The 43,216-nt window shown below is 62.2% G+C and carries 44 protein-coding genes; 26 read left to right on the forward strand and 18 right to left on the reverse strand.

From position 1 onward, the window contains the following. The first annotated feature begins 186 nt into the window (after positions 1–186). Complete coding sequence (locus FFS12_RS19480; RefSeq protein ID WP_137889354.1) at positions 187–1,128, forward strand: AEC family transporter; 942 nt, start codon at positions 187–189, stop codon at positions 1,126–1,128. Positions 1,129–1,140: 12 nt separating this feature from the next. On the opposite strand, the gene FFS12_RS19485 is transcribed toward FFS12_RS19480, so the two are convergent. The 5 genes from FFS12_RS19485 to gatC form a co-directional block, all read right to left on the reverse strand. Further along, positions 1,141–1,524 (reverse strand): carboxymuconolactone decarboxylase family protein, encoded by a 384-nt coding sequence (locus FFS12_RS19485; protein ID WP_137818184.1) that lies wholly within the window; start codon positions 1,522–1,524, stop codon positions 1,141–1,143. A 13-nt stretch (positions 1,525–1,537) separates the two neighbouring features. Further along, complete coding sequence (locus tag FFS12_RS19490; RefSeq protein WP_137889356.1) at positions 1,538–1,927, reverse strand: septal ring lytic transglycosylase RlpA family protein; 390 nt, start codon at positions 1,925–1,927, stop codon at positions 1,538–1,540. Between the two features lie 60 nt (positions 1,928–1,987). Then, on the reverse strand, positions 1,988–3,433 hold the full coding sequence (gene gatB / locus FFS12_RS19495) for an Asp-tRNA(Asn)/Glu-tRNA(Gln) amidotransferase subunit GatB (RefSeq protein ID WP_137889358.1): 1,446 nt from the start codon (positions 3,431–3,433) through the stop codon (positions 1,988–1,990). 110 nt (positions 3,434–3,543) lie between these two features. Continuing rightward, positions 3,544–4,995 carry an Asp-tRNA(Asn)/Glu-tRNA(Gln) amidotransferase subunit GatA gene (gene gatA / locus FFS12_RS19500; RefSeq protein WP_137818181.1) on the reverse strand — a complete coding sequence of 484 codons (1,452 nt, stop codon included), beginning with the start codon at positions 4,993–4,995 and terminating at the stop codon, positions 3,544–3,546. A 5-nt stretch (positions 4,996–5,000) separates the two neighbouring features. Continuing rightward, the gene (gene gatC, locus FFS12_RS19505; RefSeq protein ID WP_137818180.1) at positions 5,001–5,288 is read right to left on the reverse strand and encodes an Asp-tRNA(Asn)/Glu-tRNA(Gln) amidotransferase subunit GatC; all 288 of its coding nucleotides are present in this window, start codon (positions 5,286–5,288) and stop codon (positions 5,001–5,003) included. A 238-nt stretch (positions 5,289–5,526) separates the two neighbouring features. Between gatC and mreB the strand changes: the two genes are divergently transcribed. The 8 genes from mreB (at position 5,527) to tldD (ending at position 16,678) form a co-directional block, all read left to right on the forward strand. Then, positions 5,527–6,564 carry a rod shape-determining protein MreB gene (gene mreB / locus FFS12_RS19510; protein WP_137818179.1) on the forward strand — a complete coding sequence of 346 codons (1,038 nt, stop codon included), beginning with the start codon at positions 5,527–5,529 and terminating at the stop codon, positions 6,562–6,564. A 275-nt stretch (positions 6,565–6,839) separates the two neighbouring features. Then, a complete protein-coding gene (mreC, locus tag FFS12_RS19515; protein ID WP_372239490.1) occupies positions 6,840–7,790 on the forward strand; it encodes a rod shape-determining protein MreC in 951 nt (316 codons plus the stop codon). Continuing rightward, on the forward strand, positions 7,787–8,275 hold the full coding sequence (gene mreD, locus FFS12_RS19520) for a rod shape-determining protein MreD (RefSeq protein WP_137889362.1): 489 nt from the start codon (positions 7,787–7,789) through the stop codon (positions 8,273–8,275). Before mreC ends, mreD begins: the two co-directional genes overlap by 4 nt. A 55-nt stretch (positions 8,276–8,330) precedes the next feature. Beyond that, complete coding sequence (locus FFS12_RS19525) at positions 8,331–8,933, forward strand: nucleoside triphosphate pyrophosphatase (RefSeq protein WP_137889364.1); 603 nt, start codon at positions 8,331–8,333, stop codon at positions 8,931–8,933. Further along, a complete protein-coding gene (rng, locus tag FFS12_RS19530) occupies positions 8,930–10,387 on the forward strand; it encodes a ribonuclease G (RefSeq protein ID WP_137889366.1) in 1,458 nt (485 codons plus the stop codon). The genes FFS12_RS19525 and rng overlap by 4 nt, the downstream gene beginning before the upstream one ends. 84 nt (positions 10,388–10,471) lie before the next feature. Next, positions 10,472–14,299, forward strand: a complete 3,828-nt coding sequence (locus FFS12_RS19535) for a YhdP family protein (RefSeq protein ID WP_137889368.1) — start codon at positions 10,472–10,474, stop codon at positions 14,297–14,299. 55 nt (positions 14,300–14,354) lie between these two features. Then, complete coding sequence (locus FFS12_RS19540; protein ID WP_137889370.1) at positions 14,355–15,194, forward strand: carbon-nitrogen hydrolase family protein; 840 nt, start codon at positions 14,355–14,357, stop codon at positions 15,192–15,194. Between the two features lie 26 nt (positions 15,195–15,220). Next, positions 15,221–16,678: a metalloprotease TldD gene (gene tldD / locus FFS12_RS19545; protein ID WP_137889372.1), complete on the forward strand. Its 1,458-nt coding sequence runs from the start codon at positions 15,221–15,223 to the stop codon at positions 16,676–16,678. 98 nt (positions 16,679–16,776) lie between these two features. On the opposite strand, the gene yjgA is transcribed toward tldD, so the two are convergent. Then, entirely contained in the window at positions 16,777–17,295 is a 519-nt protein-coding gene (gene yjgA, locus FFS12_RS19550) for a ribosome biogenesis factor YjgA (RefSeq protein ID WP_137818171.1), read from the reverse strand. A gap of 95 nt (positions 17,296–17,390) precedes the next feature. Between yjgA and pmbA the strand changes: the two genes are divergently transcribed. After that, positions 17,391–18,737 carry a metalloprotease PmbA gene (gene pmbA / locus FFS12_RS19555; protein ID WP_137889374.1) on the forward strand — a complete coding sequence of 449 codons (1,347 nt, stop codon included), beginning with the start codon at positions 17,391–17,393 and terminating at the stop codon, positions 18,735–18,737. A 53-nt stretch (positions 18,738–18,790) separates the two neighbouring features. On the opposite strand, the gene FFS12_RS19560 is transcribed toward pmbA, so the two are convergent. The 10 genes from FFS12_RS19560 to FFS12_RS19605 form a co-directional block, all read right to left on the reverse strand. Continuing rightward, positions 18,791–19,063 (reverse strand): HPr family phosphocarrier protein, encoded by a 273-nt coding sequence (locus tag FFS12_RS19560; protein ID WP_137818169.1) that lies wholly within the window; start codon positions 19,061–19,063, stop codon positions 18,791–18,793. 19 nt (positions 19,064–19,082) lie between these two features. Next, positions 19,083–19,937 (reverse strand): RNase adapter RapZ, encoded by an 855-nt coding sequence (gene rapZ, locus FFS12_RS19565; RefSeq protein WP_137889376.1) that lies wholly within the window; start codon positions 19,935–19,937, stop codon positions 19,083–19,085. 19 nt (positions 19,938–19,956) lie between these two features. Next, a complete protein-coding gene (ptsN, locus tag FFS12_RS19570; protein WP_137889378.1) occupies positions 19,957–20,421 on the reverse strand; it encodes a PTS IIA-like nitrogen regulatory protein PtsN in 465 nt (154 codons plus the stop codon). Between the two features lie 15 nt (positions 20,422–20,436). Next, on the reverse strand, positions 20,437–20,745 hold the full coding sequence (gene hpf, locus FFS12_RS19575; RefSeq protein WP_137889379.1) for a ribosome hibernation-promoting factor, HPF/YfiA family: 309 nt from the start codon (positions 20,743–20,745) through the stop codon (positions 20,437–20,439). Between the two features lie 83 nt (positions 20,746–20,828). Then, positions 20,829–22,337 (reverse strand): RNA polymerase factor sigma-54, encoded by a 1,509-nt coding sequence (locus FFS12_RS19580; protein ID WP_137818165.1) that lies wholly within the window; start codon positions 22,335–22,337, stop codon positions 20,829–20,831. 145 nt (positions 22,338–22,482) lie between these two features. After that, entirely contained in the window at positions 22,483–23,208 is a 726-nt protein-coding gene (gene lptB / locus FFS12_RS19585) for an LPS export ABC transporter ATP-binding protein (protein ID WP_137889381.1), read from the reverse strand. Further along, positions 23,208–23,765, reverse strand: coding sequence for a lipopolysaccharide transport periplasmic protein LptA (gene lptA / locus FFS12_RS19590; RefSeq protein ID WP_137889383.1), 558 nt, complete (start codon positions 23,763–23,765; stop codon positions 23,208–23,210). Before lptA ends, lptB begins: the two co-directional genes overlap by 1 nt. Beyond that, positions 23,752–24,321, reverse strand: a complete 570-nt coding sequence (gene lptC, locus FFS12_RS19595) for an LPS export ABC transporter periplasmic protein LptC (RefSeq protein ID WP_137889385.1) — start codon at positions 24,319–24,321, stop codon at positions 23,752–23,754. The genes lptA and lptC overlap by 14 nt, the downstream gene beginning before the upstream one ends. 8 nt (positions 24,322–24,329) lie before the next feature. Further along, the gene (kdsC, locus tag FFS12_RS19600; protein ID WP_137889387.1) at positions 24,330–24,869 is read right to left on the reverse strand and encodes a 3-deoxy-manno-octulosonate-8-phosphatase KdsC; all 540 of its coding nucleotides are present in this window, start codon (positions 24,867–24,869) and stop codon (positions 24,330–24,332) included. Next, positions 24,869–25,843, reverse strand: coding sequence for a KpsF/GutQ family sugar-phosphate isomerase (locus tag FFS12_RS19605; protein WP_137889388.1), 975 nt, complete (start codon positions 25,841–25,843; stop codon positions 24,869–24,871). Before FFS12_RS19605 ends, kdsC begins: the two co-directional genes overlap by 1 nt. 244 nt (positions 25,844–26,087) lie before the next feature. On the opposite strand from FFS12_RS19605, the gene FFS12_RS19610 reads away from it, so the two are divergent. From FFS12_RS19610 to hisC, 10 genes are all read left to right on the forward strand, one after another. After that, positions 26,088–26,897 carry an ATP-binding cassette domain-containing protein gene (locus FFS12_RS19610; RefSeq protein ID WP_137889390.1) on the forward strand — a complete coding sequence of 270 codons (810 nt, stop codon included), beginning with the start codon at positions 26,088–26,090 and terminating at the stop codon, positions 26,895–26,897. After that, entirely contained in the window at positions 26,897–27,697 is an 801-nt protein-coding gene (mlaE, locus tag FFS12_RS19615) for a lipid asymmetry maintenance ABC transporter permease subunit MlaE (protein ID WP_137889392.1), read from the forward strand. Before FFS12_RS19610 ends, mlaE begins: the two co-directional genes overlap by 1 nt. Further along, a complete protein-coding gene (gene mlaD / locus FFS12_RS19620; RefSeq protein ID WP_137818157.1) occupies positions 27,697–28,164 on the forward strand; it encodes an outer membrane lipid asymmetry maintenance protein MlaD in 468 nt (155 codons plus the stop codon). The genes mlaE and mlaD overlap by 1 nt, the downstream gene beginning before the upstream one ends. An 11-nt stretch (positions 28,165–28,175) precedes the next feature. After that, positions 28,176–28,829 (forward strand): phospholipid-binding protein MlaC, encoded by a 654-nt coding sequence (locus FFS12_RS19625; protein WP_137889394.1) that lies wholly within the window; start codon positions 28,176–28,178, stop codon positions 28,827–28,829. Next, positions 28,822–29,130 carry a lipid asymmetry maintenance protein MlaB gene (locus tag FFS12_RS19630; RefSeq protein WP_137889396.1) on the forward strand — a complete coding sequence of 103 codons (309 nt, stop codon included), beginning with the start codon at positions 28,822–28,824 and terminating at the stop codon, positions 29,128–29,130. Before FFS12_RS19625 ends, FFS12_RS19630 begins: the two co-directional genes overlap by 8 nt. A gap of 110 nt (positions 29,131–29,240) precedes the next feature. Further along, on the forward strand, positions 29,241–29,480 hold the full coding sequence (locus FFS12_RS19635) for a BolA family protein (RefSeq protein WP_137889398.1): 240 nt from the start codon (positions 29,241–29,243) through the stop codon (positions 29,478–29,480). 22 nt (positions 29,481–29,502) lie between these two features. After that, positions 29,503–30,768: a UDP-N-acetylglucosamine 1-carboxyvinyltransferase gene (gene murA, locus FFS12_RS19640; RefSeq protein ID WP_137818153.1), complete on the forward strand. Its 1,266-nt coding sequence runs from the start codon at positions 29,503–29,505 to the stop codon at positions 30,766–30,768. A 156-nt stretch (positions 30,769–30,924) separates the two neighbouring features. Further along, the gene (gene hisG / locus FFS12_RS19645; protein WP_119952231.1) at positions 30,925–31,551 is read left to right on the forward strand and encodes an ATP phosphoribosyltransferase; all 627 of its coding nucleotides are present in this window, start codon (positions 30,925–30,927) and stop codon (positions 31,549–31,551) included. Between the two features lie 174 nt (positions 31,552–31,725). Next, positions 31,726–33,054, forward strand: a complete 1,329-nt coding sequence (gene hisD / locus FFS12_RS19650; protein WP_137889400.1) for a histidinol dehydrogenase — start codon at positions 31,726–31,728, stop codon at positions 33,052–33,054. Between the two features lie 3 nt (positions 33,055–33,057). Beyond that, a complete protein-coding gene (gene hisC / locus FFS12_RS19655; RefSeq protein ID WP_137889402.1) occupies positions 33,058–34,116 on the forward strand; it encodes a histidinol-phosphate transaminase in 1,059 nt (352 codons plus the stop codon). Positions 34,117–34,163: 47 nt separating this feature from the next. Here hisC and algW read toward each other — a convergent pair whose 3' ends face one another. Beyond that, positions 34,164–35,318 carry a Do family serine endopeptidase AlgW gene (algW, locus tag FFS12_RS19660; protein WP_137889405.1) on the reverse strand — a complete coding sequence of 385 codons (1,155 nt, stop codon included), beginning with the start codon at positions 35,316–35,318 and terminating at the stop codon, positions 34,164–34,166. A 112-nt stretch (positions 35,319–35,430) separates the two neighbouring features. Here algW and FFS12_RS19665 point away from each other — a divergent pair, with 112 nt between their 5' ends. The 3 genes from FFS12_RS19665 (at position 35,431) to cysN (ending at position 39,141) form a co-directional block, all read left to right on the forward strand. Beyond that, positions 35,431–36,189, forward strand: coding sequence for a Nif3-like dinuclear metal center hexameric protein (locus FFS12_RS19665; RefSeq protein WP_137818149.1), 759 nt, complete (start codon positions 35,431–35,433; stop codon positions 36,187–36,189). Positions 36,190–36,323: 134 nt separating this feature from the next. After that, the gene (gene cysD / locus FFS12_RS19670) at positions 36,324–37,241 is read left to right on the forward strand and encodes a sulfate adenylyltransferase subunit CysD (RefSeq protein ID WP_137818148.1); all 918 of its coding nucleotides are present in this window, start codon (positions 36,324–36,326) and stop codon (positions 37,239–37,241) included. Between the two features lies 1 nt (position 37,242). Next, a complete protein-coding gene (gene cysN / locus FFS12_RS19675; protein WP_137889407.1) occupies positions 37,243–39,141 on the forward strand; it encodes a sulfate adenylyltransferase subunit CysN in 1,899 nt (632 codons plus the stop codon). A 94-nt stretch (positions 39,142–39,235) separates the two neighbouring features. Here the strand turns inward: cysN and FFS12_RS19680 are convergent, their stop codons facing one another. Then, entirely contained in the window at positions 39,236–39,670 is a 435-nt protein-coding gene (locus FFS12_RS19680; RefSeq protein WP_137889409.1) for a YhcB family protein, read from the reverse strand. Positions 39,671–39,797: 127 nt separating this feature from the next. On the opposite strand from FFS12_RS19680, the gene FFS12_RS19685 reads away from it, so the two are divergent. The 3 genes from FFS12_RS19685 to zapE all read left to right on the forward strand — a co-directional run bounded on the left by FFS12_RS19685 (position 39,798) and on the right by zapE (position 43,089). Beyond that, positions 39,798–40,427: an alpha/beta hydrolase gene (locus tag FFS12_RS19685; RefSeq protein ID WP_137889410.1), complete on the forward strand. Its 630-nt coding sequence runs from the start codon at positions 39,798–39,800 to the stop codon at positions 40,425–40,427. Between the two features lie 126 nt (positions 40,428–40,553). After that, positions 40,554–41,903 (forward strand): tryptophan--tRNA ligase, encoded by a 1,350-nt coding sequence (locus FFS12_RS19690; RefSeq protein WP_137889412.1) that lies wholly within the window; start codon positions 40,554–40,556, stop codon positions 41,901–41,903. A gap of 91 nt (positions 41,904–41,994) precedes the next feature. Next, a complete protein-coding gene (zapE, locus tag FFS12_RS19695; RefSeq protein WP_137818143.1) occupies positions 41,995–43,089 on the forward strand; it encodes a cell division protein ZapE in 1,095 nt (364 codons plus the stop codon). Positions 43,090–43,216 lie beyond the last annotated feature (127 nt).

Genomic DNA, 43,216 nt, shown 5'->3' on the forward strand with positions numbered 1-43,216 from the left:
GAGCGAGCCCTGCTCGCGAAGCTTTTGCGTTGCCGGCATTCGCTAGCAGAGCTAGCTCCTACAATTCGGAATGCTCATTTAATGTAGGAGCAAAGGCTCTGCGCACGGCAGCTGTTTGCATGCGCTGGCGCTGCGGCTGACTTATCATTAGCCGCCTAACGACATCCGCCTGGCTCAGCACACGACATGCTCGCGCTCATCTCTGCAACCTTCGGCATCACCGCGCCGGTTTTCGCCATGTTGTTTCTCGGCGTGTTGCTCAAACGCCTGGGGCTGATCGATGCGGCGTTTATCGGCACGGCATCGGCGCTGGTGTTCAACGTCAGCATGCCGGTCATGCTGTTTCTCGCCATCCTGCATGCCGATCTACGCACGGCTTTGCAGCCGGCGGTACTGGGCTATTTCGTCGTCGCGACGCTGCTGGGGTTTCTCTTGGCCTGGGGTTGGGCGATCTGGCGTTGTCCCAGGGCCGATCGCGGGGTCTATACCCAGGGCGCCTTTCGTGGCAACAACGGCATTGTCGGCCTGGCGCTGGCGACCAGCCTGTACGGCGACTACGGCTTGTCGCTGGGTGGGGTGTTGGCCGGGGTGGTGATCCTCTCCTACAACAGCCTGTCGGCGGTAGTGCTGGCGATCTACAGCCCGAGTTCCAAGTCGGATGCCTGGAGCATTCTCAAGAGCATTCTGCGCAATCCATTGATCATCGGCGTGCTCGCGGCCATGCCCTTTGCCTATTGGCAGATCGGCCTGCCGGCCTGGCTGACCAAGTCCGGTGAGTACCTCGCGCAGCTGACCCTGCCGCTGGCGTTGATCTGCATCGGCGGCACCCTGTCGTTGGCGTCCCTGCGGGCGAGCAGCGGTTTGGCCATCAGCGCCAGCCTGATGAAGCTGGTGTGGTTGCCGCTGCTCTGCACCCTCGGGGCGTTCCTCTACGGTTTCCGCGGCGCCGAGCTGGGTATCCTGTTCCTCTACTTCGCCAGCCCCACCGCTGCCGCCAGCTTCGTCATGGTCAAGGCGGTGAACGGCAACCAGGAGCTGGCCGCGGCGATCATAGTGATCACCACCCTGGCGGCGGCGCTGACCACCAATATCGGCATCTTCGTGTTGCAGTGGGGCGGCTGGATCTAGGCGCAGCGCCGCTTATTCGCCTGCGCCCTGCCAGGCGTCTATCACTTCCTGGGCGGCGCGGAAGGCGTCGATCGCCGCCGGTACGCCGGCATACACCGCACAATGCAGTAGCGCCTCGCGGATTTCCTCGACCGTGCAGCCATTATTCAGCGCACCCCGCACATGGCCTTTCAGCTCTTGCGGGCATTTCAGCGCGGTCAGCGCGGCGAGGGTGATCAGGCTGCGAGTCTTCAGCGGCAGACCTTCACGGGTCCAGACGCCGCCCCAGGCATGTTCGTTGACGAAGTCTTGCAGGGGCTGGGTGAACTCGCTGGCATTGCCCAGGGCGCGATCGACGAAGGCATCGCCCATCACTTGGCGGCGTACCTGTTCGCCGGCTTTCGCTGGTTCGCTCATGGCTCTACTCCTGTTAGTCGAGGCTTTGCACCCGCACCGGCGCCACGCCGGCGCGCAGCATGTCGAGTTGCTGGGCGGCCTTGCGTGAGACATCGATGATGCGCCCGCGGGCGTAGGGGCCCCGGTCGTTGATGCGCACTACCACGGTCTTGTCGTTGTTCAGGTTGGTCACCCGCACCCGTGTGCCGAAGGGCAGGCTGCGGTGCGCGGCGGTCAGTTGGTGCTGGTCGAATCTCTCACCGCTGGCGGTGCGTTTGCCGTGGTGCCTGGCGCCGTAATAGGACGCCTTGCCCTCGGCGTTGTAGCGGCTTTCGCTGTCACCACCTGAGCCGAGGCCGAACGGCAGACCGGCGCAACCCGCGAGCAGGCCGAACAGTGCGCTGAGAGTCAGTAAACGCCACATACTTATACCTCTGGACAAAACAACGCCGGGCGAGCCCGGCGTTGTGCGGTGTTGAACTGCTTACCCTTCGAGCTTTTGCTTGAGCAATTCGTTCACTTGCTGCGGGTTGGCCTTGCCTTTGGAGGCCTTCATCGCCTGACCGACGAAGAAGCCGAACATCTTGCCGCGCTTGGCTTCATCGGCGGCGCGGTACTGTTCGACCTGCTCGGCGTTGGCGGCGAGCATCTCGTCGAGCATCGACTCGATGGCGCCGCTGTCGGTGACCTGTTTCAGGCCGCGGGCTTCGATGATTTGATCGGCGCTGCCTTCGCCGCCCGCCATGGCCTCGAAGACCATCTTGGCGATCTTGCCGGAGATAGTGTTGTCGCTGATGCGCACCAGCATGCCGCCCAGTTGTTCGGCGGATACCGGCGCTTGTTCGATCTCCAGGCCTTGCTTGTTCAACAGGCTGCCCAGCTCGACCATCACCCAGTTGGCCGCCAGCTTGGCGTCGCCGCCGATCTTGACGACCTGTTCGAAGTAATCCGCCTGCTCGCGGCTGGAGGCCAGCACGCTGGCATCGTAGGCGGACAAACCGAACTGGGCCTGGAAACGCTCGCGCTTCTGCGGCGGCAGTTCCGGCAGGGTGGCGCGGGTGGCGTCGAGGAATTGCGCGCTGATCACCACCGGCAGCAGATCCGGGTCGGGGAAGTAACGGTAGTCGTTGGCTTCCTCCTTGCTGCGCATGGCGCGGGTTTCGTCTTTGTTCGGGTCGTACAGGCGGGTCTGCTGGATGACCTTGCCGCCGTCTTCGATCAGCTCGATCTGCCGCTGCACCTCGGAGTTGATCGCCTTCTCGATAAAGCGGAACGAGTTGACGTTCTTGATCTCGCAGCGGGTGCCGAACTCGGCCTGGCCTTTCGGCCGTACCGAGACGTTGCAGTCGCAGCGCAGCGAGCCTTCGGCCATATTGCCGTCACAAATCCCCAGATAACGCACCAGGGCGTGGATGGCCTTGACGTAGGCCACGGCTTCCTTGGCGCTGCGCATGTCCGGCTCGGAGACGATCTCCAGCAGCGGCGTGCCGGCGCGGTTGAGGTCGATGCCGGTCATGCCGCTGAAGTCTTCATGCAGGCTCTTGCCGGCGTCTTCTTCCAGGTGCGCGCGGGTGATGCCGACGCGTTTGATCGTGCCGTCTTCCAGGCTGATGTCCAGGTGGCCCTTGCCGACAATCGGCAGTTCCATCTGACTGATCTGGTAGCCCTTGGGGAGGTCCGGATAGAAGTAGTTCTTGCGGGCGAAGACGTTGCTGGCGCCGATCTCGGCATCGATCGCCAGACCGAACTTGACCGCCATGCGCACCGCTTCCTCATTGAGCACCGGCAGCACGCCGGGCATGCCGAGATCGACCAGGCTGGCCTGGGTGTTCGGCTCGGCGCCAAAAGTGGTGGAGCTGGCGGAGAAAATCTTCGATTGGGTGGCGAGCTGGGTGTGGATTTCCAGCCCGATCACAGTTTCCCATTGCATAGTGGTGTTTCCTCAATCCTGCATTGCCTTGGCGAACCCTCTCCCGGCCCCGCGGGCCACCCTCCCCCCTTGACGGGGCGAGGGGAAAAGGCTGCATGGCTGCGCCATGACTAAAATCCGGCCGGCGATTGTTGGTGCCAGCCGCTGACCTGCTGGTAGCGGTGGGCTACGTTGAGCAGGCGGCCTTCCTGGAAGTAGGGGGCCAGCAACTGCACGCCAACCGGCAGACCTTCGACGAAACCCGCAGGCATGGAAATGCCCGGCAGGCCGGCGAGGTTGGCGGTGATGGTGTAGATGTCTTCCAGGTACTGCGCCACCGGGTCGTTGTTCTTCTCGCCGAGTTTCCAGGCCGGGTTCGGCGTGGTGGGGCCGAGTATCACGTCCACTTCTTTAAAGGCCGCCATGAAGTCGTTCTTGATCAGCCGGCGAATCTTCTGCGCCTGCAGGTAGTAGGCGTCGTAGTAACCGGCGGACAGCGCATAGGCACCGACCATGATCCGCCGCTGCACTTCAATGCCGAAGCCTTCGGCGCGTGAGCGCTTATACAGGTCGGTGAGGTCGACCGGGTTCTCGCAGCGATGGCCGAAGCGCACGCCGTCGAAACGCGACAGGTTGGAGGAAGCCTCGGCTGGGGCGATCACGTAATAGGCCGGAATCGCGTGCTGCATGTTCGGCAGGGAGATGTCCTTGACCACCGCGCCGAGTTTTTCCAGCTCCTTGACGCAGGCCAGGGTCAGCTCGGCGATGCGCGGGTCGAGGCCGGCGCCGAAATATTCCTTCGGCAGGCCGATGCGCAGGCCTTCCAGGCTGTGGTTCAGGCTGGCGCTGTAATCCGGCACGGGCTCATCGACACTGGTCGAATCTTTAGGGTCGAAGCCGGCCATGCCCTGCAGCAGCAGCGCGCAGTCTTCGGCAGTGCGGGCCAGTGGGCCGCCCTGGTCGAGGCTGGAGGCGTAGGCGATCATGCCCCAACGCGAGACGCGGCCGTAGGTCGGCTTGATCCCGGTGAGGTTGGTCAGCGCCGCCGGTTGGCGGATCGAGCCGCCGGTGTCGGTGCCGGTCGCCGCCGGCAACAGGCGGGCCGCCACCGCCGCGGCCGAGCCGCCGGAGGAGCCGCCCGGTACGTGGGCGAGGTTCCAGGGGTTCTTCACCGCGCCGTAATAGCTGGACTCGTTCGACGAGCCCATGGCGAACTCATCCATGTTGGTCTTGCCCAGCGTCACGGTGCCCGCCGCGGCGAGTTTGGCGACCACGGTGGCGTCATAGGGGGCGTTGAAGTTGTCGAGCATCTTCGAGCCGCAGCTGGTGCGAATGCCCTGGGTGCAGAACAGATCCTTGTGGGCGATCGGCGCGCCGAGCAGGGCGCCGCTTTCACCGCCGGCGCGGCGGGCATCGGCGGCCTTGGCCTGTTGCAGGGCCAGCGCTTCGGTGAGGCTGATAAAGCTGTTCAGCTGCGGGTCGAGTTGCTGAATGCGCGCGATCAGGTTGCGCGTCAGCTCCTCGGAAGAGAATTGTTTGTCGGCGAGGCCGCGGGCGATCTCGGCCAGAGTCAGTTGGTGCATATCCATTACTCGATCACTTTCGGCACGAGATACAGGCCGTCTTGTACTGCCGGGGCGATGGCCTGGTAGGCATCGCGGTGATTTTCCTCGGTCACAACGTCGGCGCGCAGGCGCTGAGTGGCTTCCAGCGGGTGAGCCAGGGGCTCGATGCCGGTAGTGTCGACCGCCTGCATCAGATCAATCAGACCGAGAATAGTGTTGAGGGTCTCGGTGGTGCGTGGAATATCGGCGTCATTCAGACCCAGTCGGGCCAGATGGGCGATTTTTTCCACCTCGGAGCGTTCAAGCGCCATCGGGGATTCTCCAATTAAGAGCAGCCAATTAAGAGCGGCCAGTGGCAGGCGGGCGGAAGACCGTACGAAAAAACTGTGCGGAACGGATACCGCGGGCGAGCGGTCAAAAGCCGCTATGATGGGCCGTAAAGCCCGGAAAAGGCGCCAATTTAACATATTGGCGCCTTGCCCAAAATCCCCGTCGTTGTTAGAGTTTGCCGCACTTTTTTACCCACGCGTTGCCTAGGGTCCCTATCCCATGTTCAAGAAACTGCGTGGCATGTTTTCCAGCGATCTGTCGATCGACCTGGGCACTGCCAATACCCTGATTTATGTACGCGAACGCGGCATTGTGCTGAATGAACCATCGGTGGTCGCCATCCGTACCCACGGCAACCAGAAGAGTGTCGTAGCGGTCGGAACCGAAGCCAAGCGTATGCTCGGCCGTACTCCCGGCAATATCGCCGCTATTCGTCCGATGAAGGATGGTGTGATCGCCGACTTCAGCGTCTGCGAGAAGATGCTGCAGTACTTCATCAATAAAGTGCATGAAAACAGCTTCCTGCAGCCGAGCCCACGCGTCCTTATCTGTGTGCCGTGCAAGTCTACTCAGGTTGAGCGTCGGGCCATTCGTGAGTCGGCCCTCGGTGCCGGCGCCCGCGAAGTGTTCCTGATCGAAGAACCGATGGCCGCCGCTATCGGTGCCGGCCTGCCGGTGGAAGAAGCGCGTGGTTCGATGGTCGTCGATATCGGCGGCGGTACTACGGAAATTGCGCTGATCTCGCTGAACGGCGTGGTTTACGCCGAATCCGTGCGGGTTGGCGGTGACCGCTTCGACGAAGCCATCATCACCTATGTGCGCCGCAACTACGGCAGCCTGATCGGCGAATCCACCGCCGAGCGCATCAAGCAGGAAATCGGTACTGCCTATCCGGGCGGCGAAATCCGTGAAGTCGACGTCCGTGGCCGTAACCTGGCGGAAGGCGTGCCGCGCAGCTTCACCCTCAATTCCAACGAAGTGCTGGAAGCGCTGCAGGAGTCCCTGGCGACTATAGTGCAGGCGGTTAAAAGCGCGCTGGAGCAATCGCCGCCGGAACTGGCTTCGGATATCGCCGAGCGTGGCCTAGTGCTGACCGGCGGTGGCGCCCTGCTGCGTGACCTGGACAAGCTGCTGGCGCAAGAAACCGGCCTGCCGGTGATCGTTGCCGAAGACCCGCTGACCTGCGTCGCGCGGGGCGGTGGCAAGGCGCTGGAGATGATGGATCGGCACACCATGGATCTGCTCTCCAGCGAATAAGACTGGCGAGTTCCGCTGCGCCCGCAACGCTTTTGCAGTGCCCTGGGCGTTTCTCGGGGCCGTGCCCACCTCGGTGGGCTCGTCGCATTTCCTGCATTCATGTGGGGCATAAAGCTACAGTCGGCGCAGAAGTCGCGTTTACAATCCGTAAATCAGCACTCGATTCGGTTTCCAATGCCGCATGAATAAGCGCAGCCATTCTAAACACAGCGTCGGAGCAGCAAGCCATTAAGCCGCTCTTTGCCAAGGGCCCCTCATTGGGTGTGCGCCTGCTGGTGCTGGTCGTGCTTTCGGCTGCGCTGATGGTGGTCGATGCGCGTTTCGAGGCGCTCAAGCCCGTGCGCAGCCAGCTGGGCCTGGTGCTGACGCCGTTCTATTGGCTGGCCGATCTGCCGGTACGCATATGGGATGGGGTGACGCAGCAGTTCAGCAGTCGCAGCGAATTGCTCGGCGAGAACGAGAAGCTCAAGGCCGAGGCGCTGTTGATGCAGCGGCGTCTGCAGAAGCTGGCCACATTGACCGAGCAGAACGTGCGTCTGCGCGAGTTGCTCAACTCTTCCGCGCTGGTCGACGAGAAGGTGCTGGTCGGCGAGTTGATTGGCGTCGATCCTAATCCCTTCACCCATCGCATCCTGATCGACAAAGGCGGCAAGGATGGCGTGTTCCTTGGCCAGCCCGTCCTGGATGCGCGCGGCCTGATGGGCCAGGTGGTGGAGGTCATGCCTTATACCTCGCGGGTTCTGCTGCTGACCGACACCAGCCACAGCATTCCGGTGCAGATCAATCGCAATGGCCTGCGGGCCATCGCCAGCGGTACCGGCAACCCCGAGCGCCTGGAGCTGCGGCATGTGGCGGATACCGCCGATATCAAGGAAGGCGATCTGCTGGTCAGCTCCGGGCTTGGTCAGCGCTTCCCGGCGGGTTATCCGGTGGCGACGGTTAAAGAAGTGATTCACGACTCCGGGCAGCCGTTCGCCATTGTGCGTGCCATTCCTACCGCGGCGTTGAACCGTAGCCGCTATATGTTGCTGGTGTTTACCGATGCCCGTTCGCCCGAGCAGCGCGCCACGGACTCCGCAGAGGCGCAAGAAGAAGTCGATCGGCAGGCCGGGCAAAATCCCGCCGAGGTTCCGACCGGCGCGACGCCGAGCCCTCAATCGCCAGCCGTCCCGCTCGTGCAACCGGTAACGGCCACCCCGACTGCAACTGGGGGGGAGCAGCGATGATCGGTTTGCGTCCGCGTAATGGCTGGGTGATCTGGTTGAGTTTGGCGGCGGCCTTGTTGCTCAGCGTGGCGCCGATGGCGAGCTTTATGGAAATCGGTCGGCCGCTCTGGCTGGCACTGTTTCTGACCTACTGGACCTTGGCCCTGCCACATCGGGTCGGGATGACCACGGCCTGGCTGCTGGGCTTGGCGGAGGATGTGCTGTACGGCTCGTTGCTCGGGCAGAACGCCTTGATCCTGAGCCTGATCACTTTCCTGGTGCTGACCCTGCATCAGCGTCTGCGCATGTTCCCTATGTGGCAGCAGAGCCTGGTGCTGCTGGTGGTGTTCGGCCTGGCCCAGTTGGTCCAGCTGTGGCTCAATGCACTCACCGGGAACCGCCCGCCGACCTTGGCCTTTGTGCTGCCGGCCTTGGTCAGCGCATTGCTCTGGCCCTGGGTCTGTGTTGCCCTGCGCGGTTTGCATCAGCGCTTAAACGTCAATTAAACGGGTTGCGGCCAGCGGGCTGCCGACCTGCACTGTTCGACAGGGAGAGGTCTGCATGGCCACGCTTTACTTGGCCTCCGGGTCGCCGCGCCGACGTGAATTGCTGACGCAAATCGGTGTGCCCTTCTTCACGCTCAGCGCTCCCATCGATGAAGATCCATTGCCAGATGAGGCGCCACAGGCCTATGTAGAGCGTTTGGCTTGCGCCAAAGCGGTGACCGGGCTGGCCGCCTTGGAAACCCCTGCCGGGGCGGTGGTGCTCGGTGCCGATACGGCGGTGGTGCTCGCTGGGCGCATTCTCGGTAAACCGCAGGATCGGGCGGAAGCCTTGGCCATGCTGGCGGCCCTTTCGGGGCGCGAGCATGAAGTGCTGACCGCCGTGGCCGTTGCTTCGGCGCAGCGCAATGAGGTGCGAGTGGTGCGAAGCCAGGTGGCTTTTCGTCCGCTGTCGCGCGCCGAAGCCGAAGCCTATTGGGCCAGCGGTGAGCCGCAGGACAAAGCCGGTGGTTATGCTATCCAGGGGTTGGCGGCGGTGTTCGTCAGCGCTCTGCGCGGTAGTTATTCGGCGGTGGTCGGCCTGCCGCTGTGCGAAACCGCGGAGCTGCTCGCCGATTTTGGCATTCCCTGTTGGCAGCACCTGAGCGAGACGCAAGCATGAGCGAAGAGATTCTGATCAACATCACGCCGATGGAGTCGCGCGTGGCGGTGGTGGAAAACGGGGTGCTGCAGGAGGTGCATGTCGAGCGCACCCAGCGCCGCGGCATCGTCGGCAACATCTATAAAGGCAAGGTGGTACGGGTGCTGCCGGGGATGCAGGCGGCCTTCGTCGATATCGGCCTGGAGCGCGCGGCGTTCATCCATGCCTCGGAGATTTCTTCCCGCGAAGGCAGTGCCGTGGAGAGCATCAGTGCCCTGGTCCACGAGGGTCAGAGCCTGGTGGTGCAGGTGACCAAGGACCCGATCGGCAGCAAGGGCGCGCGCCTGACCACGCAGCTGTCGATTCCCTCGCGCTATCTCGTCTATATGCCGCGCACCAGTCATGTCGGTATCTCGCTGCGGATTGAAGATGAAGTCGAGCGTGAGCGCCTGAAGCGGGTGGTGGCCGACTGCATCGCGGCCGAGGGGATCGAGGAGAGCGGTGGCTTTATCCTGCGCACCGCCGCGGATGGCGCGGGTGCCGACGAAATCATCGCGGACATTCGTTATCTGCGTCGGTTGTGGGAGCAGATCGGCACCCAGATGACAACGGCGCCCACCCCGTCGGTGATTTACGAGGATCTCAGCCTGGCCCTGCGTACCCTGCGTGATTTGGTCAGCCTGCGCACCGAGAAGCTGCGTATTGACTCGCGCGAGACCTTCCAGAAAATCACCCAGTTCGTCGATGAACTGATGCCGGAAATCGCCGACCGCCTGGAGCACTACCCAGGCGAGCGGCCGATTTTCGATCTGTATGGCGTCGAGGACGAGATCCAGAAGGCGCTGGAGCGCAAGGTGCCGCTCAAGTCCGGCGGTTACCTGATCATCGACCCGGCCGAGGCGATGAGCACCATCGATGTGAACACGGGCGCCTTCGTCGGGCACCGCACGCTGGAAGAAACCATCTTCAAGACCAACCTCGAAGCCGCCACCGCGATTGCCCGGCAACTGCGCCTGCGCAACTTGGGTGGGATCATCATCATCGACTTCATCGACATGGAAGACGAAGAGCACCAGCGCCAGGTACTGCGGACCCTGGAGAAGCAGCTGGAGCGCGACCACGCCAAGACCAATATCATTGGCATCACCGAGTTGGGCTTGGTGCAGATGACCCGCAAACGCACCCGCGAGAGCCTCGAGCAGGTGCTCTGCGAGCCCTGCACCAGCTGCCAGGGGCGCGGCAAGCTGAAGACCGCAGAGACCATCTGCTACGAAATCTTCCGCGAGATCCTCCGTGAGGCCCGTGCCTATCAGGCCGAAGGCTATCGCGTGCTGGCGAACCAGAAGGTCGTCGACCGGCTGTTGGACGAGGAGTCGGGCAACGTTGCCGACCTGGAAAGCTTTATTGGCCGCACCATTAAATTTCAGGTCGAGACCATGTATTCGCAGGAGCAATACGATGTGGTTCTGCTCTGAGCGTGCTCTGCTTGAGGCCGGGCACTCTCGGCGCCGGGATGGGCGCGTGTTTATGGAGCTGAACTGACGTGGAGCCGAACTGAAATGGAACGTCTCGCCCGCCTGTTCGCCACTCTGCTGCGCTGGAGTTGGGAGCTCTGTGCCTTAGGTCTGGTGCTGGCGGCGCTGTATGTCAGCCTCGGCCGCGAGCTGGTGCCTTGGGTCGCCGAGTATCGCGGCGAAGTCGAGAGCAAGGTGCAGGCGACTCTGGGTTTGCCGCTGACTATCGGTAGTCTGGAAGGCCGTTGGCAGGGATGGGCGCCGCTGCTGCTGGCGCATGACGTGCAGGTTGGCGAAGGCGCTAGTGCGGTGCGGCTGGATCAGGTGCGGGTGGTGCCGGATGTAGTGGCCAGCTTGCTGGCGCGTCAGGTGCGGGTTGCCCGGCTGGAGCTGGAGGGCCTGCAGCTCAGTGTGCAACAGGACGCCGACGGCCGGTGGTCGCTGGAAGGCTTGCCGGCGCGTGCCGAATCCGCGCCGGTGGATCCGGCGCAATGGCTCGCCGGTCTGCAAATGGTCGCGCGCATTTCGTTGCTGGATAGCCAACTGACCCTCGAGCCTCATGGCGAGGCGCCGTTGACCCTCACCTATGTCAACTTGAGCCTGCGTAATGGCATAAGCCGTCAGCGCCTGGACGGCCGTTTGACCCTACCCGATGGCCAGCCGTTGGCCCTGAGCCTGCGCACCCACTTGCGCCCGGGGACATGGCAGGAGGCGGAGGCCGAGCTGTATCTCAGCCTGCCGCAGAGCGATTGGGCGCGCTGGCTGCCGGCGAGCCTGACGCGCGACTGGCACGTCGGGCGCCTCCAAGCTGGCGGCGAATTTTGGCTGTCCTGGGCCAAGGGCGGCATTCAGCGCGCGGTGGCGCGTGTGCATGCGCCCGAGCTGAGCGCGGCTTACGCCCAGCGCAAGCCGGCGAAGCTGCAGGATTTGGCACTCACTGGGTACTTCGACCGCACCGCCGAAGGTTTTCAGCTGCTGCTCGACTCGCTTGCCGCGAGCTTCGGTGAGACCCGTTGGGGGGAGGCGCAGTTGGGCCTCACTCATCAGGCCGCCAGCGCGGATCGCGAGGAGCGCTGGCAGCTCACGGCGGATCGTCTCAACCTGACGCCGTTGACGCCGGCCATCGAGGCGCTGGCACCGCTGCCGGAAACCCTCGCCGCGGTGTTGGGCGGCCTGCAACTGCAGGGCGGGCTGCGTAATCTGCAACTGGCGTACCGGCCGCAGGCCAGCGCCGACCAGCGTGTGCAATTTGCCGGCAACCTGGAAAACATCAGTTTCGATGCCTATGGCGGGGCGCCGGCGGTGGAAAACGTCAGCGGCAGCATCAGCGGCGACCTGGGTCAGGGCGAGTTGCGGCTGGCGACCGAGAACTTCGCCTTGCACCTGGATCAGCTGTTTCCCAAGCCCTGGCGCTACCAGAAGGCCAATGCCCGCTTGACTTGGCGCCTCGACGAGCAGGCCTTCACCCTGATCAGCCCCTACCTGCAAGTAGTGGGTGACGAGGGCAAGCTCGCCGGCGATTTCCTGATCCGCCTGATGCGCGATCCGGCGACGGAAGACTATATGGACCTGCGTGTCGGCCTGCGCGAGGGCGACGCCCGCTACACCGAGAAATACTTACCGACGCTGGCCACTGGGCTCAGCCCGGAGCTGGCCAACTGGCTGAAGACGGCGATCCGTGCCGGCGCCATCGACGAGGGCTATTTTCAGTATCAGGGCTCGCTGAACAAAGGCGCGGAGGATGCGGCGCGCAGCCTCAGCCTGTTCTTCAAGGTGCATGACGCCGAGTTGGCCTTCCAGCCCGGCTGGCCAGCACTGCGCGGCGCGCGCGGTGATGTGTTTATCGAGGACCGCGGGGTGCGCGTGCAGGTGCCGGAAGGGCGTTTGCTCGACAGCGCGGTGAGTGCTGTCAGCGTCGACATTGCGCATGTCGAGCCGGGCCAGACGCCGCGCTTGCTGCTGGTTGGCGACGTGCGGAGCAATGTTGCCGATGCGCTGAAAGTTCTTCAGGACACGCCGCTGGGCACCGCTGAAACCTTCGCCGGCTGGCAGGGTGAGGGCGCGCTCAGCGGCAAGCTCAACCTGGATATTCCACTGAGCCATGGTTTGCCGCCCACTGTGGTGGTCGACTTTTCGGCCGACGGTGCGCGCCTCAAGCTGGCTAACCCCAACCTTGAATTGACTCAACTGAAAGGCGCGTTCCGCTTCGATACGGCCAGTGGCTTGAGTGCCCCGGATATCCGCGCTCAGGTCTTTGGCCGGGCGGTTCGCGGCAAAGCCATCGCCGCTGGCGCGCGCGGTCGGCCACTGACGCGGATCGAGGCGGGTGGTCAAGTGGCGCTGCAAAGCCTGACCGACTGGCTGGGTGCGACCCAGCCACTGCCGCTGTCCGGCGAGTTGCCTTACCAATTGTGGCTGACCCTGGATGGCGCCGACAGTCAGCTGCGCGTCGACTCCAACCTGAAAGGACTGGCAATCGACCTGCCGGCGCCCTTTGGCAAAGCGGCCGCCGATGAGCGCCCGACCGAGTGGCGCATGACTCTGCAGGGTGCGGAGCGGCGTTACTGGTTGGACTATGCCAAGCTGGCCAGCCTGAGCTTGGCGGCGCCGCTTGACCGCTTGGCCGATGGCCGTGGCGAGCTGCGGCTGGGCCGGGAGCCGTCCAGCTTGCCGAGCAGCAAAGGGCTGCGCGTACGCGGTAGCCTGAGTGAGCTGGATTGGGAGGCCTGGCAGGCGCTGAGCAAACGCTATGCGGCGGGCCAGGGCGATAGCGCCAAGCAGTTGCTCAGCAGTGCCGAACTGCAGATCGGCAACTTCCGTGGCTTCGGCGCCTCGCTGGAGAGCCTGAGTGTGCAGTTGGCTCGCGCCAATGGGGGCTGGGCGCTGGACCTCGACAGCGCTCTACTCAAAGGCCGGATCGGCTTGCCGGATGCCAGTACGGCGGCCATCACGGTCAACCTCGAGCATCTACGCTTCCCCGCCGCCACGCCCAAGCCGCCGACCGAGGCCGCTGGGCCGGACCCGCTTGCGACGGTTGATCCGCGGCAGATTCCGGCTCTGGATATTCAGATCGCTCGGGTCTTGCAGGGTGACAGTCTGCTGGGGGCTTGGTCGCTGAAAGCGCGGCCGAGTGCCAACGGGGTGACGTTCAGCGAGTTGAATCTGGGCCTCAAGGGTTTGCAGCTGGGTGGCACTGCTGGCTGGGAGGGTGCGCCCGGCGCCAGCAGCAGTTGGTACAAAGGCCGGCTAGAGGGCAAGAATTTGGCCGATGTACTGCTCGCCTGGGATTTTGCGCCGACGGCCACCAGCGAAGGATTCCTCCTGGATGTCGATGGGCGTTGGCCCGGCTCGCCGGCCTGGGTCAGTCTCAAGCGTTTGTCCGGTGAGCTCGATGCCAGTCTGCGTAAGGGCCAGTTCGTCGAGGCGCAAGGCTCGGCCGCGGCGCTGCGGGTATTTGGCTTGCTCAACTTCAACTCAATCGGTCGACGCCTGCGCCTGGACTTCTCCGATCTGCTCGACAAAGGCCTGAGTTACGACCGAGTCAAAGGCCTGCTGGTGGCCAACAATGGTGTCTACGTGACGCGCGAGCCGATCACCCTGATCGGACCGTCGAGTAACCTTGAGCTCAATGGCACCTTGGACATGGTCAGTGATCGGGTCGATGCCAAGTTGTTGGTGACGCTGCCGTTGAGCAACAACTTACCGCTGGCCGCCTTGATCGTCGGCGCACCGGCCATCGGTGGGGCGTTGTTCGTGGTCGACAAACTGCTGGGCAAGCAGGTGGCGCGTTTCGCCAGTGTGCAGTACAGCGTGAAAGGCTCCTGGCAGGATCCGATAATCAGCTTCGATAAGCCTTTTGAAAAACCTCGTTAACGCCGTGACCCGCTGCATGGGGTAGCATGCGCCTATGCCTTTTTGGGAGCGCGGTATGTCCCTCGCCGTGATTCAGATGGTTAGCCAGGACGATGTGCTGGCCAACCTTGCCGATGCCCGTCGCCTGCTCGAACAAGCTGCCGCCGGTGGTGCGCGGCTTGCGGTGCTGCCGGAAAACTTTGCCGCCATGGGCCGCCGTGACCTGGCCGCCCTCGGGCGGGCCGAGGCCTTGGGTGAGGGTCCGATCCTGCCCTGGTTGAAACAGACCGCCCGCGACCTCAAGTTATGGATAGTGGCCGGCACCTTGCCGCTGCCGCCCGACGGTCAGCCCGAGGCTAAGGCGCATGCCTGTTCGTTGCTGATCGATGAGCAGGGCGAGCGGGTGGCACGTTACGACAAGCTGCATCTGTTTGATGTGGATGTGGCCGACAGCCGCGGTCGCTACCGCGAGTCCGACGATTACGCCCATGGCTCGCAGTTGGTGGTGGCCGATACCCCGGTGGGGCGCTTGGGGCTGACGGTGTGCTACGACCTGCGCTTCCCCGAGTTGTATGGCGCACTGCGGCAGGCCGGCGCGGAATTGATCAGCGCGCCTTCGGCGTTCACCGCAGTGACCGGCGCCGCGCACTGGCAAGTTCTGGTGCGCGCCCGGGCCATCGAGACGCAGTGTTACCTGTTGGCCGCCGGTCAGGGCGGCATCCACCCGAAAGGACGCGAGACTTTTGGCCATTCGGCAATCATCGACCCCTGGGGGCGAGTATTGGCCGAACAGGCCCAGGGCGAGGCGCTGCTCTTGGCCAGCCGCGATGCGGCCGAGCAGGCGGCGATCCGTCAACGCATGCCGGTGTACCATCACCGCCGATTTTCAGTGTCGTCCGCCGTGCGGCCGACCTAAGGGCTCTGAGAGCCTATGGAGTGACTATGAGCGAGTTGTTGTTATCCGTCAGTGAGCACCTGCTGGGCCCTGGCGGTTTGAGTATCGAAAGCCTGCCGGCGGTGCTGGCCGAATTGGCCGGCCCGGGGATCGATGCGGCGGACCTGTATTTCCATGGCCAGGTCTCGGAGACCTGGGTGCTGGAGGACGGCATCGTCAAGGAAGGCAGTTTCAATCTGGATCAGGGCGTCGGCGTGCGCGCGCAGTCCGGCGAGAAAACCGGCTTCGCCTATAGCAATGCGATCACCGCCGACGCCTTGAGCCAGGCCGCCCGCGCCGCTCGCTCGATTGCCCGCGCCGGCCAGCATGGCCGCGTGCAGGCCTTTGCCAGCCCGCAAGTCGCACGCCTGTATGCGCCGGAGAACCCGCTGGAAGTGCTCAGCCGGGCGGAGAAAGTCGAGCTGCTCAAACGGGTGGATGTCGCTACGCGGGCGCTGGACCCGCGGATCAAACAGGTCACCGTCAGTCTGGCGGGCGTCTGGGAGCGGATTCTGGTCGCCGCCAACGACGGCAGCCTCGGCGCCGATGTGCGGCCGTTGGTGCGTTTCAATGTCAGCGTGATAGTCGAGCAGAATGGTCGTCGCGAGCGCGGTGGCCATGGTGGCGGCGGTCGTTCCGATTATCGCTACTTTCTCAGTAAGGACAGCCTCAACGAAGACCGCGCCATGGGTTATGCCCGTGAGGCGTTGCGTCAGGCGCTGGTCAATCTGGAAGCCATCCCGGCACCGGCCGGCACCTTCCCGGTGGTGATGGGCGCCGGCTGGTCTGGCGTCCTGCTGCATGAGGCGGTCGGCCATGGCCTGGAGGGCGACTTCAACCGCAAGGGCAGTTCGGCCTATAGCGGGCGCATGGGCCAGCAAGTGGCCTCCAGCCTCTGCACCATAGTCGACGACGGCACCCTGGCGGGGCGCCGCGGTTCGCTGAGCCTGGACGACGAAGGCACGCCGACCCAGTGCACCACGCTGATCGAAAACGGCGTGCTCAAGGGCTATATGCAGGACAAGTTGAACGCGCGTCTGATGGGCGTGGCCGCCACCGGCAATGGCCGGCGTGAGTCGTACGCGCACCTGCCGATGCCGCGGATGACCAACACCTATATGTTGGCCGGCGAGAGCGACCCGCAAGAGATTATCGCCTCGGTGAAGAAGGGCATTTACTGCGCCAACCTCGGCGGCGGTCAGGTCGATATCACCAGCGGCAAGTTCGTGTTCTCCACCAGCGAGGCGTACTTGATCGAGGATGGCAAGATCACCGCGCCGGTCAAAGGCGCCACGCTGATTGGTAACGGCCCGGAAGCCATGGGCCGGGTGTCGATGGTCGGCAACGATCTGGCGCTGGACAGCGGTGTCGGCACCTGCGGTAAAGACGGCCAGTCGGTGCCGGTGGGCGTCGGCCAGCCGACGCTGAAAATTGATGCGATTACCGTGGGCGGTACAGGCGCGTAGGAGCGTAGGGTGGGTTAGGCCTTTGGCCGTAACCCACCAACCGGCCCAGCGTGGCGGCGTTTTTGCCGTAGAGATCCGTCCATTGGGCAAGCGCTTGGTCAGCGCAGACCGCGTTTGCTCTCGTCCAGTTCGCGGATGTATTTGAAGATTTTGCGCGTGGCGGCGGGTGGCTTGTTGTGCGCCGTTTCGTGCTGGGCCTGACGGATCAGTTGGCGCAAATGCTGCCGGTCAGCCTGCGGATAATCGCCGACAAAGGCTTCGAGAACGTCGTCGCCGCCGTTGATCAAGCGGTCGCGCCAGCGCTCCAGGCCGTGGAAGCGTTCGTTGTACTGACGGGTAGACGCATCCAGTTGGTCCAGCAGGACCAGGATTTCGTCGATGTTCTGATCGCGCATCAGCTTGCCGATGAACTGGATGTGCCGTTTACGGGCGATGTTCGCCGTATGCTTCGGCGCTTCGGCCAGGGCGCGACGCAGGGCGTCGGTCAACGGCAAGCGCGCGATCAGGTCGGGTTTGAGGGTTGTCAGGCGCTCGCCGAGGTCTACTAGAGCATGCAGCTCACGTTTGACTTGGGTTTTGCTCTTCTCCTCGGAGAAGTCGTCGGAATATTCAGACATGGGGCTGATCCAGTTGGAAACGTCGCCATGATAACGAGTCGAGGGCCGCTTGTCCGGCCCGGTCGGGTGACTGACCTTGAGAAGTGGAGTGGGTTATGAGTGCAGCAGACGTAGTCGGCCCCCAGGCCTTGCCGGAATTGCAGGCGCAGGTCGCGCGGATTATTGCCGAGGCCAAGCAGCAAGGCGCCAGTGCCTGTGAGGTCGCGGTATCGGTGGAGCAGGGCTTGTCCACTTCGGTGCGCCAGGGCGAAGTGGAGACGGTGGAGTTCAACCGCGATCAGGGCTTTGGTATCACCCTGTATGTCGGTCAGCGTAAGGGCTCGGCGAGTACCTCGGCGAGCGGTGACGCGGCGATCCACGAGACTGTGGCCGCGGCCCTGGCAATCGCCAAGCATGCTTCCGAGGACGACTGTGCCGGGCTGGCCGATCCTGAGCTGATGGCGCGCGACTTGCCGGATCTGGATCTCTACCATGCCTGGGATATCACCCCGGAGCAGGCCATTGAACGGGCGCTGAGCTGTGAGGCGGCGGCCTTTGCCGCGGATAAGCGGATCAAGAACGCCGACGGCACCACCCTCAATACGCACCAGGGCTGCCGCGTCTATGGCAACAGCCATGGGTTTGTCGGCGGTTACGCCAGCACCCGGCAGAGCCTGAGTTGCGTGATGATCGCCGAAGCCGACGGGTTGATGCAGCGCGACTATTGGTATGACGTCAACCGGCGTGGCGAGGATCTGGCCGATGCCGCCAGTATCGGCCGGCGTGCCGCCGAGCGAGCGGTCAGCCGCTTGGGCGCGCGTCCGGTGCCGACCTGCGAGGTGCCGGTGCTGTTTGCCGCAGAGCTGGCCACCGGCTTGTTCAGTCATTTCCTCTCGGCGATCTCCGGCGGTAACCTGTATCGCAAATCGTCCTTTCTCGAAGGCGCCTTGGGCCAGCAGCTGTTTCCGCAATGGCTGAGCCTCGATGAGCGTCCGCATATCCCGCGGGCGCTGGGCAGCGCGGCGTTCGATGGCGATGGCCTGGCGACCTACGCCAAGTCCTTCGTCGAATGCGGTGAGTTGCGCTCCTACATCCTCGGTACCTACTCCGGGCGCAAGCTGGGCCTGCCAAGCACGGCGAATTCCGGTGGCGTGCACAACCTGTTCGTCAGCCATGGCGAGGATGACCAGGCGGCGTTGATCCGGCGCATGGGCCGTGGGCTATTGGTCACTGAGCTGATGGGGCAGGGGCTGAATCTGGTGACCGGCGACTACTCGCGCGGTGCCGGTGGGTTCTGGGTCGAGAACGGTGAGATCCAGTTCCCGGTGCAGGAAGTCACTATCGCCGGCAATCTGCGCGATATGTTCAAGCAGATTCTGGCGGTGGGTAGCGACCTGGAACTGCGCAGCAATGTGCGTACGGGTTCGGTATTGATCGAGCGGATGATGGTGGCGGGGAGCTGACGGAACCTCGGGTGGGCATAGCGCTGCGGCGATTTGCCCACCTCGCGGCTGAGCTATTCGCCTTCGTCGAAACGGTTGTTGATCAATTCGATCAGCGCATTTAAGGCGTCATCGTCCTGCTCACCTTCGGTGTGCAGGTGGATCGCGGTGCCTTTACCGGCGGCCAGCATCATGACCGCCATGATGCTTTTGCCATCCACGTAGCACTCCGGCGCACGACCGACGCGCACCTGGCAAGGAAAGCGCCCGGCCACGCCGACAAACTTGGCGGCCGCGCGCGCGTGTAGGCCAAGCTTGTTGATGATGGTGATTTCACAGGCGGGCATCGCTGTTTAAGTCCTTCTACTAAAGGTCGCGGTGGCGAACCTGAATATTCTTTAAGGGTTTTTTCAACGCTTGGCCAAGTCGCTCGGCCAGATACACCGAGCGGTGATGTCCGCCAGTGCAACCAATGGCGATGGTGACATAGGCGCGGTTGCTTGCGGCGAAGCGCGGCAGCCATTTTACCAAGTAGGCGAGGATGTCTTGGAACATCTCTTCGACATCCGGCTGCGCGGCCAGGTATTGCGCGACGGATGGCTCGAGGCCCGAGTGCTCGCGCAGCTCCGGCTTCCAATACGGATTAGGCAGGCAGCGCACGTCGAAGACCAGATCCGCATCTACCGGCATGCCGCGCTTGAAGCCAAACGATTCGACCAGGAACGCGGTACCCGGTTCCGGCTTATTCAGTAAGCGCAGCTTGAGTGTGTCGCGCAGTTGGTAGAGGTTGAGATGCGTGGTGTCGATCTTCAGGTCGGCTAGATCGATGATCGGGCCGAGTAGCAGGCTTTCGTCGTGAATGGCTTCGGCCAGCGAGCGCTCGGCGGTGGTCAGTGGGTGACGGCGACGGGTCTCGGAGAAGCGCTTGAGCAGGGTTTCTTCGTCTGCGTCGAGGTACAGCACGTCGCATTGGATGTGCCGGGCGCGCACTTCGTCGAGCAGTTCGGGAAAGCGCTTGAGCTGGCTCGGCAGGTTGCGCGCATCGATCGACACGGCCACCAGCGGCTGCAACAGCTCGGTGTGCAACAGGGCGCGCTCGGCCAGTTCCGGGAGTAGGCCGGCCGGCAGGTTGTCGATGCAATAGAAGCCGTTGTCCTCGAGGACATCGAGGGCGGTGCTCTTACCCGAGCCGGAGCGGCCGCTGACGATGATCAAACGCATGATTAGGCTCCGCCTCCGCCTAGCGGCCGTTCTGCACGTCCACTACTACCTGGTACAGGCGGTCACTGCTCTGTGCGTGGCGCAGCTGTGCGCGTACCTCACTACGGTCGAGCATGCTGGCGATCTGGCGCAGGAGCTCCAGGTGCTCATCGGTGGCGGCCTCTGGCACTAGCAGGACAAACAGCAGGTCTACTGGGGCGCCGTCGATAGCATCGAAGTCTACCGGGGCGTCGAGGCGCAGCAAGGCGCTGATCGGCGATACGCAGCCAGGCAGGCGGCAATGTGGAATGGCGATGCCATTGCCGAAACCGGTTGAGCCAAGCTTCTCGCGGGCGACCAGGCTCTCGAAAATGTCTTGTCCATCCAGGTCGGGCAATTCGCGGGCGACCAGGTTGGCGATTTGTTCGAGGACACGTTTTTTGCTGCCGCCCGGCACGTTCACCAGGGAACGGCCGGGGGTCAGTATGTTTTCAAGTCGAATCATGAGTAGGGGATGGTGTCAGCGCGCCGGGGCGCCTTGCAGGCGACCCTGCTGCTTTTCCTTGTGCTTGATAAGTTGGCGGTTGATCTTATCGGTGAGCAGATCGATAGCTGCGTACATGTCGTCATGTTCGGCGCGGGCGACGACTTCGCCGCCGGCGATGTGCAGGGTCGCTTCGATTTTCTGTTTGAGCTTCTCGACCTCCATGGTGACCTGCACGTTGGTGATTTTTCCGAAGTGGCGCTCTACTCGTTCGAGTTTCTCGTCGATGTAGGCGCGTAGGGCGTCGGTCACATCCAGTTGATGTCCACTGATGTTGACTTGCATACCGCTTTCTCCTTATTGCCGTGTGTAAGAGACAGGCTAACGGGCCTGCCACCGGAACACTTTGGCTTGGATCAGTGTAGCCGTTACAGCAGTCGCTTACGTTCACTGGAAGGCGCTATCCCGAGGGATTCGCGGTATTTGGCGACTGTGCGACGGGCCACCTGAATGCCCTGTGCCTCCAGTAAACCAGCGATCTTGCTGTCACTCAACGGCTTTTTCGCATTTTCCGCAGCGACTAGTTTTTTGATGATTGCGCGGATCGCGGTAGACGAGCATTCACCGCCTTCGGAGGTGCTGACGTGGCTGGAGAAGAAGTATTTCAGCTCGTAAATGCCGCGCGGTGTGTGCATGAATTTTTGCGTGGTCACCCGCGAGATGGTCGACTCGTGCATGCCCACGGCTTCGGCGATGTCGTGCAAGACCAAGGGCTTCATCGCCTCGTCGCCATAATCGAGGAAGCCGCGTTGGTGCTCGACGATCTGCGTGGCGACCTTCATCAGGGTTTCGTTGCGGCTCTGTAGGCTCTTGATGAACCAGCGGGCTTCCTGCAACTGGTTGCGCATGAAGGTGTTGTCGGCGCTGGAGTCGGCGCGGCGTACGAAGCCTGCGTATTGCGGATTGACCCGCAGGCGCGGCATGGCTTCCTGATTAAGCTCCACCAGCCAGCGTTCGTTGTGCTTGCGCACAATGACGTCGGGTACCACGTATTCCGGTTCGCTGGCTTCGATCTGTGAGCCGGGGCGCGGGTTGAGGCTTTGAATCAGCTCGATCACTTGGCGCAGTTCATCTTCCTTGAGCTTCATGCGGCGCATCAACTGGCTGTAGTCGCGGCTGCCGAGCAAGTCCAGGTAGTCGCCCGCCAGGCGCTGGGCTTCGCTCAGCCAGAGCGTCTTGGCGGGCAGCTGGCGCAGTTGCAGCAGCAGGCATTCGCGCAGGTCGCGGGCGGCGATGCCGGCGGGCTCGAACTGCTGGATGCGATGCAGTACCGCTTCCACTTCGTCCAGTTCGATATCCAGTTCGGGGTCGAAGGCTTCGAGCACCTCTTCCAGGGTTTCTTCCAGATAGCCTTGATTGTTGATGCAGTCGATCAGGGTGGCGGCGATCAGGCGATCCTTGTCGGACATCGGTGCCAGATTGAGCTGCCAGAGCAGGTGGCTTTGCAGGCTCTCGCCGGCCGAGGTGCGAGTGGTGAAGTCCCACTCATCATCATCGTTGCTGGGCAGGCTGCTGGCGCTGGTCTGGTAGATGTCTTCCCAGACGGTGTCGACGGGCAGTTCGCTGGGGATGCGCTCGTTCCATTCGCCTTCTTCCAGGTTGTCGACCGTGGGGGCGGACTCCTGATAGCTGGTTTCCTGGTAGGACTCCTCCGGGTTGGGCGCGGCGGGGGCGCTCTCCGCACCATCGGCCAGGGGGTCGGTGTTGTCGAAGTCGTCGCCGTCTTCCTGGCGCTCGAGCATAGGATTCGACTCCAAGGCCTCTTGAATCTCTTGTTGCAGATCCAAGGTCGACAGTTGGAGGAGGCGGATGGCCTGTTGCAGCTGCGGGGTCATCGTCAGCTGCTGGCCCATTTTAAGGACGAGCGATGGTTTCATGGAGGGGGCTTAGGACCTTATTCGCCGGCGCACATGCGCCATCCACTACAGGGCGCCAACGCGCCACCAGGAAGCAAATTATATGCCTGATCTCGAGGGGTTTGCCTAGCCCTCGCACATTCTCTGTAGTGGGCGGTTGCGCAAACTACAGGCGGAACTCGTGGCCCAGGTAGACTTCTTTCACCAACTGGTTGGCCAGGATGGTCTCGGCATCACCTTCGGCGATCAATTGGCCGTCGTTGACGATGTAGGCGGTTTCGCAAATATCCAGGGTTTCACGCACGTTGTGATCGGTGATCAAAACGCCAATACCCTTGGCCTTGAGATGGTGGATGATTTGTTTGATGTCGCCGACCGAGATCGGATCAACGCCGGCAAAGGGCTCATCGAGCAGGATGAACTTGGGTGCGGTGGCCAAGGCGCGGGCGATCTCCACGCGGCGGCGTTCACCGCCAGACAGACTCATGCCGAGGTTGTCGCGAATGTGGCTGATATGGAATTCCTGCAGCAGGGTTTCCAGGGCCTGGCGCCGGCTGGCACGATCGAGATCCTTGCGTGTTTCCAGGATCGCCAGGATGTTGTCGGCGACCGAGAGCTTGCGGAAGATCGAGGCCTCTTGCGGCAGATAACCAATGCCGGCGCGGGCACGGCCGTGCATGGGCAGATGGGTGACGTCCTGCTGATCGATCAGTACGCGGCCCTGGTCGGCGTTAACCAGGCCGACAATCATGTAGAAGCAGGTGGTCTTGCCGGCGCCGTTCGGGCCCAGCAGGCCGACGATCTGCCCGCTCTCAATCGACAGGCTGACGTCGCGCACGACTTGGCGGCCCTTGTAGCTCTTGGCCAGGTGTTGGGCTTTCAGGATGGCCATTACTGCGCCTTCTGCTCGGCGGGTTTGTTCTTCGGCTGGATCACCATATCGATGCGCGGGCGCGGCGAGGTCACGTTGGCGCCGGTGGCGCGGCCGGCGTTGACGATCTGGCGCTGGGTGTCGTAGACGATTTTCTCGCCCTCGAAGGTATTGCCTTCCTGCACTACCTTGGCTTGATCGATCAGCACGATGCGCTCGTTGGCGGCGAAATACTGGATAGTCAGGCCGTAAGCCTTGACGATCTGCTTGTCGGCAGCGGGTTTCTGCTCGTAATACGCCGGTGTGCCGACGGCGGTGAAGACCTCGATATCGCCGTTGGCGGTCTGCGTGATGGTCACGGTGTTGCCGGTGATCTTCAGGGTGCCTTGGGTAATGACGACGTCGCCGCGGTATACCGCTACGCCTTGTTTGTCATCGAGTTCTGCGCTGTCGGCTTGCACGCGAATCGGTTGCTCGCGGTCGGTCGGCAGTGCCCAGGCGCTCGCGCTTCCAAGTGCGGCACTCAAGCTGAGCAGAAGGGGGAGGGTCCGGAGAGACAAAGTGTTAACGAACCTCATGCTGGCCTCTTACGTTGGACAGCAGGAGCATCCTGCCGTCATTCAAGTACGCTTTCATTCCTTGTGCCGTGGTCACCCCGTTGGCCGCCTCGATTCTAACGGCTTGCTGGGTCTGCGCATATTCCTTGTCGGGGAACACGGTCAATCGGCTGGTGGTGAGTAGGGTCGGACGGCCTTTGGCGTCCGTGCGCTCGACGCGCACGGCGTCGATCAGTTCGACTTCGGTGCCCCCCGGCGACACTTCGCCGCGGGCGCTGCTTACATGCCAAGGCTGTGGGGTGCCGCGATAAAGTTGCAGGTCTGGGCGGGTCATCAGGCTGGTGTCGCTGGCTTTGAGGTGTTCGACCTTGTCGGAGGTCATTTCGTAATGCAGCTTGCCGTCCGGTTGATATTGCACGGTGCGGGCGTTAACCACATAGAAGTCGATGGCGTGTTCCGCGCTGGCTGTGGGCGTTTGCTCCAGCAGGCTGTCCGGGTTGAGATTCCAATAGCCGAGCGCCGCCAGCAGCAGGGCGGCGAGGGTGAAAAACACGGAGAGAAGCAGTTTGCGCAGCATGATCGGCTCTATAGATAGGCGGTTTGGGCGGCTTCAAGGCTGTCCTGGGCGCGCATGATCAACTCGCAGAACTCGCGGGCGGCACCTTCGCCGCCGCGGGCGTGGGTAACGCCGTGGGCATGCTGGCGGACGAAGCTGTCGGCGCTGGCGACGGCCATGCCCAGGCCGACCCGGCGAATCACTGGCAGGTCGGGCAGGTCATCGCCGAGGTAGGCGACCTGTTCGTAGCTTAGGCCGAGTTCACCCAGTAGCTCGTCGAGCACCACCAGTTTGTCTTCGCGGCCTTGGTACAGATGCTGGATGCCCAGGTTCTGTGCACGACGCTCGACCACTGGGGTCTTGCGCCCGCTGATGATGGCGGTGCGCACTCCAGAGGCGATCAGCATTTTGATGCCGTGGCCATCCAGGGTGTTGAAGGTTTTGAATTCGCCGCCGTCGGTGAGGAAGTACAAACGACCGTCGGTGAGTACGCCGTCGACATCGAAAATCGCCAGTTTGACGTTTTTAGCGCGCCGCAGCAGCTCGGCGCTGATTACATGGCTGCTCATTACATCACCCCCGCACGCAGCAGGTCGTGCATGTTCAAGGCCCCCACCGGGCGGTCATGCTCATCGACCACCACCAGCGCGCTGATCTTGTGGTCTTCCATGATCCTCAGCGCTTCGGCGGCCAGCATCTCCGGGCGTGCGGTTTTGCCATGTGGCGTCATGACCTCGTCAATGCTGGCTTGGCGCAGGTCGATGCTGCGATCCAGGGTGCGGCGCAGGTCGCCGTCGGTGAAGATTCCGGCAAGGCGCCCATCCGCTTCGAGTACTGCGGTCATGCCCAGGCCTTTCTGGGTCATTTCCAGCAGAGCCCCTTTAAGCGAGGTGCCGCGTTGGACCTGCGGCAGGCTGGCGCCGGCGTGCATGACGTTTTCCACTTTCAGCAGCAGGCGGCGGCCGAGGGCGCCACCCGGGTGGGAGAAGGCAAAGTCTTCTGCAGTGAAGCCGCGGGCTTCCAGCAGGGCGATCGCCAGGGCGTCACCGAGCACCAGGGAGGCGGTCGTGGAGGAGGTCGGCGCCAGGTTCAGCGGGCAGGCTTCCTGGGCGACGCGGGCATCCAGATTGGCTTCGGCGGCTTTCGCCAGCGGCGAATCGGGGTTGCCGGTCATGCTGATGAGGGTGATGCCGAGTCGTTTGATCAAGGGCAGCAGGGTGACGATTTCTGCGGTAGAGCCGGAGTTCGACAGGGCCAGCACTACATCGTCGCGGGTGATCATGCCCATGTCGCCGTGACTGGCTTCCGCCGGGTGGACGAAGAACGCCGTGGTGCCGGTGCTGGCCAGGGTGGCGGCGATCTTGTTGCCGATATGCCCGGACTTACCCATGCCGACGACGACGACGCGGCCCTTGCTGGCCAGAATCAGCTCGCAGGCACGCACGAAAGTGGCGTCGATACGGGGTAGCAGGCTCTCTACGGCCTCGAGTTCGAGGCGAATGGTGCGCTGCGCGGACTGGATCAGGTCGCTGGACTGGCTCATATCGTAAATACAGTGGCCGGATGAAAAGGCGGCGATTATAGCGGTAAAGGCCAAAGCGCTCACCCTCCATTGCTGAGTGCCGTTCCGCAGAGCTGTCGTAATGCTGAACGAAGGCTGTTTCGATCTTGGGTGGCGCAAGGCGGCAATGTTATAGTGCGCGGCTAATTCGGCCCGTTCAGTAAGCGTGGTGTCCCCGCTGAGGGATGTGGCGCCTGAAAGGGAGGCTGCATCGCAAGGAGTTCAGATGAGTGCCGATAACGCCTATGCGGTCGAGTTGAAGGGAGTGTCCTTCAATCGCGGTTCGCGCAGCATTTTCAATAATGTCGATATTCGTATTCCGCGCGGCAAGGTCACCGGCATCATGGGGCCTTCCGGGTGCGGTAAAACCACGCTGTTACGCTTGATTGGCGCCCAATTGCGCCCAGCCGGCGGTGAGATTTGGGTCAATGGCCAGAACCTGCCCGATCTCTCACGCAGCGCCTTGTTCGATATGCGCAAGCAAATGGGTGTGCTGTTCCAGAGCGGCGCCCTGTTCACCGATCTCGATGTGTTCGAGAACGTCGCCTTTCCGCTGCGCGTGCATACCCAACTGCCGGAGGAAATGATTCGCGACATCGTGCTGATGAAGCTGCAGGCGGTCGGCCTGCGGGGAGCCATCGAGCTGATGCCGGATGAACTCTCGGGCGGCATGAAGCGTCGGGTGGCACTGGCTCGGGCGATCGCGCTGGACCCGCAAATTCTCATGTATGACGAACCCTTCGTTGGCCAGGATCCGATTGCCATGGGCATCTTGGTGCGTTTGATTCGCCTGCTTAACGATGCCTTGGGCATCACCAGTATCGTGGTTTCCCACGATCTGGCAGAGACCGCGAGCATCGCCGATTACCTGTTCGTGGTGGGTGACACGCAGGTGCTGGGTCAGGGTACGCCAGCTGAATTGATGGATTCCGATAACCCGCGTATCCGCCAGTTCATGAAGGGGATTGCGGATGGGCCGGTGCCGTTCCATTACCCGGCGGTGGATTACCGCGATGATCTTCTGGGGGCGCGCTGATGCGCAAAACATCAATGCTTGAGCGGACTCGCCTGCTCGGCCGTGCCGGCCTCGATGTGGTCGAGTCGCTCGGCAGCTCGACCTTGTTCCTGTTGCACGCCTTGTTTGGCCGCGGCAACTTGGGCAATGGTTTTCTGCACTTGGTCATTAAACAGCTCTATTCGGTTGGGGTGATGTCGCTGGTGATCATCGTGGTCTCCGGCGTCTTCATCGGCATGGTGCTGTCGTTGCAGGGCTTCAGTATCCTGGCCGATTATGGCTCCGAGCAGGCGGTTGGGCAGATGGTCGCGCTGACTCTACTGCGCGAGCTCGGGCCGGTGGTCACCGCGTTGCTGTTCGCGGGCCGCGCCGGCTCGGCGCTGACCGCTGAAATCGGCAACATGAAGTCTACCGAGCAGCTCTCCAGCCTGGAGATGATTGGCGTCGACCCGCTGAAATACATCATCGCGCCGCGCCTCTGGGCCGGTTTCATCTCGCTACCGCTGCTGACGATGGTTTTCTGCGTGGTCGGCATCTGGGGCGGCGCCATGGTGGCGATCGACTGGCTTGGCGTCTACGAGGGCTCGTTCTGGGCCAATATGCAAAGCACTGTGTCGTTCACCGATGACGTGCTCAACGGTGTAATCAAAAGTGTTGTCTTTGCCTTTGTGGTGACCTGGATCGCCGTGTTTCAGGGGTATGACTGTGAGCCGACTTCGGAAGGCATCAGTCGCGCAACGACAAAAACTGTGGTTTATGCCTCGCTCGCCGTGCTGGGGCTGGACTTTATCCTGACGGCCTTGATGTTTGGAGATTTCTGATGCAAAACCGCACCCTGGAAATTGGTGTCGGCCTGTTCCTCCTGGCTGGGATGTTGGCCTTGCTGTTGCTGGCGTTGCGTGTCAGTGGTTTGACGATGGGTACTGGCCAGGACACTTACAAGCTGTATGCGCATTTCGACAATATTGCCGGTCTAACCGTGCGAGCCAAGGTGACCATGGCGGGTGTGACCATCGGTAAGGTCACGGCCATCGACCTGGATCGTGACAGCTATACCGGTCGGGTGACCATGGAGTTGGAGAGCCGGGTAGACAACCTGCCGACCGATTCGACCGCCTCCATTCTCACCGCGGGTCTGCTCGGCGAGAAATACGTCGGTATCAGCGTGGGTGGTGATGAAGAACTGCTCAAGGATGGCGGAACCATTCGCGACACTCAATCGTCGTTAGTTCTGGAAGATTTGATTGGGAAATTCCTGATCAACTCGGTGAATAAAGAAGCCAAGTGAGGAGTTTGACCATGGTTAGTGCCCTACGTCGCGGCCTACTGGTTCTGTTGGCGGTTTTCCCCTTGTTTGCCCTGGCTGCGCCTTCGGCGCAGGAACTGGTGCAGCAGACAACGGATGAGCTGTTGAACGACCTGAAGACCAATAAAGAACAGTACCGCAGCAATCCAAGTGCATTCTATGACTCCTTGAATCGCATTATCGGCCCGGTGGTGGACGCGGATGGCATTTCGCGCAGCATCATGACGGTCAAATACTCGCGCGGTGCGACTCCCGAGCAGATGACGCGTTTTCAGGAGAACTTCAAGCGCAGCCTGATGCAGTTCTATGGCAATGCCTTGCTGGAATACAACAACCAGGATATTCGCGTGCTGCCGGTCTCCGGCAAGCAGTCCGACCCCGAGCGCACCAGTGTGAACATGGAAGTGCGCGACAGTAAGGGCACGGTCTACCCGGTGAGCTACACCATGACGAAGGTCAAGGGCGAATGGATGTTGCGTAACGTGACCATCAACGGCATCAACATCGGCAAGCTGTTCCGTGATCAGTTCGCGGATGCCATGCAGAAAAATGACAACGATCTCGACAAGACCATCAACGGTTGGGCGCAAGTGGTGGCTAACGCCAAAAGCACCGATGCCGGCCAGCAGGCTGCCGGTCATGAGTGATGCCACTATTCGCCAGGAAGCGGACGGTGTGCTGCACTTGGCGGGTGTGCTGGATTTTCGTTCCGGGCCGTTTTTGCGGGCAGAGGGCGAACGCTTGATTCGGGCCGCCGAGCCTGCGGCGCTGGTGTTGGACTGCGCGGGGGTGGAGCGTTCCAGCAGTGTCGGTCTGTCACTGTTGCTGGCCCTCATGCGGGTTGCCCAGTCGGTCGGCAAAACCTTGACCGTGCGTGCACTGCCGATCGAAATGCGCCAGATCGCGCAAGTGTCAGAGTTGACCGAGCTGTTACCGCTGGACGCTTGAGTCAGTGCATAAGGCCCTCCGTCAGTGTTCCGCAATCCGGGGTTCGCAGGCGGGGGGCTTTTTTGTATGATGGCCGACCCGCGCGCGTAGGGCGCCGATTGAGGTTAAGCATGCAGGCCGTAGACGTAAAAAACCTCCTAGAGGCAAAGCTGTCGGACACTCAGGTCGAAGTGGAAGGCGAAGGCTGTAACTTCCAGCTGAATCTGATCAGTGACGAGTTGGCTGGTTTGAGTCCGGTTAAGCGTCAACAGCAGATCTATGCCCACCTGAACGCCTGGATTGCTGATGGCAGCATCCACGCGGTCACCATGAAATTCTTCAGCCGCGCCGCTTGGGCCGAGCGTTCCTAAGCCCACGGGCGACGAGACTCCTATGGATAAATTGATTATTACCGGTGGCGTTCGCCTGAATGGCGAAATCCGCATCTCCGGGGCGAAGAACTCCGCCCTGCCGATCCTGGCCGCGACCCTGCTGGCCGATGCGCCAGTCACCGTGTGCAACCTACCGCACCTGCACGACATCACCACCATGATCGAGCTGTTCGGGCGCATGGGTATCGAACCGGTGATCGACGAGAAGCTCAGCGTTGAAATCGATCCGCGTACCATCAAGACCCTGATCGCGCCCTATGAGTTGGTGAAAACCATGCGCGCCTCGATCCTGGTGCTCGGCCCCATGGTCGCGCGCTTCGGTGAGGCCGAAGTCGCGCTGCCAGGCGGTTGCGCCATTGGCTCGCGTCCGGTTGACCTGCACATCCGCGGCCTCGAAGCCATGGGCGCGCAGATCGACGTGGAAGGCGGCTACATCAAGGCCAAGGCGCCAGAAGGCGGCCTGCGTGGCGCGCACTTCTTCTTCGATACGGTCAGCGTGACCGGCACCGAAAACATCATGATGGCCGCCACTCTGGCCAATGGTCGCAGCGTGCTGGAAAACGCCGCCCGCGAGCCGGAAGTGGTCGATCTGGCCAACTGCCTGATCGCCATGGGCGCGCAGATTCAGGGCGCCGGGACTGACACCATCATCATCGATGGGGTTAAGCGTTTGGGCGGCGCGCGTTACAACGTGATGCCTGACCGTATCGAAACCGGCACCTATCTGGTGGCTGCGGCCGCGACCGGCGGTCGGGTCAAACTGAAAGACACCGATCCGAGCATTCTTGAAGCCGTGCTGTCGAAGCTGCAGGAGGCGGGCGCCGAAATCACCACCGGCCCTGACTGGATCGAGTTGGACATGAAAGGCAAGCGGCCGAAGGCGGTGAACCTGCGTACCGCGCCCTATCCGGCGTTCCCCACCGATATGCAGGCGCAGTTCATCGCGCTGAATGCGATAGCCGAAGGAACCGGCACGGTGATCGAAACCGTATTCGAAAACCGCTTTATGCACGTCTATGAAATGACTCGCATGGGTGCGTTGATCCAGGTCGAAGGCAACACGGCCATCGTCACGGGTACGCAGTCCTTGAAGGGTGCTCCGGTGATGGCGACTGACCTGCGGGCCTCCGCCAGCCTGGTTATTTCCGCCTTGGTGGCCGAGGGTGACACGTTGATCGACCGCATCTACCACATCGACCGTGGTTACGAATGCATCGAAGAAAAGCTGCAGTTACTCGGTGCGAAGATTCGTCGCGTACCGGGCTAGGTCGGCGCCGCAACAAAGCCCAAGCCCAACCTGCGCTCATCGATGGACGCGACAGTGTTGGGCTTCGCTACGTTCAGCACCAACCTACGCTTAGCTCCGGCTGTTGTAGTTGTGCATAGCCCTTGATCGGGCGAGTCTCTAAGGACACCGTGTTTCATGCTGACCATCGCCCTATCCAAAGGCCGGATTCTCGACGACACCCTGCCGCTTCTCGCCAAGGCGGGCATAGTGCCGACCGAGAATCCGGACAAAAGCCGTAAGCTGATCATTCCGACCACGCAGGAGGATGTGCGCCTGCTGATCGTGCGTGCCACCGACGTGCCGACTTATGTCGAGCATGGCGCCGCCGATCTCGGTGTGGCCGGCAAGGATGTGCTGATGGAATACGGCGGCCAAGGCCTGTACGAACCGCTGGATCTGCAGATTGCCAAGTGCAAGCTGATGACCGCCGGTGCGGTAGGCGTGCCGGAGCCGAAAGGGCGCCTGCGCGTAGCGACCAAGTTCGTCAACGTCGCCAAGCGCTACTACGCGGAGCAGGGTCGTCAGGTCGAGGTGATCAAGCTGTACGGCTCGATGGAGTTGGCGCCGCTGGTGGGTTTGGCGGACAAGATCATCGACGTGGTCGACACCGGCAATACCTTGCGAGCCAACGGCCTGGAAGCTCAGGAACTGATCGCTCACGTCAGTTCGCGGCTGATCGTCAACAAGGCCTCGATGAAGATGCAGCACGCCCGTATCCAGGCGCTGATCGATACCCTGCGTGAGGCTGTCGAGTCCAAATGACCGTCATGATTGGCAGCGCAGCAGCGGCCTGGTTCGGCCACCGACGCTAATACCTGGTGCGGCTTCACGCCGCACCTGCCTACCCGTGCCATAGCCAATTTCTCGGGCGTCGCCACGGCAGGCTTTGGTAGCCTTAGCGACGCCCGAGCAATCGCCAATCTATTGAGGCCCGCTATGACCGCTTCCACTGCTATCCGCCGACTCAACGCTGCTGACCCGGACTTCGCTCGTCATCTGGATCATCTGCTGAGCTGGGAAAGCGTGTCCGACGAGTCGGTCAATCTGCGTGTGCTGGAGATCATCGCCGCGGTACGTGAACGCGGCGATGCGGCGCTGGTGGAGTACACCCAGCGTTTCGATGGCCTCAGCGTCTCTTGCATGGCGGATCTGATCCTGCCACGCGAGCGTTTGGAGCTGGCGCTGACGCGCATCACCGCGGCGCAGCGCCAGGCGCTGGAAGTCGCCGCCGAGCGCGTGCGCAGTTACCACGAGAAGCAGAAGCAGGACTCCTGGAGCTATACCGAAGCCGATGGCACGGTGCTAGGGCAGAAGGTCACGCCGTTGGATCGCGCGGGGCTGTATGTGCCGGGTGGCAAGGCCTCTTATCCGTCCTCGGTGTTGATGAACGCCATCCCGGCCAAGGTTGCCGGCGTGCCGGAAGTGGTGATGGTGGTGCCGACCCCGCGTGGCGAGATCAATGAAATCGTCCTGGCGGCCGCCTGCATCGCAGGGGTCGATCGGGTGTTCACCATCGGCGGGGCGCAAGCGGTGGCGGCGCTGGCCTATGGCACCGAGAGCGTGCCGCCGGTGGACAAGATCGTCGGCCCGGGCAACATTTATGTGGCGACCGCCAAGCGTCATGTGTTCGGCAAGGTCGGCATCGATATGATCGCCGGGCCCTCGGAAATCCTGGTGGTCTGTGATGGCCAGACCGATCCGGACTGGATCGCCATGGATCTGTTTTCCCAGGCGGAGCACGACGAAGACGCCCAGGCGATTCTGCTTAGCCCGGATGCCGCGTTCCTCGACAAGGTCGCCGCCAGCATAGCCCGGCTGCTACCGAGCATGGAGCGCGCCGAGATCATCCGCGCCTCGATCGAAGGTCGCGGCGCACTGATCCAGGTGCGCGACATGCAGCAAGCCATCGAGGTGGCCAATCGCATCGCACCCGAGCACTTGGAGTTGTCGGTCGCCGATCCAGAGGCTTGGTTGCCGCAGATTCGCCACGCCGGTGCGATCTTCATGGGGCGCTACACCGCCGAGGCTTTGGGCGACTACTGCGCCGGGCCGAACCACGTGCTGCCCACCTCCGGCACCGCGCGTTTCTCTTCGCCGCTGGGGGTGTACGACTTCCAGAAGCGTTCGTCGATCATCCACTGCTCGGCCGAGGGCGCCTCGGAACTGGGCAAAACCGCTTCCGTGCTGGCCCGTGGCGAATCGCTGACCGCCCACGCCCGCAGTGCCGAATACCGTATTGCTGCTAATCAAGCGAAGGGTGAGTGAACCATGAGCAAATTCTGGAGCCCCTTCGTTAAAGACCTGGTGCCTTATGTGCCGGGCGAACAACCGAAGCTGGCCAAACTGGTCAAGCTGAACACCAACGAAAATCCCTACGGTCCTTCGCCCAAAGCCCTGGCGGCGATGCAGGCGGAGTTGAATGACAACCTGCGGCTTTACCCTGACCCGAACGGTGAGCGCCTGAAGCAGGCCATCGCCGACTACTACGGCGTGCAGCCGGCGCAGGTGTTTCTCGGCAACGGCTCGGACGAAGTGCTGGCGCATGCCTTCCACGGTCTGTTCCAGCACGGCAAACCGCTGCTGTTCCCGGATATCAGCTACAGCTTTTATCCGGTGTACTGCGGCCTGTATGGCATTCCGTTCGAGGCGGTGCCGCTGGATGAGCAGTTCCAGATTCGCATAGCGGATTACGCCAGGCCCAATGGCGGGATCATCTTCCCCAACCCGAATGCGCCGACCGGCTGCTTGTTGGCGTTGGAGGCCATCGAACAACTGCTGAAGAGCCATCCGGATTCGGTGCTGGTGGTGGATGAGGCCTATGTCGACTTCGGCGGCGCGACCGCGATCACGCTGGTCGATCGTTATCCGAACCTGCTGGTCACCCAGACCTTGTCCAAATCCCGCTCGCTGGCCGGGCTGCGGGTTGGTCTGGCGGTCGGTCACCCGGATCTGATCGAGGCGCTGGAACGAATCAAGAACAGCTTCAACTCTTACCCGCTGGATCGCATGGCGATTGCGGGGGCGGCCGCGGCCTTCGAAGACAAAGCCTACTTCCAGCAGACCTGCCAGGCAGTTATCGACAGTCGCGAGCAACTGGTCGCTGCGTTGAACGACTTGGGGTTTGACGTGCTGCCTTCGGCTGCGAACTTCGTCTTCGCCCGTCATCCGCAAAAGGATGCGGCAACGCTGGCCGCCAGCCTGCGCGAGCAGGGCGTGATCGTGCGGCACTTCAAACAGGCGCGCATCGCCCAATTCCTGCGCATCACTATCGGTACGCCGGAGCAGAACCAGGCACTGGTCGAGGCGCTGAAGGTTTGCCTGGGCTAGGTCATGTCCGTAGTAAAACACGGCGCCTTGGGGCGCCGTTTTTTCTATTACTTGCTCGCGCCGTTAGTGGCCTGCGGTGGGCGCAGACCGATTTCGGCCGTCAGCTCGAGGGGCTTGCCATTACGCATCACTTCGATACTGGTTTTTTCGCCCGGCTTGGCGCGTGCGACTTGGTTCATCGAGCGACGGCCATCGCTGGCCGGTTCGCCGTCGATGCTGAGGATCAGGTCGCCCGGTTGCAGCCCGGCTTTCTGCGCCGGGCCATCGCGATACACACCGGCAACTATAATCCCGGGACGGCCTTCCAGGCCAAAGGACTCGGCCAGTTCCGGGGTCAACGGCTGGACCTCGATGCCCAGCCAGCCGCGGATCACCTGGCCGTGCTCGATGATGGCTTGCATCACTTCCAGCGCCAGCTTGGTCGGGATCGCGAAGCCGATGCCTTGTGAGCCGTTGGACTTGGACAGGATTGCGGTATTGATACCGATCAGATTGCCTTGGGCATCCACCAGTGCGCCGCCGGAGTTGCCGGGGTTGATCGCGGCGTCGGTCTGGATGAAGTCTTCATAGGTATTCAGGCCGAGCTGATTACGCCCGGTGGCGCTGATGATGCCCATGGTGACGGTCTGGCCAACGCCGAAAGGGTTGCCGATGGCCAGCGCCACATCGCCGATGCTGATGGCGTCCGAGCGCCCGAGGGTGATGGCGGGGAGCTCCTTCAAGTCTATTTTCAGCACCGCCAGGTCGGTTTCCGGGTCGCTGCCGATCACTCGGGCCAGGGTTTCGCGGCCATCTTTCAGCGCCACGACAATCTGGTCGGCGCCGGCGGTGACGTGGTTGTTGGTCAGCAGATAGCCTTCCGGGCTCATGATCACCGCCGAGCCCAGGCTGGACTCCATACGTCGCTGCTTGGGCAGGTTGTCACCGAAGAAGCGCCGGAACTGCGGGTCTTCAAACAGCGAGTTAGCCGGTTTGCTGACAATCTTGGTGGTATAGAGGTTGGCCACTGCGGGTGCCGCGCTGCTCACCGCGTCGGCATAAGAAACCGGGCCCTGCTGGGCGAGGCCGTAGCGTGGCGCCTGCTGCATGTGTACATCCTGGCGCGGCAAGCCGACCCACTGTGGGTAGTACTGAATAATCAGCAGTGCTAGGAGCACGCCGGCTAGCAGGGGCCAGCCGAGGAAACGCAGGGCCTTGAACATCGAAAAATCCCGAGGGTTGCGAGGGCGCAGAGAGGCCCTTAAGGTGGCGCCATTATAGAGGCCGTTGGTCAATTAAAGGAGCGGCCTGCAACAGCTCTAGTGAGGAATTCTTATGGCCATTGCCCTGAGCACTTTGGTGGAAGAAACCGAGCGCTATCTAAATGCGGCGCGCATCAGTGATTACTGTCCGAATGGCCTGCAGGTCGAAGGCCGGCCGCAGGTGCGGCGCATCGTCAGCGGGGTGACGGCCAGCCAGGCGCTGCTGGATGCGGCGGTCGAGGCCGAGGCCGACGTGCTGTTGGTGCATCACGGTTATTTCTGGAAGGGCGAGAATCCTTGTGTGACCGGCATGAAGCAGCGCCGGCTGAAAACCTTGCTGAGCCATGACATCAGTCTGCTGGCCTACCACCTGCCGTTGGATGTGCATCCGGAGGTGGGCAACAACGTACAGTTGGCGCGGCAGTTGGAGATCGTCGTCGAGGGGCCGCTAGAGCCGGAAAATCCGCGCACCGTGGGGTTGATCGGCTCTCTGGCGGAACCCATGACGGCGCGCGATTTTGCCCGCCGCGTCCAGGAAGTGTTGGGGCGCGAGCCATTGCTGGTGGAGGGGTCGCAGATGATCCGGCGGATCGGGTGGTGCACCGGTGGTGGCCAGGGCTATATCGATCAGGCCATCGCGGCAGGCGTGGATCTCTACCTGAGCGGTGAGGCGTCGGAGCAAACGGTGCATAGCGCGCGGGAAAATGGCATCAGTTTCATCGCCGCTGGCCACCACGCGACCGAGCGTTACGGCGTGCAGGCGTTGGGCGATTATCTGGCGCGGCGCTTTGCCATCGAGCACCTGTTTATCGACTGCCCGAACCCCGTTTAGGCGGCATATAACTAGATCGTTTAGGTCTAAATGGCCGCCTGATTAGAATAGGGCGCTGTGCTAAAGTGCGCCCTTCGTCCACGGCCCGTAGGCCGTCCAATAAGCTCTCCCCAGAGAGAAAGCCGTGAGTAGCCATGCTCGATAAACTGACGCATCTGAAACAGTTGGAGGCGGAAAGCATCCACATCATCCGCGAGGTAGCCGCCGAGTTCGATAACCCGGTGATGCTGTACTCCATCGGTAAAGATTCCGCCGTAATGCTGCATCTGGCCCGCAAGGCGTTCTTCCCCGGCAAGCTGCCGTTTCCGGTCATGCACGTGGATACCCAGTGGAAGTTCCAGGAGATGTACTCGTTCCGCGACAAGATGGTCGCAGAGCTGGGCCTGGACCTGCTGGTACACGTCAACCCGGAAGGCGTGGCCCAGGGTATCAACCCCTTCACCCACGGCAGTGCCAAGCATACCGACATCATGAAGACCGAGGGCCTCAAGCAGGCTCTGGACAAGTACGGCTTCGATGCCGCCTTCGGTGGTGCCCGCCGCGACGAGGAGAAGTCGCGTGCCAAGGAGCGCGTGTATTCCTTCCGTGACAGCAAACATCGTTGGGACCCGAAGAACCAGCGCCCCGAGCTGTGGAACGTCTACAACGGCAAGGTCAACAAGGGCGAGTCGATTCGGGTGTTCCCGCTGTCCAACTGGACCGAGCTGGACATCTGGCAATACATCTACCTCGAAGGCATCCCCATCGTGCCGCTGTACTTCGCCGCCGAACGCGACGTGATCGAGAAGAACGGCACGCTGATCCTGATCGACGATGAGCGCATCCTCGAGCACCTGAGTGACGAGGACAAAGCCCGCATCGTGAAGAAAAAAGTGCGCTTCCGCACCCTCGGTTGCTACCCGCTGACCGGCGCGGTGGAGTCCGAAGCCACTACCCTGACTGACATCATCCAGGAAATGCTCCTGACTCGAACGTCCGAGCGCCAAGGTCGCGTGATCGACCACGACCAAGCGGGTTCGATGGAAGACAAGAAACGTCAGGGGTACTTTTAAGATGTCGCACCAGTCCGATTTGATCAGCGAGGACATCCTCGCCTACCTGGCCCAGCACGAACGCAAGGAACTGCTGCGCTTCCTCACCTGCGGCAACGTCGACGACGGCAAGAGCACCCTGATCGGGCGCCTGCTGCACGACTCCAAGATGATCTACGAAGACCATCTGGAAGCCATCACCCGCGACTCGAAGAAAGTCGGCACCACAGGTGACGATATCGACCTGGCGCTGCTGGTCGACGGCCTGCAGGCCGAGCGCGAGCAGGGCATCACCATCGATGTGGCTTATCGCTATTTCTCCACCGCCAAGCGCAAGTTCATCATCGCCGACACCCCCGGCCATGAGCAGTACACGCGCAACATGGCGACCGGCGCCTCGACCTGCGACCTGGCGATCATCCTCGTCGACGCGCGCTACGGTGTGCAGACCCAGACTCGCCGTCACAGCTATATCGCCTCCTTGCTGGGGATCAAGCACTTAGTCGTGGCGATCAACAAAATGGACCTGAAGGATTTCGATCAGGGCGTTTTCGAGACGATCAAGGCCGACTACCTGCAGTTCGCCGACCGCATCAAGCTCAACCCGACTTCGATCCACTTCGTGCCGATGTCGGCGCTGAAGGGCGACAACGTGGTGAACAAGAGCGAGCGCTCGCCCTGGTACAGCGGCCAATCGCTGATGGAGATTCTCGAGACCGTGGAAGTCGCCGGTGATCGCAACTTCACCGACATGCGTTTCCCGGTGCAGTACGTCAACCGTCCGAACCTGAACTTCCGCGGCTTCGCCGGTACCCTGGCCAGCGGCATCGTGCACAAGGGCGACGAAGTCGTGGTGCTGCCGTCCGGCAAGAGCAGTCGGGTCAAGTCCATCGTCACTTTCGACGGCGAGTTGGAGCAGGCCGGTCCCGGCCAGGCCGTGACCCTGACCATGGAAGACGAGATCGACATCTCCCGTGGCGACCTGTTGGTGCATGCCGATAACCAGCCGCGGGTCACCGACAGCTTCGAGGCCATGCTGGTGTGGATGGCGGAAGAACCGCTGTTGCCGGGCAAGAAGTACGACATCAAGCGTGCCACCAGCTATGTGCCGGGCTCGATTGCCAGCATCGTCCACAAGGTCGATGTGAACACTCTGGAAGAGGGCGCGGCGAGCAGCCTGCAGTTGAATGAGATCGCCAAGGTCAAGCTCGCGCTGGATGCGCCGATCGCCCTCGATGGCTACGAGCGCAACCGCACCACGGGCGCGTTCATCATCGTCGACCGCCTGACTAATGGCACCGTCGGCGCCGGCATGATCATCGCCGCGCCGCTGAATACTCAAGGCGGCAGCCATCACGGCAAGTTGGCGCATGTAGCCACCGAAGAGCGCGCCGCACGTTTCGGCCAGCAGCCGGCGACCGTGCTGTTCAGCGGCCTGTCTGGCGCCGGCAAGAGCACCCTGGCCTATGCCGTGGAGCGCAAGCTGTTTGATACGGGCCGCGCGGTTTATGTGCTGGATGGCCAGAACCTGCGCCACGATCTGAACAAAGGCTTGCCGCAGGATCGCGCCGGGCGTACCGAGAACTGGCGGCGTGCTGCCCATGTGGCGCGGCAGTTCAACGAGGCCGGCTTGCTGACCCTGGCGGCGTTCGTGGCGCCGGATGCGGAAGGTCGCGAACAGGCCAAGGCGCTGATCGGCGCCGAGCGCTTGCTCACCGTTTATGTGCAGGCCTCGCCGCAGGCGTGCCGTGAGCGTGACCCGCAAGGCCTGTATGCCGCCGCTGGCGACAATATTCCCGGCGAGTCCTTCCCCTACGATGTGCCGCTGAATGCCGACCTGGTGGTCGACACGCAGAGCGTTTCGCTGGAAGAGGGCGTCAAGCTGGTGCTCGACCTGTTGCGTAGCCGCGGCGCGATCTAATCGCCCGCACAATAAAAAGCCCCGCTCAGCAGACGGGGCTTTTTATTGCTTGTCAGTTCAGCTGGGCCATCGTTTTGGCGATGGCCGTTGCGACTTACTTCTTCAAGCCAAAGGTCGCGTCTAGCGTACCCGGAGCGTCGGCCGCCTTGGGCGCGTAGTCCTTCGGGGCCTCGGAGCTTTTCGGTGGCGTCAGGCGTTCGCGCGGGCCTGGCTGCTCGTCGTTGTGCAGGGCTGCGAGCAGGCGCTGGCGCGTCAACTCGTCGAGGGCCAGGCGGTTGGCGCCCTCGGACAGGTGTTCCTGCACTTCCTGATAACTCTGGGTGAGTTTCTTCACCAGGTTGGCGGTGGTATTGAAGTGGGTCACGACCTCGCTCTGATAGCTGTCGAAGCGTTCCTGAATCTCATCCAGTTGCCGCTGCGTGCGGCTGGGCGCGGCACTGGGAACCAGGCGGGCCACCAGGAAACCGATGGTGATGCCAGCGAGCAGGGCGAGTGCCGGTAGTAACCAGGCCAAGAGCGTCTGTTCCACGAGTCCTTCCTCTATAAACGGCTTTGCTTTACGTTAACGGCTCTAACCTGCGCTGTATAGCGCGACGCAAGCCGTGTTGTGCTTAACCAAGACGTGTCGACCCTGTCCGGGGTCACGGAGTTCCCCGTTGTCCACTCGTGAAGTTTCTCTATTGCTCGCTGGCCCCAGTGGCCCACTGGAAGCGCTTTATCTTGACCTGCCCGAAGCCCGTGGCTTGGCGCTGATTTGCCATCCCAACCCGGTACAGGGTGGCACCATGCTGAACAAGGTGGTTTCCACCTTGCAACGCACCGCGCGCGATGCGGGGCTCGCCACCTTGCGTTTCAACTACCGTGGTGTCGGGGCGAGTGCCGGCGCGCACGATATGGCGAGCGGTGAAGTCGATGATGCCGAGGCGGCTGTGAACTGGTTGCTGGCTCAGCATCCGGAACTGCCGCTGAGCGTGTTCGGTTTTTCCTTTGGCGGTTACGTCGCGGCAGCTCTGGCTGCGCGTCTGGAGGCTAAGGATATTGGGTTGGATAAACTGTTTATGCTGGCTCCTGCGGTAACGCGACTCGGCGCGGATGATGCCTTTCCCCAGCGGTGCGCTTTGACGGTAATTCAACCGGAAAACGACGAAGTGATCAGCCCGGCAGCGGTATTCGCCTGGTCCGAATCCCTGGAGCGTGCCCATGAGCTGCTGAAAGTGGCAGAATGCGGGCACTTTTTTCACGGCAAGCTGACCGATCTGAAGGATCTGGTGCTACCTCGACTCTGATTTCCGAGACGTAGGCTGGGTAGAGCCTAAGGCGAACCCAACTTGGCATAACAGCTGGGTTTCACTGCGCGCTACCCAACCTACCACTAAGCCTAGACAGGGCCGCGGTCCTACAAGCGAACAGACATGACCACTCGTATCCTTACCGGTATCACCACCAGCGGCACGCCGCACCTCGGCAACTATGCGGGGGCGATTCGTCCGGCGATCATTGCCAGCCGTCAGGCCGACGCGGATTCGTTCTACTTTCTCGCCGATTACCACGCGCTGATCAAATGCGACGACCCGCTACGCATTCAGCGTTCGCGTCTGGAGATCGCCGCCACTTGGCTGGCCTGTGGCCTGGATACCGAGCGGGTGACCTTCTACCGCCAGTCCGACATTCCGGAAATCCCCGAACTGACCTGGCTGCTGACCTGCGTGACGGCCAAGGGTCTGCTCAATCGTGCGCATGCCTACAAGGCCTCGGTGGATAAGAACATCGAAACCGGCGAAGACCCGGATGCGGGCGTGAGCATGGGCCTCTACAGCTACCCGGTGCTGATGGCTGCGGACATTCTGATGTTCAACGCGCATAAGGTGCCGGTCGGTCGCGATCAGATCCAGCACGTGGAAATGGCCCGCGATATCGGCCAGCGCTTCAATCATCTGTTCGGTCAGGGCAAAGAGTTCTTCGTCATGCCGCAGGCCTTGATCGAGGAAAGCGTGGCGACCCTGCCGGGTCTCGACGGGCGCAAGATGTCGAAAAGCTACGACAACACCATCCCGCTGTTTGGCAGCGCCAAGCAGTTGAAGGATGCCATCTCGCGCATCATCACCGACTCCCGTGCTCCGGGTGAGGCGAAAGATCCGGATAATTCGCACCTGTTCACCCTCTATCAGGCCTTCGCCACTGCGGCGCAACAGGCGGAGTTCCGTGCCGAACTGCTCGCCGGTCTGGCCTGGGGCGAAGCCAAACAGCGCCTGTTCCAGCTGCTCGACAACGAACTGGGCGAGGCGCGCGAGCGTTACCAGGCGCTGATCGAGAGGCCGGCCGACCTGGAAGACATCCTTCTCGCCGGTGCCGCGAAGGCGCGCAAGACGGCCACGCCGTTCCTCGGTGAGTTGCGTGAGGCCGTTGGCCTGCGCTCCTTCCGCAGCAACTTGCAGGTCGGCGAGGGCAGCAAGAAGAAAGCCGCCAAAGGTGCACGCTTCGTCAGCTTCCGCGATGACGATGGCAGCTTCCGCTTCCGCCTGTTGGCCGCCGATGGCGAACAGTTGCTGCTGTCCAAGCGCTTTGCCGATGGTAAGTCGGCCGGCCAGGCCAGCAAGCGTTTGCAGGACGGCAGTGCGCTGGATCTGCGCGTGCAGGGCGAAGGGTTCGCCCTCTGGCTGGACGCTGAAAGCATTGGCGAAAGCCCGGCGTTTGCCGATTCCACTGCTTGCGAGGCCGCTATGCAGCGTCTGCGCGAGGCTCTGGCACCGCAGTCGGAGTGATTTATCGGTCGGCCGGCACTGCTGGCCGATTGCCAAGCAACGGGGTCGCCGCTAAAGTGGCGACCCCGTTTTTGTTGCCTAGCTGCCGATTATGACTCCCCTTGCGCGATACCAGGCGGACCTGAAACGTCCCGATTTCTTCCATGATGCGGCGCAGGAAACGGCCGTGCGCCATCTGCAGCGGCTCTACGATGATCTGATCGCCAGCGAGAAGAGCAAGCCCGGATTATTCGGCAAGCTGCTCGGCACGAAATCGCCGGGGCCGGTAAAGGGCCTGTATTTCTGGGGCGGTGTCGGTCGCGGCAAGACCTATCTGGTCGATACCTTCTTCGATGCGTTGCCGTTCAAGCAGAAGACCCGCACGCACTTCCACCGCTTTATGAAGCGGGTGCATGAAGAGCTGACCACCCTGAGCGGTGAGAAAAACCCGTTGCCGCTGATCGCCAAGCGCTTTGCTGCGGAAACGCGGGTGATTTGCTTCGACGAATTTTTCGTCTCGGATATCACCGACGCGATGATCCTGGCGACCTTGCTCGACGAACTATTCAAGAATGGTGTCAGCTTGGTGGCGACCTCGAACATCGTGCCGGACGGCCTGTACAAGGATGGTCTGCAACGCGCGCGCTTCCTGCCGGCGATTGCCCTGCTGAAAGAGCACACCAGCATCGTCAATGTCGACAGCGGCGTCGACTATCGTCTGCGCGCCCTCGAGCAGGCCGAGCTGTACTATTGGCCGCTCAACGAGGGCGCCGAAGTCAGTCTGAACAAGAGCTTTGTCAGCCTGGTGCCGGACTGCGAGCAGGCTCAGCTGAATGAAGTGCTGATGATCGAAAACCGGGAAATCCGCTCGCGCAAAGTGTGCGAGGACGTCGCCTGGTTCGATTTTCGCGAGTTGTGCGATGGCCCGCGCAGCCAGAACGACTACATCGAGCTGGCGAAGATTTTCCACGCGGTGCTGATCTCCAACGTCGAGCAGATGGGCGTGAACGAGGATGACCTGGCGCGGCGCTTCATCAACCTGGTCGACGAGTTTTACGATCGCAACGTCAAGCTGATCCTCTCGGCCGAAGTCGAGTTGAAGGACCTGTACAAAGGCGGCCGGCTGAACTTCGAGTTCCAGCGGACCCTGAGTCGCCTGTTGGAAATGCAGTCCCACGAGTTCCTCTCGCGGGCGCACAAACCCTAGGCTTCGTGCCGAAATGAACCGCCCCGGGAATTCCGGAGGCTCTTTGGTGTGAGTCATGCCGCTTGGGCCGACTCGGTAAGTTGTCGATAGTAAAGGGCTTCGGCCTCGGCGGGTGGCATGTTGCCGA

The sequence above is a fragment of the Pseudomonas sp. 2FE genome, from assembly GCF_005503735.1.
GTDB lineage: Bacteria > Pseudomonadota > Gammaproteobacteria > Pseudomonadales > Pseudomonadaceae > Aquipseudomonas.

Coding starts and splice junctions, on each gene's coding strand:
- pmbA (WP_137889374.1), top strand. CDS start 17,391: ATGAGTGCAGCAGACGTAGTCGGCCCCCAGGCCTTGCCGGAATTGCAG.
- FFS12_RS19525 (WP_137889364.1), top strand. CDS start 8,331: ATGGCCACGCTTTACTTGGCCTCCGGGTCGCCGCGCCGACGTGAATTG.
- mreB (WP_137818179.1), top strand. CDS start 5,527: ATGTTCAAGAAACTGCGTGGCATGTTTTCCAGCGATCTGTCGATCGAC.
- FFS12_RS19625 (WP_137889394.1), top strand. CDS start 28,176: ATGGTTAGTGCCCTACGTCGCGGCCTACTGGTTCTGTTGGCGGTTTTC.
- murA (WP_137818153.1), top strand. CDS start 29,503: ATGGATAAATTGATTATTACCGGTGGCGTTCGCCTGAATGGCGAAATC.
- algW (WP_137889405.1), bottom strand. CDS start 35,318: ATGTTCAAGGCCCTGCGTTTCCTCGGCTGGCCCCTGCTAGCCGGCGTG.
- hisG (WP_119952231.1), top strand. CDS start 30,925: ATGCTGACCATCGCCCTATCCAAAGGCCGGATTCTCGACGACACCCTG.
- gatB (WP_137889358.1), bottom strand. CDS start 3,433: ATGCAATGGGAAACTGTGATCGGGCTGGAAATCCACACCCAGCTCGCC.
- zapE (WP_137818143.1), top strand. CDS start 41,995: ATGACTCCCCTTGCGCGATACCAGGCGGACCTGAAACGTCCCGATTTC.
- mlaD (WP_137818157.1), top strand. CDS start 27,697: ATGCAAAACCGCACCCTGGAAATTGGTGTCGGCCTGTTCCTCCTGGCT.
- lptB (WP_137889381.1), bottom strand. CDS start 23,208: ATGGCCATCCTGAAAGCCCAACACCTGGCCAAGAGCTACAAGGGCCGC.
- gatC (WP_137818180.1), bottom strand. CDS start 5,288: ATGGCGCTTGAACGCTCCGAGGTGGAAAAAATCGCCCATCTGGCCCGA.
- FFS12_RS19480 (WP_137889354.1), top strand. CDS start 187: ATGCTCGCGCTCATCTCTGCAACCTTCGGCATCACCGCGCCGGTTTTC.
- FFS12_RS19580 (WP_137818165.1), bottom strand. CDS start 22,337: ATGAAACCATCGCTCGTCCTTAAAATGGGCCAGCAGCTGACGATGACC.
- FFS12_RS19635 (WP_137889398.1), top strand. CDS start 29,241: ATGCAGGCCGTAGACGTAAAAAACCTCCTAGAGGCAAAGCTGTCGGAC.
- mreD (WP_137889362.1), top strand. CDS start 7,787: ATGATCGGTTTGCGTCCGCGTAATGGCTGGGTGATCTGGTTGAGTTTG.
- yjgA (WP_137818171.1), bottom strand. CDS start 17,295: ATGTCTGAATATTCCGACGACTTCTCCGAGGAGAAGAGCAAAACCCAA.
- FFS12_RS19535 (WP_137889368.1), top strand. CDS start 10,472: ATGGAACGTCTCGCCCGCCTGTTCGCCACTCTGCTGCGCTGGAGTTGG.
- hpf (WP_137889379.1), bottom strand. CDS start 20,745: ATGCAAGTCAACATCAGTGGACATCAACTGGATGTGACCGACGCCCTA.
- hisC (WP_137889402.1), top strand. CDS start 33,058: ATGAGCAAATTCTGGAGCCCCTTCGTTAAAGACCTGGTGCCTTATGTG.
- FFS12_RS19610 (WP_137889390.1), top strand. CDS start 26,088: ATGAGTGCCGATAACGCCTATGCGGTCGAGTTGAAGGGAGTGTCCTTC.
- FFS12_RS19605 (WP_137889388.1), bottom strand. CDS start 25,843: ATGAGCCAGTCCAGCGACCTGATCCAGTCCGCGCAGCGCACCATTCGC.
- ptsN (WP_137889378.1), bottom strand. CDS start 20,421: ATGATTCGACTTGAAAACATACTGACCCCCGGCCGTTCCCTGGTGAAC.
- FFS12_RS19540 (WP_137889370.1), top strand. CDS start 14,355: ATGTCCCTCGCCGTGATTCAGATGGTTAGCCAGGACGATGTGCTGGCC.
- lptA (WP_137889383.1), bottom strand. CDS start 23,765: ATGAGGTTCGTTAACACTTTGTCTCTCCGGACCCTCCCCCTTCTGCTC.
- FFS12_RS19690 (WP_137889412.1), top strand. CDS start 40,554: ATGACCACTCGTATCCTTACCGGTATCACCACCAGCGGCACGCCGCAC.
- hisD (WP_137889400.1), top strand. CDS start 31,726: ATGACCGCTTCCACTGCTATCCGCCGACTCAACGCTGCTGACCCGGAC.
- rng (WP_137889366.1), top strand. CDS start 8,930: ATGAGCGAAGAGATTCTGATCAACATCACGCCGATGGAGTCGCGCGTG.
- FFS12_RS19490 (WP_137889356.1), bottom strand. CDS start 1,927: ATGTGGCGTTTACTGACTCTCAGCGCACTGTTCGGCCTGCTCGCGGGT.
- FFS12_RS19560 (WP_137818169.1), bottom strand. CDS start 19,063: ATGCCCGCCTGTGAAATCACCATCATCAACAAGCTTGGCCTACACGCG.
- FFS12_RS19485 (WP_137818184.1), bottom strand. CDS start 1,524: ATGAGCGAACCAGCGAAAGCCGGCGAACAGGTACGCCGCCAAGTGATG.
- gatA (WP_137818181.1), bottom strand. CDS start 4,995: ATGCACCAACTGACTCTGGCCGAGATCGCCCGCGGCCTCGCCGACAAA.
- FFS12_RS19665 (WP_137818149.1), top strand. CDS start 35,431: ATGGCCATTGCCCTGAGCACTTTGGTGGAAGAAACCGAGCGCTATCTA.
- lptC (WP_137889385.1), bottom strand. CDS start 24,321: ATGCTGCGCAAACTGCTTCTCTCCGTGTTTTTCACCCTCGCCGCCCTG.
- rapZ (WP_137889376.1), bottom strand. CDS start 19,937: ATGCGTTTGATCATCGTCAGCGGCCGCTCCGGCTCGGGTAAGAGCACC.
- cysD (WP_137818148.1), top strand. CDS start 36,324: ATGCTCGATAAACTGACGCATCTGAAACAGTTGGAGGCGGAAAGCATC.
- mlaE (WP_137889392.1), top strand. CDS start 26,897: ATGCGCAAAACATCAATGCTTGAGCGGACTCGCCTGCTCGGCCGTGCC.
- cysN (WP_137889407.1), top strand. CDS start 37,243: ATGTCGCACCAGTCCGATTTGATCAGCGAGGACATCCTCGCCTACCTG.
- kdsC (WP_137889387.1), bottom strand. CDS start 24,869: ATGAGCAGCCATGTAATCAGCGCCGAGCTGCTGCGGCGCGCTAAAAAC.
- FFS12_RS19630 (WP_137889396.1), top strand. CDS start 28,822: ATGAGTGATGCCACTATTCGCCAGGAAGCGGACGGTGTGCTGCACTTG.
- tldD (WP_137889372.1), top strand. CDS start 15,221: ATGAGCGAGTTGTTGTTATCCGTCAGTGAGCACCTGCTGGGCCCTGGC.